The organism is Streptomyces sp. NBC_00690 (assembly GCF_036226685.1).
GTDB lineage: Bacteria > Actinomycetota > Actinomycetes > Streptomycetales > Streptomycetaceae > Streptomyces.
This window is the reverse complement of sequence record NZ_CP109009.1, coordinates 461373-519043: the sequence shown is the minus strand read 5'-3', so window position 1 is coordinate 519043 and position 57671 is coordinate 461373. Positions and strand designations below refer to the sequence as shown.

Below are 57671 nucleotides of genomic sequence, written 5' to 3'. Positions count from 1 at the left end.
GTCCGCACGTGCCATCTGCGCCGAGGACGTTTCGGATGCCACGGTGGACTGGCTGGGCCGCATGTTCGCGGGCACACCCCTGCCGGTTGCACTGGAAGCGGTCGAGCAACTGTCCCGCTGGGAGCCCCTGTCCGTGGCCGCTCCGGTCACGGCACCCGCCCTGGTGGTCCACGGGACGCAGGACCGGGTGGTGCCCCCCGAGGTCGGCGCGGAACTCGCCGAGGCCATGCCGGACGCCACCCTGGTGCTCGTGGAGGGCGCCGCCCATCTGGTACCGGTCGACGCGAGCGGGCAGCTGAATCGGTTGATCGCAGACTTCGCTCGCGGTGTCCCGGAGCCGGCCACTGCGGTGGGGCGGATCCATGGAACCGTCTGAGCCGATCCCCGTGGTGACACTGCCCTCCGAGACGGCCGTCGTCGGCGGGGGCAGGATGGGTGCGGGCATCGCCCACGCCCTGCTCCTCGCGGGCAGCACCGTGGTACTGGTCGAGGCCGACGACGACGCCGCGGCGGCAGCCCGGGCAAGGGTGGCCCGCGCGCTGGAGCACAGTGCTGAGCGGGGCACCCTGGACGGCACGGTGGACCGGACCCTGGCCGGGCTCCAGACCACCACGTCCATCGACGGCATCGGGTCCGCCGGACTCGTGATCGAGGCGGTCTCGGAGGCACCGGCCCTGAAGACCAAGGTGATCGGGGCCATCGCCCGTGCCGTCGACGCAGCGGCCGTCATCGCGACCAACACCAGCAGTCTCTCCATCGACGAGTTGTCCCTCGCCGCGCCGCCCGCGAGCCGGTTCATCGGACTGCACTTCTTCAATCCGGTGCCCGCCAGCCGTCTGGTCGAGGTGGTCACCGGCAGTGCCACGGCGTCCGATGTCGTGGCCAGGGCGGTCGGCTGGGTCCGGACGATGGGCAAGACGCCCGTGGTGGTCCGGGACTCACCGGGCTTCGCCACCAGCAGGCTCGGCGTTGCGTTGGGACTCGAAGCGATCCGCATGGTCGAGGAGGGCGTCGCCTCCGCCGAGGACATCGACACCGCCATGGTCCTGGGATACCGCCATCCGGTCGGCCCGTTGAGGCTGACCGATCTCGTCGGACTCGATGTCCGGCTCGGTATCGCCGAGCATCTGTACGAGACCCTCGGCGGCCGATTCGAGCCACCCGAACTACTGCGCCGCATGGTCGCCGATGGCGATCTCGGCCGTAAGACCGGCCGGGGGTTCTACCCGTGGTGACCCCGGAGCCCGCCCCGACCACACCGACCGTCACGATCAGAAGAGGTGAACGATGGCCAGAATCCCGATGACGCTCGCCTGCTGGGACTACGACCGCACCAGAGCACTCCAGGATGAGTCGGTACGGCCGGAGGGCATCGAGCTCACCTATCTACCGCTGATGATGCCGGAGAGCGCGTTCCGCATGCTCCACTTCGGCGATTTTGAAGTGTCCGAGATGTCCCTGTCCTGGTACACCCGGCTGGCGGACCTGGAGGACCGGCCGTTCACCGCCATCCCCGTCTTCCCCTCGCGGATGTTCCGGCACTCCTGTATCTACGTCAACGCCGACAGCGGTATCGAGAAACCGGCCGATCTGGTGGGCAAGCGCGTCGGATGCCCCGAGTACCAGATGACGGCCGCGGTCTGGATCAAGGGGATGCTGGCCGACCACTACGGGGTCCCGGTCAACAGCGTCCGCTACGCCACCGGGGGCCTGGAGCAGCCCGGCCGGCGCGAGCAGCCCATGGACCTGCCGGACGACATCGTGGTCGAGCCCATCGGAGACGATCGGACCCTGTCCGACATGCTCGAATCGGGCGAGATCGATGCCCTGTACACCGCACACATGCCGTCCTCCTTCGCCCGGCGCTCCCCGAACGTACGGCGGCTGTTCGAGGACTATGTCCAGGTGGAGAAGGAGTACTTCAAGGCGACGGGCATTTTCCCGATCATGCACACCGTGGTCATCAGACAGGACGTCCTCCAGGCCCACCCCTGGGCCGCGCAATCGCTCACCAAGGCGTTCGAAGAGTCCAAGCAGCGGGCGCTCGCCGAACTGAGAGAGACGACCGCCCTCAAGTACAGCCTCCCCTGGATGACCGCCGCCGCCGAAGAGGCGCGGGAACTCCTCGGGTCCGAGGATTCCGGTGACTACTGGCCGTACGGCATCGAGCGCAACCGAGAGACGCTACGGACGTTCATCCGCTACTCCCACGAGCAGGGGCTCATCCCCTCGCAGATCGAACCCGAGTCCCTCTTCGCGCCGAGCTCGATGACATCGGCCAGGATCTGACCGTGGGGACACCGAGAACCGCCCGGCGCGGGCGGCGGTAAAGTGCCACCTCACACTCAGGACCGCTGCCCGCAATGACCGAGTACCGCAAGAGCAGAACCGAGACGGACCCCATGATGACGACCCCCCCACACCACTCCCCACCGGTACCGACTGATCGGCACCGGGGCGCATCGGCCGGTGGTCCGCCACGATGACCGGGACGACGGGAGGAACCACCCCGAACGAGGTCTCGCAGTACCAACTGATGTGGCGGGACCTCGGTCTGCGACCGCTCAAGGCTCGCTCGATCATCGCGTCCGCGCTGCTCGGCAGCGATCCGGCCGGTCTGACCAGCCGCCAAGTGGTGCGGTTCTGCGGCCTCTTCGGTGTGCCGGACACCACCGCACGGGTCACCCTCTCCCGCATGATGGCCGGCGGGGAGTTGGAGATGAGCGACGGCCGCTACACCCTCGCGGGCCGGCTCGCGGACCGGCGCGTCCGGCAGTCGATGAGCCGGGTTCCCGAGATGCTCCCCTGGGACGGGAACTTCGAACTGGAGATGGTGCGGCTGGACCGCCGCAACGCCGGCGACCGGGTGGCCCTGCGCGGGGCGATGCACAATCTGCGGTTGGGCGAGTACCGCGAGGGACTGTGGATGCGGCCGAGGAACCTCGATCCGTTGCGGCTCGCCGAGGACCGGGCCATCGTCGGGCGCCAGTGCGAGACGATGGTCGCTTCCGGTAGCCAGGACCCCGCCGATCTGGTCGGCCGACTCTGGGACCTGCGGGCCTGGCAGCGTCTCGCCCAGTCCCTGCGCTCGTCGATGGCCCGTACCCAGACGGACCTGGACGCCTGTGTCGTCGAGGCACTGGCCCCCGGATTCATGGTGGCCGCCGCGGTGACCCATCACTTTGCGGACGATCCGCTGCTCCCCGATGAACTGGCGCCCGCCCGCTGGCCTGCCCGGGTGCTGCGCGAGGAATGGGAACGCTTCGATGCCTCCTGGCAGCGGCTGCTGCGGGAATGGCTGGACTGAGCGACTCGCAGCCGTCCCGGACCCGACCGCGGCGACAGCCCTGTACGGCACAGGGCTGTCGCAGGCGCGTGCCCGCCCGCCGCAGGTACGGCAGCCACGAAGCGACCGGGCCCCGCTCACGACTGAGAACCGATCCCACCCGTACCAGCGCCGCCACTCCCGTCCGGGTGGCGGTTTTTTGTCGGGGTACGGATGCGGCCCCGCATGCCCTCATCGCCGCGCCGCCTAGCGCCCTGAATCCCACCCGAGTGCGTCGGGCAGTCGAACGCCACCCAACCGATGTTGTTACATTCATAAGTCGGGTATGTTCAGAACGTTAATTCAGTGATGATCCCGGCCTGCGCCCCTCGGCCCGGCCGCTCCGCCGCTCCCGCTTCCGTCGGGAAGCCACCGAGGAGGACGTCTCATGCCCGTCTACGCTCTCGGAGCCGATGAACCCCAGATCCACCCCAGGGCCTATGTCCACCCGGACGCCGTCGTCATCGGACGGGTCTCCATCGGCGAGGACGCCACGATCTGGCCGGGCGCCGTGCTGCGCGGCGATCACGGTGGATACATCGAGGTGGGCCCGCGAACCTCGATCCAGGACGGAACGGTTCTGCACACCACCGAGCAGTGGCCCACCGTGATCGGCCCCGAATGCGTCGTTGGGCACAACGCCCATCTGGAGGGCTGCACCGTGGAGCGCCGCTGCCTCATCGGCTCCGGCTCGGTCACCCTCAACCGGGCCGTGGTGCGCACCGGCGCGGTGGTGGGCGCCGCGGCCCTGGTGCCGGAGGGGTTCGAAGTTCCACCGGACACCATGGCGCTCGGGGTGCCCGTGACGCTACGGAAGCGCCGCATCGACCCGGCATGGCTGGACTCCGCGATCCGCAGCTACGTCGAAGCTGGCGCGCACTACCGCTCCGGACTGCGCCGGATCGACCGCTGAGGGCGGTGGTCGTCGTACGAGCGACTCGACCAGGCGCCCTGCGGAGAAGAGGCGGGCCGTGAGATGCCGACGCACCCGTTCGGCTCGCGTCCCACGCACCCGCCGGGCCCGCCCCCAGGAGGCGTTCGACCGCCGCCTGATCGCCCCGCTGGTGCTCGGAGCGGTCTTGAACCCGCTCAACTCGTCCATCGTCGCGGTCTCGCTCGTGCCGATAGGGGAGGCCCTCGGCGCACTGCCCTCGCAGACCGCATGGCTGGTCTCCGCCCTCTATCTGGCCGCGGCGGTCGGCCAGCCCGTCGCCGGGTGGTTGATCGACGTGCACGGCCCCCGCCGGCTCTTCCTCCTCGGCGCTGGACTGGTCGGCTTCGCCGGACTCCTCGGCGTCCTCGCCCCCAATCTCGGCATCCTGATCGTCGCCCGCATCCTGCTGGGTCTGGGCACCTGCGCCGGCTACCCGGCCGCGATGCACCTCATCGCCAGTGAGGCCGAGCGCACCGGCCGAGACAGCCCGGGCAGGGTCCTGACGCTGCTCGCCATCGCAGGTCAGAGCGTCTCCGTCGTCGGTCCCACACTCGGCGGCCTACTCATCGGGCTGGGCGGCTGGCGGGCCACCTTCGCCATCAACATCCCGCTGGCGGCAGCCTGCCTCGCCCTCGGGGCGCTACGCCTGCCCAAGGCTTCCCGTTTCGAACATCCGGCCGACGACCGACGACCCGCCAGACCGGACCTCTCGGGCATGACGCTCTTCGCCGCGACCCTGCTCGCCCTGCTCCTGTTCCTGATGAGCCCGCGGGCCGCCCACTGGTACCTGCCCGTGCTGGCCGGCGCGGCGGCGGTCGCCCTCACAATCCGCGAACTACGGGCGACGAAGCCCTTCATCGATCTGCGCATGCTCCGCGGCAACATCCCCCTGCTCGCCACCTACCTTCGGAATCTGCTGGCCACGGCCGTGTGCTACTGCTTCCTGTACGGGTACGCCCAGTGGCTGGGGGAGGGGCGAGGGCTGTCGGCTCCCGCAGTCGGGCTCCTGCTGCTGCCGCTGTTCCTGGCCGCGGTCACCGCGTCCGCCCTCAGTGGACGTCGCAAGGGCGCCGTGCGCGGACAGCTCGTCCTGGGTGGCATCGCCCAGCTCGCGGCCTGTGCCCTGCTGCTTCTGATCGACTCGGCCAGTGCCCTCTGGCTCCTCCTCGCCGTCGCCGCCGTGATGGGCGTCTCCCAGGGATTGACCGGCCTCGCCGTGCAGAGTGCGATGTACTACCAGGCCGATCGGGAACGTCTGGGATCTTCCGCAGGGCTGCTGCGGACTTCCACCTACGTCGGCGCGATGTCCTCGGCCGCGGCCACCGCCGCGTTCTACGGTGCCGGAGCGGACACCGGTGCTTTGCATCGACTCGCCCTGTTCATGCTCGCCGTCGCCGCGCTGTCTCTTGTGGTGACACTTCTGGACCGCTCCCTGGGTCGCCTCGGCACCCGTCCGAAAGGGCCGTAGCGTCGCGCACGGGCTCCGCTCGGGGACACATCTGCGGGATGTGGCCGAGCGCGGCCCGACATTTCGCCGATGAGGGAACCTCCCTCCACGCACACACGCAGTCGCCGCGGATGGGGCGGAGTGTGTCCTCACCACGGTGATCGATCGCCCGATGGGCCCGTCCCGATGCACCGAATCGGGTGGTCGTTGGATGTGGAGCCGGCCAAGGGGTTGACACCGATTTAACAGACTGTTGATATGTGACTTGAATATGTAACACGGTCTGGTGAGTGCGAAGGGCCGGGGTCGGACCCGCCGGGAGCCACCAGAGACAAGAAGGGCGGCCTCATGTTCGACCTCAGTAAAGACTGGAACAGCCTTCCCAGCCGTAAGGAACTTGAGGACGCACGCGACGTCCGCGAGATGGACGCACCGCCGGCGCCGGAGGTCCAGCCGCCGTGGGACATTCCCGACGTGGTGGCGGTGACGGCCGCGGTCTCCGGGCGGATCGTCCGGGATCTGGACGAAGATGCGCCGCTGCAGTACGCGGTGGACTACGACAGCTTCGTGCAGTCAGCCGTTGACTCCATCGACGCGGGCGCGTGCGGCATTCACATCGACTTCGGTGGCATCCCCGCCATCCAGGAGTCGGGCCTGTCCGTTCCGGAGAGCTACTCGAAGATCATCTCGGGCATCGACGAGAGGACCCGTCGCGACTGGGTGCGCGATGCCAACATCCTGCGCGGCGAGAACTTTGCGGAGAACGTCTTCCCCATCTCAACAGGGCTCGCCGAGACCGCCCCGATGGCGCCGAACTTCCCGGTCCAGTGGATGGAGTCGGCCGCTCAGGTCGCCGCCTCCCAGGGCGGACAGGTCTTCTTCGCCATCCACTCCACCGCCGAGGTCGACCTCGCCAATCGGCTGGTCCTCTCCAAGGGGATCCTGCCCGGCCCGAGCTGCTGGATCATCCTGATCGGCTATCCCTACAACGATGCCACCGACCGGCTCGCGACCTATCTGGCCCACCCCAAGGCGATGGCCTTCGAACTGATCCAGATCGTGGACCGGATCCGGGAGATCGACGCGGACGCGTTCATCCAGGTCTGCGCCGCCGGGCGGGCCGGCCACTACCTGGCGACCCAGGCCATGCTGCTTGGACTGCACGTCCGTGTCGGCACCGAGGACGCGGCCTACCGCTTCCCGCACCGCAACGAACTGCTGAGCAGCAGTGTGGAAATGGTCGAGCGTGCCAAGGCGACCGCGGAGGTACTCGGCCGCCGCCTCGCCACCGCAGACGAAATGCGCCAGATGATCGGCATGGCACCGCGCAAGGCCGACGACAGCACCCTCACCACCGCATCGAGGAGGTAGCCATGTCCACGGAACCGTTCATGGACCTGTACAGCCGCAATGGGTTCGCCGGACCCGCCACCATGCTCGTCCGCCACCACTACGCACCCGACTACACCGCGGTCAAGGGCGACTACGTGCCCCGCCGGATTGACACCGCGGAACTCGACCCCGCGTTGTTCGCCGACCCCCGGTCCCTGCCGCAGCCCGTCCTGGTGGCGGATGACGTCCGGCTCGAAGCCTGGCACCGTCAGGAGCCAACGCCGTTCGCGCTGCGGAACGTGTTCATGGACGAACTCCACTTCGTACTCTCCGGTTCGGCCCGGCTGGAGACCAACTTCGGTGTGTTGGATCTGAGCCAGGGCGACTTCGTACTCATCCCGCGCGCAGTCATCTACCGCCTGACCCGGGTGGAAGACCTTCAGCTGCTGATCGTCGCCTCCGACAGCCGACTGGAAGTGAAGCCGGACAACCCTGGCGTGCTCAACATCGGGATGCACCTCGACATCCCGGCGATCGACCAGGCGCCCGCACCGGAGCCAGGGGAGTACGAGGTCCTCGTCAGGCACGGCGACGAAACCACGTCGTACTTCTACGCCCACGACCCGGTGCCGGTGGTCGCCGTGGCCGGACCCCCGATGGTCCAGCGGTTCAACCTCAACCACGTACAGGGAATCTCCGTCCCGGTAGGCTCCCTCCCGCCCGGTCGACTGATCGACGACGAGACGACCCGGACACTCGTCTACTACCTCGGTGCCCGGCCGGCGACCCGCTCACCCGTCCATCACAACGCCGACTACGACGAGATCATCGTCTATGCCGCAGGGCCCGGCACTTACGGCGCAGTCAATGTGCCCGGGACGGTCATGTTCACCCCCAAGGGGGTCATCCACCAAGGGCCGGACGAGAACGTCCCGGACGGCTATGTGGCCTGGTTGCTCGAAACCCGCTCGCCGATGCGTCCCACCCCGGCCGCGCTCGCGGTCAGCCGGCTGATGGAGACCAGCCAGTTCGACGTGCACCCCTCAGAGACCACGGAGTCAGCGAAATGACACGCGCAATAGACGCCTACGACGACTTCCAGCAGCCGGAACTCGACCCGCAGCGCTGGGCGATCCAGACGAACCCCTTGGCCGAGGGCGGATTCTGGACGTTGGAGGAGCCCACCGCGAAGACCACGATCGACGGTGGCACGCTGCAACTCCGGGTCGAGAAGTACGAGCGGTTCCACGACACCCTCCAGATCTGCGACAACCCCAAGCACCTGGTGGCCAGCACCTCCGCCTTCCAGGTCGCAGCGCAGGGGGAGACCGTCTTCTCGGTGGAGATGGCCGTCGAGAACATCGGTGGTAACCCCGACGACTTCCGTGACGCGTTCGCGAGCTTCAACCTGATCGACTACGAGACCGCGATGATCTTCGATCATGCCGCCACCAGCCGTCGTACCTACGCCATCCACGAACGGCTCAGGCTGCCCGGGTTCGACCCGGCCAGTGCCTTCACCTGGTTCGTGGAGGCACCCCTGTCGGGCCTCACGATCGACCCCACCGAGTTCCACGAGTACGCCATCGTCTTCGACCGTGAAGCCGGCCAGGCCAGTTGGTACATCGACGACCGACTCACCTACGAAGCACGCGACATCGAAGTTCCGCCGACCCTGCGCGTCGGCATGGGGCTGTTCACACTGCATCCCCTGCACGACGGACGCAGCGTCTCACTGCGCGGCCAGGGCATGGCCGGGCAGTGGCGCAACCTCCGGGTGCCCGAGCGGGCCTGACCCCTTCGGTACGGCCGAACGGCATGCGCTGTGCGCCCGGTGCCGATACACCGGGCGCACAGCGCAGTTCCCCCTCGGTAACCGGTCAGCGGGTCCCGACCGCGGCCCGCACGGCGCGCCGGGCCATCGCGGCGTCATCGTGCAACCGTCGTAGCAACAGCCGTTGTTCCTCGCCGGCTGCCATACCCCCCGCTCCGCCCCCCGGACCGGACTCACGGATCGTGCGCTGCACCGCCGTTTCGTAGGTACGGATCTCCCGCGTCAACACCAACATCAGGTTCACGAGGAACGCATCACGCGCCGCCGGGCCCTCCCGCTGCGCCAGTTGGCTGATGTGTCGACGGGCGGCCGGAGCATCCCCGAGAACGGACCAGAGGGTCGCCAGGTCATAGCCCGGTAGGTACCAACCCGCGTGCTCCCAGTCGACGAGGATCGGACCGGTGGGCGACAGCAGGATGTTGGACAACAGGGCGTCGCCGTGGCAGAACTGGCTCATGCTCTGGCGCCCGCCCGCCTGGGCCAGGCCGTGCAACAGCTTGTGAAGGTCCCCGAGGTCACGGTCCGTGAGAAGCCCGAGCTCGTGATAGTGCGCGATGCGTGAGGTGTAGTCGAGCGGACGGTCGAACACCTCGGCGGGAGGGCGCCAGTTGTTCAGCCGACCGAGCGAGCCGAGGACCGCCCGGATGTCGGCACGCGGCGGCGCTTCGGACGGGTGGCGGACCAGGGCCGCGGGACGGCCGGGCATCCGCTCGATCACCAAGGTGCAGTTGTCGGGGTCGGCGGCGATCAGCCGCGGGGCCCGGACCAACGGGCGATGCCGCACGAAGGTCCGGTAGACCGCTATTTCGTGCCGGAACCGCTCGACCCAGACGGGCGAGTGGTCCAACAGGCACTTGGCGACGGCGGTGGCGCGACCGGTGGTGCCGACGATGAGTACGGAACGTCCGCTGCGGCGCAGCACCTGGACCGGATTGAACTCCGGGCAGATCCGGTGCACGGACGCCACGGCCATGCGCAGTTGAGCTCCCTGCGGACCGGACAGATCAAGTCTCCCGCTCAGCTGGCCGCCGACCACGGCCGGCCGACGCATCCGGGTCGCCGCGTGCACGGGTCCGGAGTACGGTCCGGTGCCCACCGGGACGGTGGCGCGCTGCGGCCGGTGTGGCGCGGACACGGAGGACGATGCTGTGTACATGGGGGTGACAGATCCCTTCGCGCGCCGACAGTCTGCAAGCGCTGCCCCGTCCCGACAACGCGATCGCATCCTGGGGAATGCGACCGGTTGCCGGGCCGGGGTGGCGCGTTCCTACGTCACACCAGCGCACGGGTGGCACACCATCTGGCGGACCCTGGCGAAACCCTGGCGAATAGTCGCCACCCCCCTGACGGAGGGTTACTGTCGACTCAGCCGAGAACCTGGGGGCTTGACGTGACCGGAGTACCCAACACCCGTCTGTGTGACCTGTTCGGCCTGGCCGGCTGGTCCAAAGGCGAACTCGCAAGACTCGTGAACCGGCAGGCGGCGGCCATGGGCCATCCCCAGCTGGCGACCGACACCTCGCGGGTACGGCGCTGGATCGACATGGGGGAGACCCCGCGCGACCCCGTGCCCCGGGTGCTGGCGGCTCTGTTCACCGAGCGGCTCGGCCGTGTCGTGACCATCGAGGATCTCGGCTTTGCACGGAACGGGCGAGCGGGTAAACGGAAGGGCGCGCAGGGAGCGGACAACCCTGACGGCCTTCCCTGGGCGCCCGACCGGACGGCGGCGGTCCTCACCGAATTCACGGGAATGGACCTCATGCTCAACCGACGCGGCTTGGTGGGCGCGGGCGCCGCGCTCGCCGCAGGAACTGCCCTCAGCAGCGCCATGCACGAATGGCTGCACACCGACCCCGCACTGGCCCGAGACGTCCCCTACACCGACAACCCCCTGCACGCGGACCCCGCGGGCTACGACCGCTACGAGGCCGCACCCATCGGGTCGCAGGAGATCGAGGCGCTGGAGCGTTCCGTCGACATCTTCCGTGCGTGGGACGCCTCCCGCGGTGGCGGACTCCAACGCAAGGCCGTCGTGGGTCAGCTCAACGAAGTGGGCGGCATGCTCGCCTACCGGCATCCCGAACACCTACAGCGACGACTGTGGGGGGTCGCCGCGAACCTCGCCGTACTCGCCGGCTGGATGTCCCACGACGTCGGCCTCGAACCCACCGCCCAGAAGTACTTCGTCATCGCGGCACACGCGGCCAGAGAAGGCGGAGACCGCCCCAGGGCAGGAGAGGCGCTCTCCCGTGCCGCCCGGCAGATGGTCCACCTGGGGCGTCCCGATGATGCGCTCGACCTGATGAAGCTCGCCAAATCAGGCTCGGGCGAGGAGACGTTGCCCCGCACCCAAGCCATGCTCCACACCATCGAGGCGTGGGCCCAGGCGGCGAAGGGTCAAGGGCAGGCGATGCGGCGAACGCTGGGCGAGGCGGAGGAGCTCTTCGTCTCCGACAAGGGGGACGTACCAGCACCGAGTTGGATGCAGATGTTCGACGAGGCCGATCTGCACGGGATGGAAGCCCTGGCGTACCGGACCCTGGCCGAACACGAGCCCGCCGCTGCCACAATCGCCCAGAACCATGCCAAGCAGGCGTTGGAGCTGCGGGCGGGCGGGCGTCAGCGGTCGAAGATCTTCGACTACATTTCGCTGGCGTCCGCCTGCTTCATCGCGGACGACCCCGAACAGGCCGATCGTTATGCCAGGTTGGCGCTTGTGTCGATGGGCGAGACCTCGTCGCATCGCACCTGGGACCGGCTGCGGGAGATGTATCGACTCACCGGGCAGTACTCGGGCCATGGAAAGATCGAGGACCTGCGTCAGGAGATCAGGCTCGCGCTGCCCAACAGTCCCTCTCTAAGGGCGAGAAGCGTCGACATCTGATCCGATCCCTGCCCCGAGCTGCGGTCGCCGCCTGCGGAGTGATTGCTGCCGTCAGGGGCAGACCTTGGCCACGAGGACGCAGGCGTCATCCATGCGGTTGTCCGTGCCACACGCCTCGACCACGATCCGGACGCATTCTTGGGCGTCTTGGGCTTGAGCGAGACGTGGTGCCAACGCCAACAGGCGATCTGCTCCGTCGTTCTCGTCGGCCGCATTCTTGCGGGTGAGACCGTCCGTGTGGAGAACGAGGAGGTCTCCGGGCAGGAGGGTCACTTCCGCTTGCTCGTACTCGGCGTGGGAGGTGGCACCGAGCAGCACTCCATCGGGCCGTGACAAGGCACGCCCCGTCCCGTTGCGGAACAGCAGGGGGACGGGGTGGCCGGCCTGCGCCCAGGACACTGTCCGGTTCATGGGATCGAAGCGGCAGCAGACCGCGCTTCCCAGCGCGGGCTGTGTCGATGTCTCCAGGAGCCGGTTGGCGTGCCCGAGCACCTCGCCCGGCTCGATTCCGGCGACGCCGAGGCCACGCAGCGCACCGAGCAGCAGAGCCATGGTGGAGGTGGCCGCCACCCCGTGTCCGGTGAGGTCTCCCACGCTGAACATCGACTGACCGGAGGGAAGCTGGAGGGCGTCGTACCAGTCGCCGCCGATCAGAGCGCTGTTCACGGAGGGCAGGTAGTGCGCTGCCAGGTCCAGCCCTGCCGTGTCGCCCAGCGGAAGGTGAACGGAGCTGCGCCAGGGCGGCAGTACGGCCTCTTGGAGTTCCACCGCGAGCCGGTGCTCGGTCTGCTCGAAGTGCTGTTGTCGGTGGAGCGAGTCACGGCTCTCACGGACCGCCCGCTCGCTGCGTCGCAGTTCGCTGACATCGCGGAAAACCGCCCACATGGAGGCGGTTGAGCCATCGGGGTCAAGAACGGGTTCGCCCGTCATATGGACCGTACGAACCCGGCCGTCGGCGCGCACCAGGCGGAACTCCCCGTCGATGGGGCGTCCGTCGACCAGACATGCGGTGACCATCGCCGTCAGCAACGACTGGTCCTCGGCGAACACGACCGAGGGCAGTTCGTCGAGGGTCATGGGCCCCCGCTGCGGTGAGCGGCCCATGATGTGGAACAGCTCGTCGGACCAACTCACCTCGTCCGTGAGGAGATTCCATTCGGCGCTGCCCACGCGGCTCAGGAGTGAGCCGGTCCGTTGGTCGTCGCGCCCGGGGAGTGATCGGTCGACATGGCCCGCGACCTCCGGGCGGGGCAACCCTTCCTTCAGCTGACCCAGATGAGTGCCCAGGTCGTCCAGTTGGTGGACGGCGAGATCGCAGAGCGCGCGCTGCCACCTGCCCGCCGGGTCGTCCAGGTCGACGACGGCGTCGCGGCGTACGGCGTCCACATCGCCCCTGAGCCGGTGCGTCCGGGTGATCAAGGCGTCGACGGCGCCGCGCTCTGGAGGCTGCGCGGCAGGACGGTCCGCGAACACATGGGACGGCATGTCGTACTCCGATACAGGCGTGGCCGGGGGGCCAGGTCTGAGACACGGTCTGAACAGTGGACCGTTACGACTCTTGCACAGGGAGCGATGGCCCGTAAGGGATTTGGCAACACTCGATGTGGTGGTGCCCCGGTCATATGCTACTGGTAGGTCCGGCTCGGAGCGGAGGACCCTGGCTGGCCACCGCCCCCACCGTTTTATCCGCTGGCAGAGACGCGAGCAAGGCGGATTCCAGCTGATTCAGGCGCATTCCTGACTGTCGAGTTTCAACCCTTGGACATGGCGGGCAGACCGCCCGTGTTCACCAGGACGTCGCTCTCACGTGTTCTCCCGGGTCTCCCCGTTCGAACGCGACGGTGTTCCGGAGCCGAACGCGGCGATCCCTACGACGGCCAGACCTCCCGAGCGCCGCGTTCTGTCGCCGAGATCCCGGGATTCCATGACCCCGGAAGCAGGGCTCGACTCCCGCGCGGGCGTCGCACGGGTCTGCACCGACCCTGAAGTCGTCCGGCTCAGCGGGCGATGGCCATGCCGAAGGGCACCGGTCCCAGTGCGCGTACCAGATCGCCGATCATCAGCACGAAGGACTCGGGCCCCCGGGCCGTACGTACGCCTCCGAGGTCGATGATCCACTCCGGAGGCGGCCCACGATCTTCCGTTCTAGTGAGGTTAGGCTGCCCTAAATTGGTGCTACTGTCCCGAGACACATTCGGGCTGGTTAGGGGAGGCGGGCGAGCATGGGGCACGGCTGGGAGGGTGTGGTCCTCAAGCTGATGCGCGGCAAGGACTTCGCGTTCACCGTGAGCGGGGTCGAGCAGGTCACCGAACGCTTTCGGCGCGTGCACTTCACCGATGGCGGCATGCTGGCGCAGACCGGTGTCCACCCGACCATGTGGGTTCGGGTCTGGTTCGACAACGGCGACAAGCCCCATCAGCGGGCCTACACCCTCGTGGATCCCGATTCCGAAGCAGGCACCTTCAGCATCGAGTTCGCCCTGCACGACGGGCGGGCCAGCGACTGGGCGCGCTCGGCGAAGGTGGGCGACCGCGTCGACGCCACCCTCCAAGGCACCGGATTCACCGCCCCCGCGCCGCTCCCGAAGCGCCTCTTCGTCATCGGCGACCCGGCGTCCCTCCCCGCGATCAACTCCCTCCTCGATGCGCTACCGGACACTCCCGCGACGATCTGGTTCGAGACCGGCGACGTGGTCGAGGAAGAACTGCCACTGAGGTTGCACGCCGACCGGCATGAACTGCGCCGGGTTCCACGCAAGGAGCGCGGTGCCCATCTGGTGGCACAGGTCAAGGAGTCGCTGCCCGAACTGATCGACGACCCCTCTGGCGCGTATGTCTGGGTCGCCTGTGACACCGCCACCACGCGGTCGCTCTCGTCGTACCTCCGCAAGGAACTCGCACTGCCGAAGGACCGCATCCACACCCTGGGATACTGGCGCGCTGCCTGACCGCCCAACACCTGCGGATGTCTGTCCTGGTCGGAGCGGCCGATCTCTTCCCGAGCTGGCACTCATCCGCCAGGTGTTATGGGCGGGAGTGCACGGGGGTCGTTGGCGGGGAAGGGTGGAGGAGTGACGGATGCTCCTCGGTTCACCCTGGCCAGCGTGGTCATCGACTGCCGCGATGCACATGCCCTCGCCGCCTTCTACGGGCGATTGCTGGGGTGGGAGGTCACCGCCAGCGAACCCGACTGGGTCCAGTTGCGCTCCCCGGACGGGGGCCCTGCGCTCTCCCTCCAGGGCGAGGCGGGCTATGTCCCGCCCCGATGGCCCGAGGAAGTAGGTGAGCAGCAGAAGATGCTGCACCTGGACATCCATGTCGATGATCTGGAGGTGGCAACCCGGCGTGCGGTCGCCCTGGGGGCAAGGGAGGCTGCCGGCCAGCCACAGGACGATGTCCGGGTCCTCTTCGACCCCGCTGGCCATCCCTTCTGCCTCTTTCTTCACACCTGAACGGTGAATGTAATACTCACTTCATGAGTTCACGTATGACGACCCGGGATCGGCGAGGGCGACGGGAACGGGGCCCGACCGTGCGGATCGCACGGGCGACCGCCCGGGACGCCAAACGCCTCACCGCGATGGTGCGCCGCTCACGCGCCTACGAGGGCGGCTATGCGTCGATGGTCGCCGGGTACCGGGTGGGGCCCGACTACATCGAAGCGCACTCGGTGCACATCGCGATCGGCGAGGACGACGCAGTGCTCGGGTTCTATGCGCTCCTCCTCGACCCGCCGGAGCTCGATCTGATGTTCGTGGCGGACCGGGCCCAGGGGCTCGGTGTCGGACGCCAGCTGATCACCCACATGATCACCGAGGCGCGAAGCGCCGGCCTCGCTGCCGTTCGTGTCGTCTCCCACCCCCCGGCCGAAGGCTTCTACCGCAGCGTCGGCGCCCAACGCACGGGCACCGTCGCCGCGCAGCCGTCCGTGGTGAACTGGGACCGGCCCGAGTTGATGTTCCATCTCGACCGCTTCGACGAGGCCTACTCCACCACGTCCAGCTAGCCGCCGTGGAGCGCGGGGCGAGCAGCTGCCCGCCCCGCACATCGGCCGGCCCACGTCAGTCGTTCACACCACCGCTCCCGTTCCGCGGTCCTTTCGCTTCGTCCCCGTCGGCCGGGAACGCGGTCGATCGGGATAGCGATGCTGGAGGCCAACGGCGATCGGCATCGCGGTGAAGACGGTCGACGCCATGCCCGCCACGACTCCCACGAGCAGGGCGATGGAGAAGTCGGTCAAGGAGTCCCCACCCAGTACGGCGAGCGCAATTAGGACGAACAGCGCACCCATTCCCGTGTTCACGGTACGGGGAAGCGTCTGTGCGACGGCCTTGTCCGCAAGCTCCGGCCATGCGCCGCGCGGTGCCGCGCGGCGCAGTTCTCGGAGTCGGTCGAGGACCACGACCGTATCGTTGACCGAATATCCGACCACGGTGAGCAGGGCCGCCAGGAACACGCTGTCCACCGGCTTGCCCAACCAGGCGAACAACCCCACCACCAGCAGGACGTCCTGGACCATTGCCGCTACCGCCGCCGTTGCGAAGGTCCAGCGGAACCGTACGGTCAGATAGACCAGTTGCGCTGCCACGGCCACCGACAACGCGATCAGCGCGTGTTGGCGCAACTCGCTGCCGAGGCTCGGCCCGATCGTGTCGTCCCGTTCGACCGCGACCTCGCCGACGGCCTTCTCCAATGCGCCGCGGACCTTCTCCTGCTCCTCGTTGTCGAGCTCTCCGGTACGTACGGTGATGGACTGCTCGCCCGTCGCCTGCACCACGGCCCGCGGGAAACCCGCGTCCGCCACGGCCTGCCGGGCGATGTCCGCGTCCACCGGGCGCTCCGCCGCGTACTGGATCTGCCGCCCGCCCGTGAACTCGACGCCGAACTCCAGGCCGCGGACGCCGATGCCGCCCAGAGCGAACAGCAACAGCGCTGCGCAACCGCCGAGCCAACGGCGCCTGTTCCGCATCAGTCGCGGCGGGCGCTTCGCCAGAGCTGCCCTTACCCGTCCCGTCAGCGTCAGACCGGTGATCGCGGGCCTCTTGCGCACCCAGCCCCGACGCAGTGCCCACTCGGCGAGCAGCCGGGTGATGAGCATCGCCGACACCAGGGACACCACGACACCGATCGCGAGCGTCACCCCGAATCCCTTGACCGGTCCGATGGCGAAGACGAACAGCAGGCCGGCGGCGAGCAGGGTCGTCACATGGGAGTCGGCGACGGCGCTCCACGCCTTGTCGAATCCGACGCGCAACGGACGCCGTAGATCCATCGCTCGGTCCGGGGAGCGCAGATACTCCTCCCGTGCGCGTTCGAAGACCAGCACATTCGCATCGACGGCGATACCGATCGCCAGGACGAATCCGGCGAGTCCCGGCAGGGTCAGCGTGGCGCCGAGCGCGACGACCGCGGCGTACGACATCAGCCCGTACAGGGTGAGTGCGATGGTGGCGAGCAGTCCGACCAGCCGGTACACGGCGATGATGAACACGCCGGTACAGATCAGACCGATCACGGCCGCGAGTGCGCTCGCCTGGATGGCTTCCTTGCCGAGTGTCGGTCCGACCACGCTCTGTTCGATCGTCGTCACCGGAACGGGCAGGGCGCCTCCCTTGACCAGGGCCGCCAGATCACGCGCCTCCTCGGCGCTGAAGCCACCGGTGATCTGGGCGTTCCCGCCGCTGATGCCCGCTCCGCACTGCACTGACTGTTCCATGCCGGGAGCCGACACGATCGCGTCGTCCAGGACGATCGCGACCCGCCGCGCCGGATCACCAGGTGCTGCGCAAGCGGCCTCTCCGGTGATCCGTGCCCAGTCCTTGCCGCCACCACGGAAGGAGAGGTCGACCGTCCAGCCACGACCGGACTGGGCGTCCAGGACGGCGGAAGCGTCCTTGACCCCCTCGCCGGTCAGCCCGGGCGGTGCCAGCCGCAGAAAGCTGCCGGATGCGTCCGGATCGGGCAGGACGCGTGATCCGTCCGCTGCGGGACCGCTCTTGGGTCCCGCAGTCATCTCCTGTACGGGGTGGAAGGTGAGCTGCGCGGTACGGCCGATGACCTCGGCTGCTTCACGGGGGTCGCGTACTCCGGGCAGTTCGACGACGATGCGCTGTTCACCGGAGCGGGCCAGCGACGGTTCCGACACTCCCAGGGCGTCGACGCGTTGCCGAAGCACTTCCAGTGCCCGGTCGGTCGCTGCGGCGTCGGCCTTCACGGTGGGGGAATCCCGGGTCTCCAGGACGATGCGGGTGCCACCTCGTAGATCGAGTCCGAGGCGGGGCGGGTTGGTCAGAGCCACACCGACCGACAGGGCGATGAGGACGAGCGCCAGAAGGGCGCGCCAGAACGTGGCGCGACGAGACATGAGGACTCCACGGGCAGCGCGCAGAGCGCCGACGGGCGCCTGCGGACAGCGGAAAGGTCAAGGAGCACCTGCTCGGGCACCCCGGCACGGTCGTGCGGCGGGGTGGGCAGGTGCTGAAGGACGTCAGCTGCTCGGTGTGGAGGGCGGTGCGCGGGTGTGTCGCGGGCTGTACGGGGAACCGGGCGGTGCGCGCTCCTGGCGCGGTCCGACGGAGGCGTCACCGACCGACGGGCGCGGGAAGTCGAATGCGACCGGTCCGGCCGGGGCGGGGGGCGCGAGGAGCAGTCGGGCGCCGGTGTCGACCGCCACGGCCTCCTCGACGCCGGTGCGCACCAGACGGCGCACCTCGGAATCGGTCTCCTGATGGGGTGAACCGGTCCGGGAGGTTTCGGCGCGGACGGGCATCATGGGGCCGACGGGCGCCGTGTGAGTGGTGGTGACGCCCGTCGTGTGCGGGACGCCGACCAGGACCGAGAAGGTCCCCCAGACGGCGAGCAGGACCGATGTCAGCGCTGCCGCGACGAGGAGTCGGGTGCGTGCGTGCATCGCCATCCCCTCCCGTCGCGATCCCTTGTTGACCTTCACCATAGGCGACGCCCCGGTGGGGACGACAGCGATGCCCTTGCCACCATTGCGCCTCGCTCCATGAGGGCGAACGGCCGGTGGCCCCCATCCGTCGAAGGGGGCCACCGATGGTGCTCGCTGTGTCAGAACACGCTCAGGCCGTACAGGCCCAAGGGCTCGGTGACGGGCTGGTAGAAGGTCGTCCCGCCCACCGAACAGTTGCCGCTGCCGCCGGAGAGCAGTCCGTGTGCCGTGGAACCGGAGAACAGCGGGCCGCCGCTGTCGCCGGGCTGGGCGCAGACATTGGTCTGGATCAGGCCGTAGACGAGCTGTCCGCCGCCGTAATTCACCGTGGCGTTGAGACCGGTCACCCGGCCGCTGTGGTAGCCCGTGGTGGAGCCGGTGCGCTCGACGAACTGACCGACGGCGGGGGTGCCCGCGTTGACGATGTCCCGGTACGTGCCGTTGTACAGGTAGACGCGGCCGTCGGCGGCGGCGCGGTTCGCATGCCGGATGATGCCGTAGTCGTCGACGGGGAAGCTGGAGGCCACGGTGGTGCCGAGCAGCACGGTGTTGGCCGGGTTGGTGTACCAGGTGCTTCGGCCGTTGGTGCAGTGTCCCGCGGTGAGTGCGTAGTAGATCCCGGCGCGGACCGCGTTGAAGCCGAGGGAGCACCGGGCCCCGGTCGAGTAGATGGCCTCGCCGCCGGCTATCAGTCTGTTGAAGGTGCCGGCGGTCCGTTTGATCTCCAGGGTGCCGGCCCGTGCGCCTGCGGTCTCCTTGAGCTGGGCCAGCTGTCCGGTCGTGACCCGTTGGTCGGCGGTAACGACGATCTTGCCGCTCTTTTGGTCCGTGTACCAGGCCGTGCCCGCGACATCGGCTTCGAGGACCGCTTCACTGGCCTGGGCGAGCTGCGCCGATGTGGCCCGCGCCGTGCCGCTCGGTTCGGCGACCGCGTGGGGCGCGGCCAAGGCGGTGACCGTGACCAGGCTGGCGGTGACCGCGACCATACGGGCGCGTCCGGTGAAGGAGCCGAGGGGTAAGAGTCGCTTCAGTTTCACTGCAACCTCCGATGGAGATCGAGGGGCCCGGTGGGAGGACGGGCCCTGGGCAGTGCGATCGACAGACTCTCCGACCGGTGTGGTCATGAGCCTGTCAATCGACGTGTTGGTGATCCTCGGGTCGCGAAGTGCGGTAGGGCAAGTTCGCTTTTCGGGCACCTATCACGTGATGAGTGACGTTCGGCCGGAGTGGCCGGATCAATGCATGACCCACGAATGGCGGCGTGCGGAAATGGTGGGTCGGTCCTGACGCGACGTAGTCGCTTCCACCCTTTTGTTGGTGTACGAGCAATTGGGTTGCCTTCTGCCCATGGCATGCATTTCATGGGGGAGTGCTCTTTGGCTCGGAAAGCAGGAAAGCCTCGTGGTTCAGCCAGCTCACAAGCTGATCGACGGTGGATCGTCAATCGCCGAGCGGGTACGGCTCGGTGTTTGGTGTCCCTCGAAGAACGCGCGTCCGGTGGTGCCCCGGCTTCATATGGTCAGTGTCGCGTCGCTGTATGCACCAAGGCGCGGTGCTCCGCGGTGTCCGGTGGCGGGATGACGTCCTGCTCCCATGAAGGTCGCGCGTGAAAGGCACTCACCGGTGCCGGTGAGCCCGTGACGTACTGGGCCCCTTGCCCCGCTATGCCCGATTGGTGCTCTGACCTGTTCTGCGCGCGTCCACCACTTTCGGGCGCTCCATCACCCGGCTTCACGCTGACCGAGCCACCTTCCTCACACCAGCCGCAACCGTCTGGCCGCGATGCCCACCCGCACGGTCTGGCCCCACGTCAGTTCCAGCGCATCGCTCTCGATGCCGTCCCCGAAGGCGACGAGACGGTCGGACTCCACGGTGAGCCGGAGCTCCTCCGCGCCGGCCAGCGTCCCCTCGATCAGCCGGGTGCCGGTGGCGGGCGAGGGCCACGCCTCGCGCACGAACCACAGCAGCCGGGGATCGGCCGGAGCGGGGAGCGGCAGTGCGCTGCTCCTCTCCTGCCAGAGCGAGCGCAGCCAACCCGTCGACCCCGTGCCGGTTCCCACCAGCACACCCGAGGACGCCTGCGTCTCCGGATCGGTGGCTGCGGAAGGCGTGAGGCGGTAGCGAGCGCTCTGATGGCCCGGACTGCCGAAGTAGATCTCGTTCAGGGCGCACAGTCGCTCACCGTTGTCGGCCGCGGCCTCCACCATGGTGAGTTCATCGATCGCGGGGCCGCCCGCGGCGGCTGCCGACAACAGCCGGGCGGTGTCACGCGGGCGGTGCCGCACCAAGGTCCCGAGACCTCGGCCGGGCTCGGTGTCGATGCCCACCACCGGCTGCTCCGAGAGGTACTTCGCCGTGTTGGCCACCAGCCCGTCCGCCCCCACCACCACGACCACGTCCTCGGGTCCGAAGAGGAACCGGTCAAGGTCGGTTCGCTCCAGGCGGGCCTGGCGCCAACTCGGCGGAATGGCGGCCTCTACCTCGCTGAGCGAGAGCTGTTTTCTCCGGTGCCGCGCGACCACGTCGTCGATGCCACGTCCGCGCGACGAGAGGAAGAACTCGGCCTGGCCATGGGTGCCGTGGCGGGCGAGCAACTCCTCGTACTCACTCGTCCGGTGGACCACCACTGCCCGAGGAGCCAGGCTCACCTCCGGTCTCCTGTGGGTGGAGCCGGGATTTCGTGGCCGGTGCTACCGGCGGCGCCCAGCTTCGCGAGCAGTCCGGTGAGGACGTCGGGGGAAATGGTGAGACTGTCGATGCGCGGCAGATTCTCGGCGAGTCGTGATCCGGTGAGGGCGTGCAGCGTTGCCGCGTCCACCTCGGAGTGGACACGCAGCCAGGCCGACTGGGCGTCGGCGCGTGCTTCTCCTGCTGCGCGCGTCGCCTCTGCCTGCGCCGTCGCGAGCCGCACGGTGCGCAGGGCCTCCGCCTCGGTTCGCACTCCGTCGGCAGCTGCCTTCTCCTCGGCCTCGCGGCGGGCGTTCGTGCCGCGCTGCTCGACCAACAGTTCCTCCTGCCGGGCCAATTCGATCTTGCTGGCCAACTCGTTCTCGGCAATCGCGCGTTCGCGCTGGACGGCATTGGCGCGCCGCTCGTAGGTGGCTCGATCCGCATCCTGTTGGATCTGTTCGCGCGCCGGGGTGCGCAGGGCCCGTTCCACCTCCGGTTCGGGTCGGATCGCCACCACCCGGACGGCGACGAGTGCGATACCGGTGGCCGAGAGCCGGGGTTCGTCCCCGAGCCCGTCGGCGATGCGTCCCCGCACTGCTGAGACCCCGTCAACCAGCGCGGCGGACAAGGGCGTACGGGCGAGCACATCCAGTGCGTGCTGCTGGGCGGTCTCAGTCAACAGGGTGGAGATCTGCGGGAGCGGTGCGCCGCGCCACGCTCCGGTGTCGGGATCGATCGAGAAGTCGATCCGCTCGGCCGCAACGGCCGGATCGGCGATGCGGTACGTGACCGTTGCCTGGACGGTCACGTCCTGGAAGTCCGCGGTGCGTGCGTGGAAGACCATGGATTCTTCCCGATCGTCGACCGGGACTTCGCACAGGGCGGCGGTCAGAGCGCGAAACCAGAAGCTCAACCCCGTCCCGTCGTGGACGAGTTGACCCCTGTGATGGTGGCGAATGTGCGCGGTTGGTGTCGAGCGAAGATGACGCCAACCGAATCGCCGAACGATGTCAGCCATGCCTACCCCCCTTTTTTCGTCTCTCTGACGATAGCCGCGAGGAGGCTTATCGTCAAGTAGACGAGATGAGGGGCTCTGGTTGCACGGTTCACGTGGTCGCCGCCCTGCCCAACGGCCGGAAAGTGTCGCTAGGTTGGCGTCATTTCGCCATGCTGAGGAGTTCATCGAGAAACGTGCCACGATGGAAAGGGAAAAGGTCGCCGAATGCGTGGGGTAGGGGAAGAGCATGGCAGCGGTTGAGCGCCGAGGGGGCGTTAAGTACGGGCGGATTCTCTCATTGGGGACATTGCCGGGAGCGGCTACCGCCCTCACCGCTACGATTGCGGTGTATATGACATTGGTGGCATGGGGAAACATCTCTGATTTCGACACCAACAGACAATTCGTCCGCCATGTCCTGGCGATGGACACCACATTCAAGGACGAAGACGTCATGTGGCGCGCCATCGAATCCCGAACCATCAGCGATATCGCCTATGTTGCGATTATTGTCTGGGAGACGCTGGCAGCCCTGGTCCTCGCCGCGGCGACCTGGCTGTGGACGAAGAGCCTGCGCAGGGGCGACTTCCGGCGGGCCAGGAAGACCACCACCTTCGGCCTGACGATGACCCTGCTCCTCTTCGGGCTGGGATTCATCGCCATCGGGGGCGAGTGGTTCCAGATGTGGCAGTCGCCGCAGTGGAACGGACTGGAGCCGGCGGGCCGCAATGTGATGATGGCCGCGGTGGTCCTCATCGTGATCCATCTGCCCGGAGTCCGAGGTAACCACGAGCGCACGGCGCACCGTTGAGGAAGGCGCGAGGGACCTTGCAGATTGCCGATCAGCCGTTGCACGCATAGCTGAATCGGCCGATCGCACGCTCGGTCGAGGGGGAGAGGATCTGGAGTTCGGCGCTTGCGCGGTACGCACCCGTGCCGTGGAACGTCCAGAGCAGGTGCAATCGAGCGGTCTTCTGCCCACGGGCCAAGGTCTCCCGCAATTGCCCCGAACGCGTTCCATCGCTGCGCACCCAGCGGTAGTGAAGCGTTCCGGGGTGTCCGTCGGTGCGCACCTCGGCGACGAGGTCGGCGGTGCTGTCACAGCCGATGGCGGTGGAGCGGGGGTCCACCGAGACGCCCTCCACCGCCAGGGAGCTGCCGTAGCGCTGCCAGGCGAGGAACGACAGGACAAGAGCCAGTACGGTCGCCGCCAGGGCGTACCGGCGCAGCCCTCGCGCACGGGCGTGCCTGCGCCCGTGCGGTGCGGCGGTGCCCTGGCGGTCGGCCGAATGGGCGCCGTGCCACACGGCTGTGGCGATGGAGGGGGCGGGGACGCCCGGGGGCGAGGCCGTCACCCCCGGTCCGAACCGCAACACCTCGCCCTCCACCCGGTCGGGCTGTACGGCACCCCAGGGGAGCGGCTGCACCAGAGTGGGACGGTCGATCCCGTGCGCGGCGCGCGGCCCTTCGAACCAGTGGCTCCCCAGAGCGGTCGCACTGTAGTCGTCCCCGCCGGGCCCTGGTTGGGGCCCGGGAGAACCATCACCCTGGTGCCCTCCACGGTACGGAGGCGGTGGCTCGTTCATTGGAGGGCGCACCCCCGTGTGATCTGGCGGGTGGATTCCCCGCTGGTCGCATTCGGCTGTGTCGTGGCACGAACGCCCAGGTAGCAGCCCGTCCCCTGAAAAGCGTGACTGGGGGTGAGGGCGTACTCCTGGGCGCCCTGCAAAGTGAAGCTCTCCGACCCCTCGGCCATCCCGAGTTCGCCCGGGACATCGCCGGTGTACCAGGTGACGACGACGGTGACGGTGCCCGTCCCATCGGTCAGCACGCTGATGGCCGCGTCCGCGACAGGCCCTCGGCGCCGCTGTTGGAAGGAATTGACCGCCACCGAGCGGACCCGAACCGGGGGCGTGGCCGATGCCGAGGGACTCGGACGAGTGCTCGGCGGCGGGCTCACCGAGGGGGAAACCACCGGCGCGGACGAGAACTGTGGCGTCGAGGGCACGGGCGCAGCCGTTTCGGACGCGGAAGCCTCGGGCCCGGTGCTCAGCGACGATGAGGGCGTCGGCGACGGTGAGGAGATCTCCAGCAGCGAAGGCGAGGGCTCGGGGGGCCCGGAACTCTGCGCTTCGGCGGTCGGTGCCGCAGGTGTCGACTCGGGGGACGCGCTGGTGGTGGCGAGGTTCTGGGCGCTCGCCCGCACCGGGGTGCTGGCGGCCGATTCCTGGACGATGATCAGGGCGAGCAGTCCGGCGAGAACGGCGAGTGCCACGGCCAGGGCGAGGGCACTGGCCAGAACTCCCCGGAGCGCCGAGGTGAGGTCACGACCGGAACCAGGACCACCGGGAACGAGCCCGCCTTCCGTAGGATCGGGCCGCCGGAGTGCGGTGGTAGCCAGTTCGGTGGTGCCTTCCGCCTCGCCGGCGAAGGGGAACAGAAGGGGCAGCAGTGCGGCGAGGGCCGCGAGTTTACGCTGTCCCCGCTCCTCCCACTCGGGCCCGTACGCCCGCTGTGCGATCGAATCCAGTTCGGCCACGAACACAGCGGCGTTCGCAGGACGGTCCGCGGGCGACTTTGCCAGCCCCCGCCGGATCAGGGGGCGTACGGCCTCCGGTGCGTCCTCGTCCGGTACCGGCGTTTCGATGTGTTGCAGGGCGAGCTCCGCGAAGTTCTCTCCCGAGTAGGGCTTGTGCCCGGTCAGGCACTCGTAGAAGGTCGCCGTCGCCGCATAGACGTCAGCAGCCGGTGAGGCGGGCTCCCCCTGCCACTGCTCCGGGGCCATGTAGGCCGGAGTGCCGGCCACCTCCACCGTCGATCCGTGGTCCACGGCGATGCCGAAGTCGACCAGCTTGGACGAGCCGTCCGCGGCGACCAGAACGTTGTCCGGTTTGTAGTCACGGTGCACCACACCTGCTCGGTGTGCTGCGGCCAATCCCAGGAGGGAGCCCTTCAGCACCACGAGAGCAGCTTCCGGGCCGGTGGTCGCCCCTTCTTCGCGCAGCAGCGCACGCAGGGCGATGCCGTCGACCAACTCCATCACGATGGCTGCCCCGTGGGGCGACTCGACGTACTCGTACAGTCTGACGACGTGGGGCGAGTCCAGCCCGCCGAGGAGCCGGGCCTCCGCACGGAAGCCTTGGACAAAGCTGGGGTTCGACCTCAGCCGTTCACTGAGGTACTTGATCGCCACTGGTGTCCCGGTGGTGTCATGGACCGCTTGGACGACTCGTCCGCTCGCACCTGAGCCCAGCTCTCGGACATCGGTGTACCCCGGAACCGACCACGTGTTCATCCCGTCCCCCTCGCCGCCCCGGCCGGTGTCCAGCGCGGTCGTCAACGACCGCACGATGACCGGCCCTGGCTGCCGCACGGCATCCACCCGCTCTCCCCACAGCAGACACCATTGCCGACCGCCGCGGTTCCCGCCCCCGCCATGGTTACGTCGAAGGATCTCGGGATGCGTTCCCGCCGGTCTGGATGCAGGGTGGAGTCATGCCCCGGCATCCGCCCGTCATCGTGCAGCCACCCTCCCGCAGCGGTGGTCGCCGGGTGACGGTGAACGGCCGGATCGTGGGATTCGTGTACGGACGAGGCGAACTCGCCGAGTTGCTCCGTGCCGAGCTCGACCCGACTGCCGAGACGATCGATCTCGTGGGCTCGGACCTGATCCAGTGGCGAGGAGGCGGCGCCGACGACTGGTCCGTTCCACGAGACACCTCCCACGGTTCCTGACGACAGCCGCAGTCGAGCACGGCTACACGCTTGTCCCGGGGCCTTCTCCCCACGCGTTGTGGTCCGCCCACGCGAACACGTCTGCCGACGCACCACAACGGATGCAGCGCAGTGCCCCGCGCCGGTCCGCAGTATGGCCCTGGCCCCGGCGACTCGGGGCGTTGGTTCACCGGTGACCCCGCAGGGAAAACCACATTGCCTCCACACTCACGCGATGCATAAGATGCACGATGTGACTGCCGGGTCGGCCTTGTGCCAGAAGCGAGTTGGGTTCCCGGCCTCGGAGTGAATCCGAGGCGGGTGAGAGCCCCGCCTTTCTGTTTTCACACATCCGGCGCTTCGCGCGCTGTTGAGAAGAAAGCCCCCTTGTGCCCCTCATGCGGCACAAGCCCTCACCGAATTGATTCCGCCGTCCATGGTCCGACGGCTTCTCCGGCATGCCCAAGCGCGTCGCGCGCTTTGGTCGGCCGTGCAGAGAAACACGAGAAAGCAGAGCATGCCAAACGATTTCAACCAGCAGATCATCGAGGAGTTCCGGGCCCGAGGTGGCGTCGTCGGCGGCCCGTTTGAGGGGGCGAGACTGCTCCTCCTCACCACGACCGGGGCCCGCTCGGGTGCCAGCCACACCACCCCCGTCGCCTATCTCCCCGACGCCGATGACCGTGTCCTCGTCATCGCCTCGGCCGCTGGCGCACCCCGGCATCCCGCCTGGTACCACAACCTCCTGGCCAATCCGCGTGTCACCGTGGAGGCCGGCGTCTTCACCTACGAGGCCCACGCCACGGTGCTGGTCGGCGCCGAACGCGATGCCGCCTTCGCCCGGGCCGTCGAGTCCGATACGGGATGGGCCGACTACCAGGCGAAGACCGACCGGGTCATTCCCGTGATCGCACTCCGGGAAATCCCCGCCGGCCCGCCCAACATCGCCGCTTCCTCCCCGGGAGAGGCGATCAAGTTGATCCACGAGGGATTCCGCCACGAACTCGCACTGATCCGCGACGAAGTCCGACGATCGGGACCCAGGGTAGGTGCCCAACTGCGGATCAACTGCCTGGCGATGTGCCAGGGGCTGCACAACCACCACACCGGCGAAGACACCATGATGTTTCCGGCGCTCGCCCGACACCACCCCGAAGCCGCTCCCGTTCTGGAGCGCCTCGAACAGGAACACCAGAAGATCGCCGTGCTGATCGAGGACCTCCAACGGGTCATTTCCATCGAGGACCCCGACCCGCTGGTCCTCCTCACCGAGGTCGAGCGATTGACATGGGCCTTGGAGGACCATCTGACCTACGAGGAAGAACAATTGCTCCCGCTCCTCGCCGGATAGGTATCACCCCGGGCGACCGACGCCTCGGACGCAGATGAGTGCCGGTCTCGATCTCCTCGTACCAGGCCCCGGGCGCCTCGTACCAGTCCGGGGTCATGCCTCCCCTGGCGATCCGGCCGCATCCCGCGGTGGCGATGGGGAGGTCCCTCGCTCGGTCCGCCCTCGGTGTTGCTGACGATGCATCGGTCAGCAACACCGAACGGTGGACCGTGCCGTCAGCCTTCGTACCGCGCTGTGCGCCGGGCCAGCACCGCGGCCACGACCAGATACGGAACGGCGAAGAACGCGAACAGCGGACCGTTGGCCAACTGCCCGGACGCCGTCCCGTACACGCCGTACACGATGAGCGTGGTGCAACTGGTACCCCAACCGGCCAACGAGGTCACCGTCGCCCGGCTCGGCCCGGTGATCGTGCCCTGAAGTCGAGCGTCGGCCACCACATCGGCCAACTGGAACACCAGAAAGGCGATGGCGAGTGCGAGGAACCCCCATAGTGCGCCGGCGAGCGCCCCCAACGCCAACAGGAGTGCCGCCAGGGCCAGAAGCCCGCCCATGACCCGCTGCGAGAGCTGCTCCGCCCGCTCCGCCAACAGCCCACCGAGCGTCACACCGACCCAGACGATCAGAACGAACCACGGAATGTCACGGGTCGCCGCACCCATCTCGGCCGCCAGCAGCGGAACATACTCCTCCAATGCACCCCAGATTGAGGTCAACAGTACGGACATGAGCAGGGCGTACCGTACGCCACGCCCGGCCCGGACTTCGGCCAGACCGCTCCTGAGCATTGACCGGGCGGTCCGGGGCCCGGCGGGATGAGCCGTTGCCCCAGCCGCCGTGCGGGAGCGCCGGTGTTCGGGCAGGGTCAGCGCCGCCGCGGAACACAACACACAAGCCAGGACGCTGGCGGCACCCAGCGCCGAGTAGCCGCCCCAGGCGAACAGCGGACCCGCCGCCGCGGTCGCCAGGGCCGTGGCCGTCGTGCTGGCCGCAGCGGCCCGGCCCATCAGCCGCACATACCGCTGCTCGGCGCCCAGGCGTTCCAACTCCTCGTAGGCCAATGCCTCCATCGAACCCGAACGCAGAGCCCCACCACCGGCCCAGAGGACCATTCCCAACGCGAATGAGGCGTACCCCGGTAGGGCGACCCACAGGGCGAATCCCAGCGACGCCAACGCAGGGCCGATGACCAGCATGCGACGTCGGGACACGGTGTCCGCCCACACTCCTGACGGCACCTCCACCAGGAGGCCCGTCAGGGACGTGATGACGAACAGTGATGAGATCTCGGCAGTGCTCAATCCGTGGTCGGTGAAGAGCACCGCATAGACCGGATACAACAGGACGAAATCGTCGAGACCGGCATAGGCGAGCAGCCTGCGCTCCAGACGGCGGACTTCAACGGGTACGGAGGCGCGCGCTGGCACGGGCGCACGAGAAAGCGGCATGGGAAGAATTCCTTCGGCGGGGGAACGGACGGTGGCAGGGTCCACTCGCCCCGGGGGAGGCCCCCGGCATCCCTCGGCCGTTCCCACCCGCCGACCCGCTTCGGGCGATGGGCAACACTCAGACGCGGCGCGCCCGGTCCCCGGCGCGCGCCGCGCCGGACGATCCTCGGTCGAGGATCAATGTCGTTGGTGCATCTCACCAGTGTACGAAGGATCCCGCTGCCCGGAGCGGAGAGCCCTCACTCCACCCGTGTTCCTGGCCATCGCCACCCCACCGGCGATGAGTGCCAGTACCACCAGGAAAGCACTCACCCACAACGGCGAGCGATAGCTCCCGGTCGTGGCGATGGCGACCCCGCCGAACCACGGCCCGAGAGCGGCCCCCACATTGAACGAGGCTGTCGCATAGGAACCTGCCAGGGTCGGTGCCGTGTGGGCTGCTGCGAGCACCTGGGCGATCATCGTCGACCCGACGGCGAATGACAGCGCGCCCTGGATGAGTACCAGCGCGAGAGCCACCACGAGATGGTTCGCCCACCAGGCGAACACCGCCCAGCCGATGCCCAGGGTGACCGTGCCGTAGCAAAGTAGCGGCCACGGCCGTACGTCGGAGATTCGACCGGCGACGGTCACCCCGAGGAACGACCCCAGACCGAACAGTGCCAGGACACCCGGTACCCAAGCGGAGCCCAGGGCCGTGACATCGATGACTAGCGGGGCGAGATAGGTGAAGGCGCAGAAGGTCGCACCGTTGATCAGGGCACCCACCGACAGGGTCATCAGCAGCCGGGGATCCTTCAGCGCGCGCAGTTCCTGTCGCACTCCGAGAGGTGCCGTGGATGTCCCCGCGTTCGGAACTGCCTTGAGGACGGCGAAGACTGCGGGCACGGAGAGCAGTGCCACGGCCCAGAACGCCGAACGCCAGCCCCACAACTGCCCCAACAGTGCCCCACCGGGCACTCCTGTGACACAGGCCAGGGTGATTCCACCGACCAGGATTGAGGCCGCACGGCCCCTTGCCTGTGTCGGGACGAGAGCGGTCGCAGTGGCGAGGGCCACCGCGAGGAACCCGGCATTGGCGAGCGCTGCCACGATCCGGGTCGCGAGGAGCACCCCGTAGGTGCTGGTCAGTGCGCCCACGACGTGGACCACCAGAAACGTCAACAGGAAGGCGAGCAGCGCGCGCCTACGGGGCCAGCGCATGCTGGCCATGGCCATGAGCGGGGCGCCGACGACCATTCCCACGGCGAATGCCGAGGTCAGGTAGCCGGCTGTCGGAATGGATACATCGAGATCACGGGCGATGTCCGGAAGCAGTCCGGACAACATGAACTCGGACGTCCCTTGGGCGAAGACAGCCAGTCCGAGCGCATACAGAATGAGAGGCACGGCGAAACTCCACAGCCACGATGGAATCGAAGAGGGCAGCGGTGGGCCGCGGGCAGCACCCGAATGGTGTCGAGGCAGACAGCCCCAAGCGCCTCGGGCAGGGCCTGAGGCGTGGAGAGTGTCAGGGCGACAGAGCGGGAAGCCACCGGACGACCGGTGGCGACAGTCTTGAAGCCTCGGGGCTGGACATGCGCACAGGTTATGGACCGCGTTCGTGCGTTGTCCATATGGTTTCTCGGACGGGCTCAGAGCTTGTCCGCCGCCGAGCGGCACTGCGACTGCCTGTGCTGATGCACCCTCATCGGTTCCGTGCCGATTCTCGGCCGAATGTGCACGTCTGATGCGTCCGCAGGCGGCTGCCCCGGACGAGGGTGTCGATTCGGGTGAATACAGCCGGCGAAGAGGGAGGAAGTCGCCGATGCGGGGGAGCGCCAGAGGAAGGGGCCGACGGCCTGGAACAGCCGTCCTTGACGACCGAACACCGAACGACCGCACCGACTGGCGGCGCGTACACATGCCCGCCGAACAAGAGAGGACGGACTGATGGCATTCACTCCGGAGGAGACGGCGTATCTCCAGTCCCAGCCACTGGCACGGTTGGCGAGCACCTCGGCTGATGGACAGCCGGATGTGGTGCCCGTCAGCTTTGAGTTCGATGGAACCCACTTCTGGGTCGGGGGCAGCGGACCGTCCGTCATCCGCACCCGCAAGTTCCGCAACGTCCGCGGAGGCAACGACAAAGTCGCCCTGGTCATCGACGACATGATCTCCTTCGACCCCTTCGTCGCACGGTGCATGCGGATCTACGGCCGGGCCGAGGAGCCCTTTGAACGGGTGGGGCGGGTCGGTCACGGCACCTATATGCGCATCGCCCCCACGGTCAGTTGGAGCTGGAACCTGGAGGGTGTCCCCGTGGGGGACGAGTGGTACGTCCCACTGCGGACCGTCCACGTACCACCGACCGAACCGTGAGTCGGGGCAGCGGTGACCGTCTCGGCGTCCATCGCTGGAGCAGCGGGACCGGATGTCCTGCTGCCCACCGCACGCATCCCCGCTGTCAATGGCCCGAGATCTCTCTCATAGACGTCCGATAGGTTGCCCGCCATGACCGAACTCGGACCCGTCGCCTGGCCGCCTGCCCCGATCAGAACAGAACGGCTCGTGCTCCGTGAGCCCGAGGTTCGCGACCATGCGGCGTTCATCGAGCTGCTCGCCTCAGCGGAAGTGCACACCTACCTCGGCGGCCCTCGACCGCGTGATGAGGTCAACCGTGCGGTGGCTGAGATAGCCGAACGGCGGCCCGGCCTCTTCGTCGTCGACCTCGACGGGGCGATGATCGGTCAGATCACGCTCACCAGGGAAACGGGGCACATTCAGCAGGCTGCCGGAAGGGTCGAACTCGGCTATCTGCTACTGCCGCAGGCATGGGGATGCGGCTACGCCGCCGAGGCGTGCGGAGCGGCACTCGACTGGTTTGCCGGTGCGCTTCCCGGCGAACCAGTCGTGCTCGCGACCCAGACCGCCAACATCCGCTCGATGCGTCTCGCTGCAAAGCTGGGGTTCACCGAGGTGGAGCGGTTCGAGGGCTACGGTGCAGAGCAGTGGTTCGGTGTCTGGTCCTCGACCACACTGTCCGGATCGACAAGGGTCACTTCTCGCGATGGTCGGAGCGTTGGTTGATTGCGCTCCACTGACTGTTGCCTGGTGGGCGTGTACCGAACCGTTGCTGGCGGACCGGATGCCGAAACGGGGAGTGCGGTGGTGTGATGGGCAGGTCGTCGGCGCCATCACCATGGAGTACGCGCCCGGACGCCGGGGACCTGCTCAGGCCACCGTCCACGCATGGAGTTGACGGTTTATCCGGGACACGTCGAGAGTCCCGGAAGCCGCCTCCTGGACCAAGGCGACCGCAGCCTTCGGCGTGTATCCGAGCACATGGCCGCCCAGGGCGAGGAAAGCCTCGGTGCTGTGCCAGGCGAAGGCTTCGTTGGAGTGTTCGAGGCAGGGGAGCTTTGCCAGGGTCTGGAGGAGGGCCGCCGCCTTCAGATGGGGTGAACCGTAGATGTCACGATCCATTGCCCGCGCGTACACCCGTCCCACGGCGGCGTACAGGGGGCCGTAGTCATCCACCTGCGGGTCACCGGGGAGGAGTTCCGCCGCGTGCAACAGGAAGGAGACATCGATGCGATGTGCCTCGGGCTCGCCGTCCTCGGGTTCGCTCACGCGGCGTGGTCCTGCTCGCCCCGTTCAGCGTCGTGCCTGGACGACCGTTGGCCGACGGCGTCATCGCTGCCCGCCTCGGCGGCAAATGCCTCGTGGCTTCGGGAAACGGACGCCTTGAAGTGGTCGAGGAAGGTGGCTTCCACGGCAGTGGCCCGTTCGTAGGCCGCCGAGAGGATGTACTCCTGCATGCTGACTCCCGCGGCCTTGGCGGCGGCGGCGATCGTGGCGCGCTGTTCTGGATCGGGAAAGCGCAGGCTCATGGCCCTTGGCTCGGTCATGATATCGACGGTATCACTGGTATCACCCCCCGAGGGAAGCCTTTTCGGGGCGCAATTGTCGGCACGGTTTCCCGACTGGCCTCCCAGGTGGCCAGAAGATGGTTCTGCATGATCTTTTCTGGCTGGAAGTGGACGCCCAGATGCGTCTTGCGTCGCTGAGGGCGAGGTCGGCCTTGCTCGCAGGAGGGAGCCGACCTAGGGTGAATGCGCTTTCAGAACTACTCGGCAAAGGTCACGGGACTGCGGTCACCGGTCCAAGAGGGGACGGGCGGACGGTTGAGCGCTCCCACTGTGTACGACGTCGCCGAACGGTCGGGAGTCTCCATCGCGACCGTCTCGCGCGTGTATCGCAACCCAGATTCCGTACGCGCCCCCACCCGGGACAGAGTGCTCGAAGCCGCACGTGAACTCGGCTACGTACCGAGTGGGAACGCGCGTGGACTGGCCAGTCGAACCACCGGCGTGCTCGGACTGTGCTTTCCCGACTACGCCGACCCGGACGCCGAAGCCGATGGCGCGGACGTGGACGACTCCGCCGTCATGCTCTACTCCGATCAGATCATCCGCGGCATGGAACGGGCGGCCAGACGGCACGGCTACGCCCTGCTGATCGCCGCCTCGCTGGAAGGCGGACCACAGAGCCTCGTGGAGCAGGTCGCCGGGCGGGTGGACGGGTTTGCCGTCCTGGCCAGGACTGTGCCCACCGAAGACCTTGAGGTGATCTCGCGGAGGCTGCCCGTGGTCATGTTGGCCGGACCACGCGAGATCGACCACCTCGACCACATCGAGGTGGCCAACTTCGACGGGGAACACGAGCTGACCCGCCATCTGATCGACGACCACGGGCTGCGCCGCCTCGCTTTCGTCGGCGGCGAAAAGGACTCGCCGGACGCCGAGGCGAGGTTCGACGGGTTTCGGGCCGCGTGCCAGGAGGCGGGGCTACCTGTGCCCGACGAACCCGCCGCACGAACGGTGATGATGACCCAGGCCGAAGGCGCACGGGCTGCCGAGGCACTGCTCGATCGTGGAGCTGAGCCGCCGCAGGCGATGCTCTTTGCCAATGATCAGATGGCGTTGGGCGCCTTGCACGCCCTGGAGAAACGAGGGGTGCGGGTTCCCCAGGACATTGCTGTGGTCGGCTTCGACGGCATCCCCCTCGGGCGGATCGTACGGCCCTCACTGACGACCGTACGACAGCCCATGCGGCAGCTGGGGGAGGACGCGGTGGACCTCTTGGTGAAGCGATTGCGTGATCGCAGCCGTGAGCCCGTCTCCCTGATGTTGCCGGTCTCGTTGACCCGCCGGACCAGTTGCGGCTGCCCCGCCCAGGAGCCCCGCCCCTGAGCCTCAGGCCAGTCGAGGGCCCTGGCGGGCGCGATCGCCGACGCGGCGCTAGTCCCCTGTGACGTCCTTGACGAACAGCATGCCGTCGCTGTTCGCCAGGTGGGTCGGGTCGAGCGGAGCGTAGCCGAACCAGGGGGATATGCGGGGCGCGGGCAGCGAGTCACCGAGGGTGCTGGCGAACCGCTGTGCATCGAAGAGACAACGGTCCTCTGGGAGCGCGTACAGGAGTCCTTCGACGGTGTCCGGCGGTGGTGTGCCCACTCCCTGGTGGTGGATCGTGCCGAGGGCCGTGGCCACGAAGGCGTACTCCTCACCGAGCCGGGTGCTGACCAGCGCACCGGCGCTCCACCACTCCAAGGGCACCCCGCCCATCCGGATCGAGCTTTTCTCCCGCTGGAGATGGGAGTTGTGGGCATGGACGAGTACCGGGCCCGCCGCCACGAGGGCGAGAAGGTTGTGGGCCATCATCTGATCGCGCAGACCCACCAGCCGGGTCAGACGCGCCGATGAGCTGTCGGCCATCCAATGGTGGTAGCGCAGCAAGCCAGTTGCGGTGCGCGCGTGCAGGTGTATCCGGCCCCAGTCGCCCCACGAGGTCACCTTGACCAGATACGGCCTCTGCGCGTCGAGCAGCGCCACCAGATCATCGGCGAGCAGGCGCAGTTGACCTGCGTCGATCGACTGCCCCACGGACTGGGTCGGGTCCATCATCGCGGCGGGATTGGTCCATCGGTCGTCGGCGCCGAGTAGATGGTCGAGCGTTTCCCTGGTGCAGGGGAGTAGGTCCGGGTCTGCCTGAGTCGAGAGGTAGCCGTGCAGTGTGGTGAGGGCCTGGCGGGGGCTGGCTGCGTTGGTGATCTCCAGCGGGCCGTCGAAACCGGCGAAGCGGAGTCGGTCGTCCGCGGGCCGTCCGTCGTTGTACGCGCGCATCCAACGCACCAGTTCGCGGTTGGCCGCAAAGGCGCCCCAGCCGTGGCTGAACCCATGCTCCATGACTTCGTCGAGGCTGCCCGTGCCCGAGGCGACGTAGTCGTCCACGACGAGGCCCATCAGACAGTCGCTCTCGATCGCGATCGTCCGGTAGCCCTCCTGCTCGACGAGTTGCTGGAACAGTTCGTTGCGCAGGTCGAGCAGTGCGTCCTGGCCGTGAGTGGGCTCGCCGAGTGCGAGCAGTCGAGGTCGGCTCGGGAGCAGTCCCATGAATGCTGCGGCATCGATGGCGTAAGTGGTGTCCTGGATGTCGGTAGCCATGGATTTAACAGTATCTTTGAAGCTTCGGTGGAAACTTTTCCGCTAGAGATGCCAAATGCTGCGGTAAAAGCCTCAAAGATGGTGGGTACGTGAGTCGGTCGGTCGGCCTGGCCCAAGTCCAGAGCCAACGACACGCCGTCGATGGAGAATCGCAAAGGCGACTCCTGTCCGGCCGTCAGCCCCGTGGCTCGCGATGGTTGCCCCTGCCCTCCTGGGTCCTGAGCCGGTTCTTAGCTCAGGGCTCGACCCGGTGTCGGTGGGCTGTCAGGTGACCGTTCGCGGCGCAACCCTTGCTTTGATCCAGGTGGCTCTCCAGAACCGACCCTCCAGCTCAAAGCGCCATAAATCTCTGTTGCGTTCTTCCCGCGCATCCGAGGTCTAGCGATCGCCGTATCGGGTAGGCGCGGTTCACCGCCGTTATAGAAGCGTGATCCCCAGGGTTCTTGCGGATGTCTCGGAGGCTGCCGCAGGGTGATGTATGCGCTTACAGGCTGCGCATACATCACCGGCTCAACGCGTGCCGGAAGGCTCAAGGAGGAGCGCCCATGCACCGCACGGCCAGAACCGTCTCGATCGCAGTTGCGCTGGCGACCACCTTTGGAATCTCCGCGTGCGGCAGCTCGGGCGGATCTGGGGTCGCAGCCGACGAGAAGCAGACACTGACCGTCTGGGCCATGGGCACCGAAGGCGAGAAGCTCGGTGAAGTCGCCTCCGCCTACAAGAAGGTCAACCCCAATGTCACGGTCAAGGTGACACCGATCGGCTGGGACGTCGCCCACCAGAAGCTGGTCTCCGCCGCCGCGGCCGGGAATCTGCCCGATGTGACGCAGATGGGCTCCACCTTCATGGGAGAGTTCGCCGAACTCGGCGTGTTGGAGCCGGTGGACACCAAGGAATTCAAGAAGGACGACTTCTTCCCGGCGGCTTGGGAGGGCAACGTCGTCGACGGCGAGGTCTACGGTGTGCCGTGGTACGTCGATACGCGTGTCCTTTACTACCGCACCGACCTGGCGCAGAAGGCCGGCGTGACCAAGGCACCCGCCAACTGGGCCGAGTTGGCGAAACTCGCGAGCGTGTACCAGAGCAAGGCGGGAAGCAAGTGGGGGATCTCCCTCCAGCCCTACAACCTGGACGTCTGGCAGAACTGGTTGCCCTTCTTCTATTCGGCGGGCGGCGAACTGATCAAGGACGGAAAGCCCGCACTGGACAGTGAGGCGGCGGTGACCTCCCTCAAGGAGTACGCCACCTACTTCGAGAAGGGTCTTGCGAAGAAGAGCGTTCAGCCGGGCTATGACGTGATCAAGGATTTTGGCAACGACAGCGTGCCGATGTTCTTGTCGGGGCCGTGGCAGACCACCAACATCGCCGAGAATCAGCCCCAACTGAAGGGGAAGTGGGCAGCCGCGCCCATGCCCGCGGGAACGTCGTCCACCTCCTTTGCCGGTGGCTCCAGCCTGGTGATCTCCAAGGACAGCAAGCACAAGGCTGCTGCCGGTGAGTTCATCAAGCACCTCACGAGCGCCAAGGGCCAAGCCGACTGGTACGAGCGCACCACCGATCTGCCTGCGCACCAGGGTGCGTGGAGCGAGGGCAAACTGGCGAGCGACCCCAACCTGAAGGTCTTCCGAACCCAGATGGAGAACGCCAAGGCCATTCCGGCGCTCGCCAAGTGGGCCGAGATCGGAGCCAAGATCGACGAGGCGATCGAATCGGTGACTCAGGGCAAAGCATCGCCCGAGGAGGCTGCGAAGAAGATGCAGTCCGCGACCGAGGGCCTCGTGGAGTAGACCCGTGAAGACGCTCACCAAAACGCCGGCGGAGGGCGTGGGCGCGAACGCTCGCCCTACGCCGTCCGGCACACGGCCGCAAAGACGCCGGGCCGGCGTGCAGAACGTGGCGGGGTGGTTGTTCTCCACCCCCTTCCTCGCGCTGTTCGCGGTCTTCATGGCCCTGCCCATCCTGGCCACACTGGCCATGAGCTTCACCGACTTCGGTCTGCGCAACGTCACCGACCCCCTGTCGGCCGAATTCATCGGATTCGAGAACTACACCAAGCTCTTCCAGGACGAGAAGTTCCTCACCTCGCTCTTCAACACCGCGTACTTCGTGGTCGTCGGGGTGCCTTTGACCATTGCCGCCGGTCTCGTCATCGCCGTGTTGCTGAACAACGGCATCGACCGAATGCGCACGTTCTTCCGCATCGGCTTCTACGCCCCCGTTGTCACCAGCATCGTCGCCATCGCCGTCGTCTGGCGCTTCGTCCTCGATCCCGCGGATGGGCTGGTGGCCGGCGTCGCGAGCGAACTGGGCATGACCGTCCCTGACTTCCTGGGTTCGGAAACGCTCGCCATGCCCTCGTTGATCGTGATGGCCATCTGGCGCAATCTGGGCACGGTCATGGTCCTCTTCATCGCCGGCCTCCAAGCCATTCCCCATGAGGTGCGTGAGGCGGCCAGGCTCGATGGCGCAGGCGCGTGGAACGAATTCCGTCTGATCACCGTTCCGTTGCTGCGCCCCACCCTGCTGTACGCCACCGTGATCACCACCATCGGCTATCTCAATGTCTTCGAGGAGCCGTTCGTGATGACGAATGGAGGCCCTGCCGACAGCACGCTGACCGTCTCTCTCAACATGTATCGAGAGGGCTTCAACTTCTTCCACATGGGTTACGCGAGCGCCATGGCGTATGTCCTGTTCGTCGCGATCATGGGCATCACCGTGCTCCAGCTCCGTCTGCTGAAGGACAACACGACATGAGCGCCCTACGACTGAAGAAGCCCACCGCCTATGTGGTGCTCGGTCTCGGCCTGGTGCTGATGGCCGCGCCCTTCGCCTGGATGGCGCTCTCGGCCTTCAAGACAAAGCCCGAACTGGCTGCCAGCCCACCGGTGTGGATCCCGACGGAATGGACGCTCGCAAACTTCCGCGAGCTGTTGGAACTGCTGGACCTTCCGCGCTACTTCCTCAACTCGACGATCGTCGCCGCCCTGGTGACGCTCTCCAACCTGCTGTTCTGCTCGATGCTCGGATACGCGCTGGCCAAGTTGAACTTCGCCGGCCGCAACAAGCTCTTCGGGCTGGTCCTCGGTGCCTTGATGGTGCCGGGCAATCTGATGCTGCTCCCGCTGTTCGTGCTGATGAGCAAGATGCAGCTGATCGACTCCTATGCGGGGCTCGTGCTGCCCTTCGCCGCGGGTGCCTTCGGCGTCTTCCTGATGCGTCAGTTCATGTTGTCCGTCCCCGACGAGCTGTTGGAGGCAGCCCGACTGGACGGTGCCGGCGAGTGGTACATCTTCTGGCGCATCGTCATGCCGCTGGTCAAGCCGGCCCTGGCCACACTCGCGATCCTCACCTTCCTCCAGTCGTGGAACAACTTCGTCTGGCCGCTGATCGCGACCAATGACCCCGACAAGTACACCCTTCCGGTGGCACTGGCGACCTTCGCCACCGACCCCAATCGGGCCAATGGCGCCAACGGTGTTCTGATGGCCGGCTCCTTCCTCGTGGTTCTCCCGGTCCTCCTCGTCTTCGCCGTGTTGCAGAGGTACTTCACACAAGGCATCGCCACCGCCGGCCTGAAGTAGCACCTCCCCACCCGTACTCGTCGAGGTGTGGAGCCCTTGGTGCTCGGCGTGAAGTCGAGCCTGCCGTGTGCCCGAGCGCGGCTCCGATCTGATCACCGCTCGCTTCCCTCTACCTACAATGCTGAGGTTTGTTCTGTTATGACTGATAAGTCTGCTGCTCACATCGACTGGGAGTCTCGGATCGGCAAGCCGAGCGATACCCGGCTCACCGGAGTCGGCGAGATGCCCGCCCCCGATCGGCTGACCGCTCAGGACGGGACCGGCCTGGTGCTCCTCCACTGGGCACCCGTGGAGGGAGCGCTCGGCTACCTCGTCCACCGCGCTGACAGTGTCGAAGGCCCCTACGAACCTCTCGACCACTTGGGCGGCGATGTACTGGCGGTGCCACATCCCCCCTACGCAGACACCCTGGTCACGCCCGGGCGGACCTACCACTACAAGGTCGCCACCTGGTCCGACAGCGGCGCGGGCGAGCTCTCCGAAGCAGCTACCGGTCGCGCCCGCGCAGCAGGAGCCACACCCGCTGCGGTCACCGTCGCACTCGATGCCTCGGCTCCCACCAGCGAACTGCCCGGTGTGTGGAACCGCATGATCGGTGCCGAACACTTCTCCCTGCTGACCTGGGACAAGCCGGGTGCCGGTGGTTCCGATGTGGCCCTGGAGTACGCCCAGGCACTGGGCATCGTCCGGGATGAGATCGGGGTGCGCAGTGTTCGGGCACACGGCACCTTCCTCCCGGAGACCGTCTCCGTCAGGGCCGACGGCACCTTTGACTTCTCCGGCCTGGACGAGGTCTACGACCGCTTCCTCGCCACCGGACTCAAGCCCGTCGTCGAACTCTCCTTCATGCCCAGGGAACTCGCCGCCGACCCCGAGTACACCGTCTTCGACTACCGCGCGCTGGTCTCGACCCCCCATGATTGGCAGCGCTGGGGAGACCTCTGCCGAGACCTCACCCTCCACCTCCAAGAGCGTTACGGAAAGGAGGAGGTGGCGGGGTGGGAGTTCGAAGTGTGGAACGAGGCCAACCTCGAAGTCTTCTGGAACGGCACCCAGGACGACTACCACCGTCTGTACGAGGTGGCCGTGCGTGCGATCAAGGCAGTCGACGAACGCATCAGGGTCGGTGGCCCCTCCTCCGCTGCTGCCGGCTGGGTGGGCGCGCTGTTGGAACACTGCCGAACCCATGATGTCCCGGTTGATTTCGTCTCCACTCACACCTACGGCAACGCTCCCCTCGACTTCCGGCCCATGACACGGGCCTTCGCCGAAGCGACGGGGCGCCCCGAGCCGGAGATCCTCTGGACCGAATGGGGCGTCACTCCCACCCACTTCCACCGGGTGAGCGACTCCGTCTTTGCGGCACCCTTCGTGTTGCGCGGTATGAAGAGTGCCCTCGCCTCCACCGACTGCCTCGCCTACTGGGTCGCATCCGACCAGTTCGAGGAGCTCGGCTGGCCGAACCGGCTCTTCCACGGTGGGTTCGGTCTGCTGACGGTCGGAAATCTCCGCAAGCCGCGGTTCTGGGCGCTCTACCTCCTCTCCCAATTGGCCGGCGGACGCCTCCCCGCCGCCGTCTCCGGCGACGGTGCCGATGCCCTGGTGGAGGTGATCGCCACCCGCGCCGAAGACACGTCCACCCTCGATGTCCTCGTCTGGAACGGGACCCTCGACCAGTCGAAGATCGATGGGGCTCGGACCCTCGACCGCACCGTCACCGTCCACATCGACGGACTCCAGCCCGGAGCCACCTACCACGTCGTCTCGCGCCGCGTGGACGAGGAGCATGCCAACATCCAGGCGGTCTGGAACGAACTCGACGGCGGCGACTGGCCCGACGCCCAACAGTGGGGGAAGCTGCGCGCTGCCGACCGGCTGCCTGCGGACCAACTCCCTCCGTTCATTGCCAACGCGGACGGAGCGGTGCTGCTCAGCATCGATCTGCCCAACCCCGGCATCCGCTTCCTGCGCCTGGCCCGCGACTGACCCAGTGGGTGTCACGCCGGACCCCGTCAGGTGGAAGGGATCTCGACGACACGACCTCAGGGCCCTCACCAGGACCTGGCCAGGGCCCGCGAACCCGGCGAGATCCGAAGGAAGAGGGCAAGAACGCTTGAAAACCGGTGGACGCGCCCGAGATCGGGCGTCCTCCCCGCGCCACCGGATCCCCCACCGCGCCCCCGGGCGGCGCCGTCGCGAGACAGGACCGCCCCGGGCGCAACCCCCCACCCGGCCCGGGAGCTGCCGTCGCGCCAGGACGGCAGACTCCCGGGCCCGGGAGACCCAGTGCACCACCGACACGACTCCATACCGACCAACGGGAGCTGGAAGTCCATGGACCGTCTCGACCGTCGTACCCTCCTGACCGCCGCGGGAGCCGGAGCAGCCGCGCTCTCCCTGCCAGCGCTCGCCGCGCCCGCCTTCGCCTCGGATGCACCCGAGGCGTCCACCACTGAGAATCCCGCGCAAGGTGTTCATGCCTCTGATACACCGCTGCTGCGCAAGTGGTTCCGCGATACCCACCACTCGATAGAGGCATTGACAACGGACTTCGGTCTCACTGCGGACAAGGCGAACATCAGCGTCGCAGGGCGGCCCGTCCCCTCACGCAACACCTCACCCACCAACATCGGCTGTGGGCTGTGGTCCACCGTCGCCGCCGCTGGGCTCGGTGTCATCGGGCGCAGCACCATGCAGAGGCGCCTCGCCCACATGGTGGCCGCCGTCGAGAAGCTCGAACGCCATCGTGGCTTCTGGCTCAACTGGTACGACGCCTACGACGGCTCGGTGCTCACCACCTGGCCCGAGAACGGCACCCCCGTCCGCCCCTTCCTCTCCTCCGTCGACAACGCGTGGCTCGTCACCGGCCTCGTCATCGCAGCCGACGCGGACCCACGGCAGCGCCGACGGGTCGACCGCATCCTCGCCGACGCCGACTGGTCGACCTTCTACACCCCGTACGACCCGACCGATCCGGTCAAGGGACCCGGTCAACTGCGCGGCGGATTCTGGACGGACACCGGGGAGCCGACCGGCCATCACTACGGCGCACTCAACACGGAACCGCGGATGGCGAGCTACCTCGGGATCGCCGATGGGTCGCTGCCCACCGACCACTACTGGCACATGCTGCGCACGATGCTCCCCGAGCACGAGCAGGAGCAGAAGCCCCAGGGCTCGTACACGACCGTCGACGGCATCCGGATCTGGAACGGCCACTACACCCATCGGGGCCGCAAGCTCATCCCCACCTGGGGCGGCTCCATGTTCGAAGCGCTGATGGTCCCCCTGTTCGTCCCGGAGCCCGAGTGGGCCAGGCGCTCATGGGGTGTCACGCACCAGCGCTACGTGCGCTCGCAGATCGAGCACGGGTTGCTGGAGGAGAAGTACGGCTACTGGGGGTTCTCCCCGGCCAACATCCCCGAAGGCGGCTACAGCGAGTACGGAGTCGATGTCATCGGTATGCAGGTCGAGGGCTATCAGTCCCGCTCGGTCGTCACGCCGCACGCCGCGTTCCTCGCCCTGCCCTACGCCCGCCGGGAGGCGATCGCCAACCTCAAGGCGATCGCGCATGACTTCGGTGCCTACGACGAGCGGTACGGGTTCCGTGACTCGGTCAATGTGAAGACCGGCCGGGTCAGCGACTTCGTCCTCGCACTGGACCAGGGAATGATCATCGCGGCACTTGCCCAGGAACTGCGCCCCGGGCTGCTGCAACGCCCCTTCCGTACGGGTGGGTTCGCGACCCGCGTCAAGCCCCTGCTGGCGAAGGAACGCTTCAGCATCTGACCCGTACCGGAACGCAACCTTCGTCCCACCCGTCCTACCTGTTCCTCCGGACGCACCCCGGTGCGGAGGAGCCGGGGGTGTTGGCGCCATGCGCACCGGCACCCCCGGGAAGCACGGCGAGCGAGAGCCGACCGCGCTGCCGATCAACAGTGCGCGTCCAACCGCTCCCCGTTTCCTGAGCCCGCGGGCAAGGGCCCTTCCAACAGTTCCACCCCCAGGGGCGTGAGCGTATGACGGATGGTGTTCCGCACCCGAAGACTCCTGATGAGCCCCGCCTCGCGCAGCACGGTCGCGTGTTCACTGGCCGAGGCGGGGGAGATGTCGAGACGACGGGCGATCTCGCCCCCGGTCGCGTCCTGCGCATCCGCGATCAACAAGAGCGTCGCCGCACGAGTGCGACCAAGGAGCCGGGCCAAGGTGTCGGCGCCGGGCGCGTAAGCGGCCTGGTGCAGTGTCAGGGCCCGGGAGTCCCGGTTGATCGGATAGACGAGCACCGGGGTTAGCGAACCGTCCCGCAGCGAGATGGGTGTGCCCCGACAGAAGTACGAAGGCACCAGGAACAGTCCCCTCCCTTGGAGGAAGAGATCCTGCCGATGGGGATACGCGACCTCCAGCACGGGCGGATTCCACCGTACCGCCGGATGCAGGCTGTTCAAGAGCTCCTCGGTGCCTCCCGAGAGGAACGCATCGGCCCGTGACGATCGTTCGGCGTCCACCGCTGAGGTGATCTGGGCCCAGTACGGCTCCAGGGCCTGCCGCTGGTACCGCCGCAAGGCCGATCCCAACCCGCGCAGCGCGCCCGCGTCGCCCCGAGCAAGGGCGTCCGCCCAGGACGGAAGGCTCTGCTCCCGACCGAGGGTGGCGAGATCTGTACGAAGCTGTGTGCGAGGCGTCGACAGAATCGCTTCGATTCCGCTTTCGGCACAGACGGTCCCCGCCGCCGGGGTGAGGAAGTCGGGTGAGTACCCGCGCGGAGGAGCCAGTCGCAGCAGCGGGCGTGCCGAGGGATCGATCGATCCGCGCATGCGGGTCCGCCAGCCGAGCATCCCGATATCGTTGTCGTGGCTTGCGAGGACATGCAGGCTCAGCAGTGTCTCCCAGGCGGGATCGGGTCCCGGTGCCAGGCGGATCCGACTGAGATCCTCGGCACTGAAGTGGATGCGCAGCACGAACGTACCCCCGTGAAAAGGCTGCTATCCCAGGTGTTCTACTGTTCCGCCTCCCTGCCCGGTCGGGTAGAGCCAAATCCGCCATTGGGTGTATTTCGGCGAGGACCGAAAGTGATGTGGCTTCTGTCGCCCCGGCCCTAGCGTCGATGACAAGCACCACGGGGTGGCGCCACAGGCCGCCGACGGCCTCTGTCAACACCCCGGCAACGGGAGGACACCATGTCATCTGTACGTCGTACGGCAGGGGCGCTCGCCACCGCAGCGGCCCTCCTCGCGGGAACGGCAGTTCTGGCAACCGGACCTGCTTCCGCTTCCGACTCCGCGGCCCCTTCCGCGCACACCCAGCGGGCCGCAGCTTGGGACGGGAACATCTACCTCTACTACAGCGCGTCCGCCAACAGTTCGTGGAGCAAGTACGCGGGGTGGGTGAACGACTTCGCCGGACACACCTTCGCCGCCGGTGGTGAAGGCAGCGGCCAGCCGGTGAAGAACAACGTCAATCGAGCCTGGAACAACGACGCCAACTGGACCGCTCGGATCTACTACAACGAGAACCAGAACGCGAGCGGTCCGGCTCCCTACGACGACTTCTACCCCGGCAATGCCCGCGCGCTCAACAGCGGAGTGCGCAACAACAATGCGTCACTCAGCTGGTGGCAGTGAGCTGAGCCAGGCCCGCCCGTGTTCGCACGGGCGGGCCGTCCGCATGCCCGAGCCACGTCCCGCAGCCAGGGGAGGAAAGCGTGAGCAGGACCCGTGCACACAGCGCGATCATCACCCTCGTCGCGCTGGTCGCCACCGCAATCGGCTGCGCGCCTGGTCAAGAGCCGCAGGACGACGGGAAGCCAGCAGGGCCCCCGAGCGTCGGACGGATCCACCGGCTGCTCGCCGTGGACTCCCTCGTACTGCCCATTGAGCGCTACCTCTTCACCGACCGCCAAGTCGGTCGGGTGCTCCGGGCGCGGGCGGTTCTGACAGCTTCCTGCATGCGACGCTACGGACACACCTGGCCGGTGCCCGCGTCTGCCGCGGAGACCGGGACGCTCAACCCGGCCAACACGGCACACCGGTATGGGCTGACCGACCCGGTCGCGGCGGCGAGGTACGGCTATCACCCGGCGCCCGGCTCCCCCCTGGGGCGTACTCGGAAGAAGGGGCCACCGGCGCCCGTGCCACCCTCCGAGGCAGTGATGGTCGTGGCAACAGGCGCGGACCGTGACGGCTCGCCCATGCACAAGGACCGCAGCGGACGCGCGATTCCCCGGGGCGGATGCCTGGGGGAGGCCACCGCCGCCCTCTCCGGTGACCCCGACAAGATCGGCAATCGTGAACTCGTCGGAGCGATCAACATCGGAAGTCACCAGCAGTCGCAACGCGACTCCCGAGTGGTGGCCGTCTTCCGCGCCTGGTCACTGTGCATGCAGCGGCACGGTCATCGATATGCCGATCCGACCGAGGCCCCCGGCGCATCCCCGCAGTACAAGGCCAAGAATCCCAGCCGTGGGGAGATCGCCCTGGCCCGTACCGACGTCGCGTGCAAGCGGGAGACCAATGTCGTCGGGGTCTGGTCAGCCGTGGACGCGGCGTACCAGCGGCGGGCCATCGAACAACACCGGACCGAACTGGACCGGGTCGTCCATGACATCGACACCCAGGTGACCCGCGCCGATCGTGTGCTGCGAGGACGCTGACAGGCGAGGCGGACGTGGTGCTACCAGACGGAGGTGCGCTCGCGCCCTCCCGGGGCCGGGGCGGTCGATCCCACCATCGGCCCCATGGATCGGCAAGAGCTCCTGGGTGCCCGGCTGGGCGGTCCGCCCCGAGGTGGCAGGAACCGTGCCCCGTTCCCTACCGGCTCAGAGCGCTCCCTTGCGCCGCTCGCTCATCAACAGATAGCCGAGGTAGGCGCCTCCGATGGCCATCGTGTAGATGCCGACCGGCAGGTTCTCGAAGAGGGGGAGTTGCTGCGCACAGAGATCTGCCAGGACCAGGAGCAAGGCGCCGGTCAGCGAGGACAACAGCAGATGCGGGCCGGGCAGCCGGGTGATCCGTTGCGAGATCTGCGGTGCGGTGAGGGCGATGAAGGCGATGGGGCCCGCCACGCTGACCGCTCCCGCGGACAGCACGATCGCGAGGACGACCGCGTAGGTCTTGGTGTTCCTGGGCCCGGCCCCCAGCCCCTGGGCGATGTCGTCCCCCATCTCACCGATCGACAGACGGCGTGAGATCAAGGCCACCAGCGGGGCGGTGCAGAGCACCACGACCCAGATCGTGGTGGCGTCGTCCCAGGAGCGCGCCGACAGACTGCCGTTGACGTACGCCGACAGGGTCGATGCCTTGTCCCTCTCCATGGCGTACACGACATACTGCGTCACCGCGGTACACATCGCCGCGACACCGATGCCCGCCACGACCAGCCGAGCAGGATTGCGGAACCCGGTCCCTGTGGAGACGTACACCAGTCCCATGGCGAGGACCGCTCCCAGGAGCGCTCCGACGGGAACCGGCACCACGCCCGGCAGGAGCAGTGCCGCGAATGCCGCCCCCGCCCCCGCGCCCGCACCCAGGCCGATCACATCGGGACTCCCCAGGGGATTGCGCGTCGCGGACTGGAACAGGGCTCCCGACACTCCCAGAGCACAGCCGGTTCCCAGAGCGACGACGAGCCGTGGGCCACGCAGCCGCTCCAGGACGAAGGCGTTCTTGCCCTCGGCGCCGCCGGTGAGCGCGCTGCCGAGTTCGGCGAGTGGAATGCCGAGTCGTCCCAGGGACAGCGTGGCAACCGCGGCGACGGCGGTGAGCACCAGCAGTGCGCAGGCCGTGACGAGCGCCACCCGATGGACGGGGAGGGCGACCGTTCGCCCCAGGGTGAGCATGGTCCGAGCCCGTGCGGGTCGGTGGGTCGTGCGATCGGCCCGCTCGATCGCTGCATCGGACGAGGGGGGCGCCACCGTCGGCGGATTCGTCATGCGTTCCCCCTCATCCTGCGTACGGCCACGAGCAGAGCGGGGGCGCCGACGAAGGCGGTCACGATGCCCACCATCAACTCCTGCGGACGCATCACGACCCGCCCCGCGATGTCCGCCATCAGCAGCAGGGTGGGCCCCGCCACCGCGGAGAACACGATCTGCCAGCGGAAGTCCACCCCGACCACGGCGCGCACGATGTGGGGCACCGCCAGTCCGACGAAGGCGATCGGACCCACGGCTGCGGTCGCCGCGGCGCTCAGCACGGTCGCCGCGAGCAGTCCTGCCCCGCGCACCAGCCAGGGGTTCACACCCAAGGACGCGGCGGTCGCATCTCCGAGCGCCAACGCATTGAGGCTCTGCCCGAGGAGGAGGGCGAGTACGAGGCCGGCGGCGGCGAAGGGGAGCATCGCCTGAAGCACATCGAAGTCCCGACCTCCGAGCGCTCCGACCACCCAGTAGCGGTAGCTGTCGAAAACCTGCGGTTTGCTGAGGGTCACCGCCTGGATGTAGGCCATCAGCACCGCTGAGAGCACGGCACCCGCCAACACCAATCTGACCTGGCTCTTGCTGGAGCCGACGGATCCGATGGCCTGTACGGCGATTCCCGCCACCAGCGCTCCCGGTAGTGCCCACCACATCACGGCGGTGTTCCCGGTGACACCCCAGAAGGCGGTCGCGGTGACGATGCTCGCCGATGCGCCCGCGTTGATTCCCAGCAGTCCGGGCTCAGCCAGTGCGTTGCGGGTGACGCCCTGCATCAGCGTGCCCGCCACGGCCAGGGCCAGACCCGCCAGGACTCCGAGCGCCGTCCGGGGGTAGCGACTCTCGACGATGGTCGTGACCTGGATGTCGGCGGTGCCGGACAGCACGTCCAGCACATCGCCGAGGGACGTCGGACGGCTGCCGATCATCACGCTCGCGAACAGGGTGACCGTCAGCAGGGCCAGCCCGATGACCAGCGCATACGCCCGCCGAGCAGCACCACTGCGCGTGGTACTGCTCGGCGGTACGGAAGTGACCGTAGTCATCTGTGGGGTGCGCCTACTTGCCCGCGGCGACGACGGCCTTGTCGATCAGCGGCAGATAGCGGTCGATGACCCACGGGACGGTCAGCGGGTTGATGATCGAGGACGCCGTCACAAACGGGTTGTTGTCACCGACCACCACGGCACCCTTCTGGATCGCGGGGATCGCCTTGTAGAGCGGCTGGGACTCGATCTCCTTGCGGTTCTTCTCGTCGCTATAGAACGTGAAGATCAGATCGCTGTCCTTCAGCTTCTCCGCGTTCTCCAGACCGATGAGCGCGGAGTCGGTGCCCTTCGTCTCCTTGAAGGTGTTCACCACCGGGTCGACGGTGAGCCCGAGCGACGAGACCATCTTGACCCGCTGCTCCTCGGCCTGGAACACACCGAGGGTGCCCGGACCCGTGTTGTAGATGTAGGAGAACTTGAGGTCCTTGTAGTTCGGCCGGGTCTTGGCAGCGTCGGCGAGCTGCTTCTCGATCGTCGACTTCAGCTTGGCGGCCTCCGCCGGCTTGCCGAGCGCCTTGGACACGATCTCGATCTGCTGGTCCCAGTTGGTGGACCAGGGCAGGTCGGGGTAGGCGACCGTCGGTGCGATGTCCTTCAGGATGTCGTACTGCTCCTGGGTCACGCCCGACCAGGGAGCGAGGATGACATCGGGCTCCAGCTCGGTGATCGTTTCGAAGTCGATCTCCTCACCGCCGGCGAACTGCTTGGGCAGCTTGCCGCCGGCCTTGGTGACGGCCTCGTGGATCCACGGGAGATAGCCGGTCTTGTCACTGCCCCAGGCGTAGCTCTCGATGCCCACGGGGGTGTGGCCGAGGGCGATCGCCGTCTCGGTCGACCCCTGCCCCAGGGTGACCACGCGCTTCGGCTCCTTGGTGATCTCGGCAGTGCCGAGCGCACTCTTGATCGAGACGGGGAACGCACCGCCGCTCTTCTCGGAGGATCCCGACGTCTTCTTGTCGCTCTCGCCGGAGGAGGAGCAACCGCCGATCGTGAGGACTACGGCTGCGGCGGTGGCCGCGGCGGCGAGCGCGCGACGACGCACGCGAGTGAACCCGAGCATGGATGTTCCTCATGGAGTTGAAGTGCACAGTGGTCGATGCGTGGCGGGCGAGGGATGGCGCAGCCGTGGTGGCATGTCGGACATGACGGAACAGTGCGGCCCTGATCGACTTAGGGAAGCCTAAGCTACGATTGGCGAAACGTTCAACCACCCCCCTGGGGGCGCGCCCCGGGCTCGCTGTTCGAATTCGCCGTCGATGCTCTTTCGACCTTGCGCACCGACCGTTCGAAGGCCATGGCCGTCGATGGAGTGGCTGCAGTGACGGAGGTGCCGAGATATCGGCCAAGATCAACAGGTGGTCATCGGGTCGCCTGTGGCTGGGATTGCTACTCACCGGCCGGCCGAACTCGTACAAAAAAGGGCATCGTCGCGATTTCAGGTCGAGGGGCCTGACCTGCGGAGTCTCAATCAAATCTCGAATGCCTGTACGAATATGGCTGAAAATGTCTCTCGTAGGGTCGATCCTTCCCGGATGACCTATCCGCGGAAGCACCTGCTCCCTAGCATGGTCGCCCTGTAGCTCCTGTTGAAGAAACGCGGGTGAGGGCTGGATGCGTGGGGAGTCATGGCGCCCGGACGCCATTGACACGACCGTCCCGAGCGTTGCTCGGATGTACGACTACTACCTGGGGGGTAGTGACAACTACGAATCGGATCGCGAAGCATGTGAAGAACTGCTGAAGCAGGTTCCGAGCACCAAGGAACTGGCGGTCAACAACCGCCGCTTCCTGCAGCGAGTGGTGCGGCTCCTCGCGAGCGAGTACGGCATACGCCAGTTCATCGACCACGGCTCAGGTCTGCCGACGCAGGACAACGTCCACCAGGTCGCTCAAGCGGTTGCCCCGGAGTCCAGGGTCGTCTATGTCGACAACGATCCGATCGTCCTCGCCCACGGCCGTGCCCTGTTGAACGAGAATGACCGCACGGCGGTCATCCAGGCGGACATGCGCGACACCGAGGGCATCTTCACCCATGATGAGACGACCCGGCTGATCGACTTCAGCCAGCCGGTCGCGGCACTCTTCGTCTCCGTAATGCACTGCATCCCGGACGAGGACGATCCGGCAGCCCTGGTCCGGCAGGTGGCGGAGAAGTTGGTGCCGGGTAGCTTCCTGGTCGTGTGCCAGTTGGTCAGCGACCGGCCTGAGATCCGTAAGTTCGTGACCGACTTCATGGCCGAGGCGACGGGCGGTCACTGGGGGCGGGTCCGCGAGCAGCGTGAAGTCGCCGCGTACTTCGAGGGGTTCAGCGTTCTCGAACCCGGCCTCGTCGAGGTCTCCACCTGGCGGCCGGACACCGAACTCGCTCCCGTACAACAGACACACGAGTGGCTCGAATGGGGTGGCGTGGCCTCCATAGGCTGACCAGCCGTCGAGAGGTCGCAGGTCAACCACACAGCGGCCCTGTTCCCCACGCCGGCCGGCGTGGGGAACAGGGCCGCTTCTTCGTTCCCGAACCGATCCGTGCTGATGGGATTCAGGCCCAACGAACGAGGCCGCCCGGGTGTCCCGGGCGGCCTCGTCACGGTGGAACGGAGTCAGTAGGCGCTCAGTCGCTTCTCCAGCATGGCTCTGGACTCGGCGGGTGTCAGTGCACAGGCGCCCAGTCGGTCCAGCATGTTCCGGTACTGCTCGACGGTCTGGGGCTTCTGGGTGAACGTCGAGTCCGTCAGGTGCTCGATGTAGACGGCGTCCTTGAGGTCACCCAGGGCGAAGCGCAGATAGGTGACGCCCGTCCCCACGCCCACCGAGGCGGACACATCGAGTGGAGCGATCTGGAGGGAGACCCTTGGGCGCTCCATCATGGTGATGAGGTGTTCCAACTGTGCCCGCATCACCTCGGGACCGCCTACGGTGCGCAACAACACCGACTCGTCGATGACGGCCCACAGGTGCGGTGCGTCCGGCGCGTCGAGGTGGTGCTGCCGCTCCTGCCGCAACTCCACCCGGCGCGTCACATCGTGAGTGAGCAGTTGCCCGGGACCTGTGGTGATGACGGCCCGGGTGTACGCAGGAATCTGGAGCAACCCCGGTACGTAGAAGGGCTCGTAGGTCCGGATGCGCTCCGCGGCGCCTTCCAGCGCTACGAGCGGGGTGAAGAAGTCCGAGAGGACGTCGCTGAACGAGCGCCACCAGTCAGGGCGACGGGACTGCTCGACCAGTCGGAGGAACTCGGCTATGCGGTCTTCGCCATCTACTCCATACAGGGCGAGCAGTGCAAGGGCATCTGCCTGCTTGCACCCATGGCGCCCCAGTTCGATTCGGCTTGTTTTCGAGCGTGAGAATCCGAGCCGACCATCCACGTCGGCTGGATCGAGCCCGGCGGCAACGCGCAGCTCGCGCAATTTGCCGCCGAGGATCACCTTCAGTGCGGTTGGGTTCTTCTCCACCGCCCCAAGGGGTCGTACGAACAACGACTCGTTCGGGTCGGTTGCAGCCATCGGGCGCTCCTGCGGACGCTGGGAAGAAGCCAGTATCCATCACCGAATCTCCGCAGGGGCGGAACATGACATTCCTGTGTAGTTTTTCAGCCAATCATGGAATCGAAGTCGCCACCCCGGGCGCCTGCCACGAACGCCGCTATCTCGTCGCGCGTGTAGATCAGTGCCGGACCCTGCGGGTCGCGCGAGTTGCGTATCGCCACCCGTCCGCCCGGGAGTTGGGCCAACTCGACGCAGTTGCCCGTCGCGTTGCTGTGACTGCTCTTGGTCCATGTCGTAGCACTCAGTGCGCCTGCACTCATGCCGTTGAAGAAACGCTCCACCGCAACAGCCCCTTGCTCTCCGTACGTATGTTCGTGACAGATGGCGCCGGTCCATGCAATCCCATTTGCAATCTCAGATGCAATTGCATTCCGACGTGATACTCGACCATACTCGTCGCACGGCGGCTGCCGCAGCGCCCGAAGTCCGAAGCCTCCAGGGGGACATGACCAGTGACGACCCATGTGCCAGCCTCGGCGAATGTGAGCACCAGGTACGGCAGCCGGTTGCGCGGCGCCGCCCCCGGTGTGCGCTGGCCGTTGGGCTTAACCGCGTCGAACGAGCCTCCGTGGGGCATGAGCCAGGGCGGTCGCCCCGCCGGATTCGCCGCCTGCGGTCTGGATGGGCAGTTGCGCAACGCGCCTCAGGCGCGGCGTTTCCTGGCGGCGACCCTCGACGGTTGGGCGCTGCAGCGGTTGCTGCCCGACGCGGGCTTGGTGGTGAGCGAGTTGGTCACCAACGCGGTTCAACATGCAGTGGAGCCGGGCACCGCTGATCAGGGGGAGTACCCCGTCTGGCTCGGAATCTTCCTCCACCCCGATGAACTGGTCTGCGCAGTCACCGACCCCAGTTCCCGCCCTCCCTGTCCCAGGGATGCCGAGGCGTCAGCACTGGGTGGTCGGGGTCTCGCTCTGATCAGTGCGTTGAGTCGGACGTGGTCCTGGTCGCTCACTCCTCCTCGGGGCAAGACCGTCTGGGCGACTCTCTCCTTGCAGCCGAGCATCGGCTGATACGCGCCCGGCTATGTGTGCTCGTTTGAAGAATGCATTCGCCAAGGCTTGAGGCTCGGTCCACCAGGCCGAGATCCGGCCACCTCCCGCCCGTGATCCGAGGTCGGGAGTCCGGGTCCCTCGGCGACACCGGAGCATGACGGGGATCGCCCCTTGATGGCTGCGCTCCCGGTGGTGAGACGTACCGACCCGCCAACTGACTCGCGGGTCGGCTCTCCCTGAAGGTCGAAGGCCCCCGCTTTCCGGGCCTGCTGAAGGGCTGCTCCTCGTCGGATCCCGCCGAGGCCACGGAGAAGCCGGACCGTGTACGGACCTACCCTGGCCGGCGGTCATAGAGCACTCTCACCCGCCAGGAACGTGCTCAGCACCTCGATATGCCTTCCTGCTGGCAGACGCGTGACGAGTGAGCGATGGCGTCCGCCATTTCTGTCAGCGCGCGGGGGCCGCAACCGCCGCGCCGCCGCCATCTCCTCTTCGGCCAGGAACCCTCCCGTCCGGGCCGACCCCGCGGGCAGCAGGTCGAGCACCGCGGTGTTCACCACACACCCATGGCCCGATGCATGCGTCACGAAGACCTTGCGCCCGGCGCTCACGGTGTCCAGTTCCACTGCGGTCAGATGGCGGCCCAACAGGCGTTGGTCATAACCAGACAGCTCGACCCAACCACCGGGAGGCGTGTCGGTGACCGCCTCGGCGACCGAGGTGAGGATGCTCGTCACCGAGTCGGACGGTGCGACGCTCATCGTCCGGGCGGCCAACCCCGCCCACATCAGATGGACATGGGCGTCGATGAACCCGGGCAGGACCGTAGCCCCGTCGAGATCGACGACCTCCAGGGCCGGAAGCCCCGCCACCTCCTCGTCGAGACCCACGATCAACCCGTGCCAGATGCCGAGTTCGCGTGCAGAGGGGCGAGCCGGGTCCATGGTGGCGATGTCGGCATGGGTGATCTTCTTGGTGGGCAGGGACGCATCCCTCCGATGGAACGAAAACCCGCCTGATTTCCTCTGGTTGCACGAAGTCGGCCGTTGATGGGCCCATGATGAGACAGAAAGGACTATGGTTAGGTGAGGCTAACCTAAGAAGGTGTTGCGGTGTGGATGGGCATGGAGAGACTCCTGCGAACCCGTTGGAGGTCTGGGCAGACAATGTTGTCGCTCGCCTTGACGTGCAAGAGGATGTTGACCGCTCTTTGCTCCACGCTCTACAGAAGGGCCCCAACCTCCGCGAGGAGACGGCCGCAAGAATGGCGGACGCGCTGCGTGCGGCAGCGCTCGGGCTGAACCCGGCCGGCTGCGCCACGGCCGCAGGCGTCTCGGAACGCCTCCTGCTCAACTGGCAGACACAGAACGAGTTCTTCGCCACGGCCATGAGAGCAGCGACTGAGATGGCCCAGGCCCAGTCGATCGGGCCGAGTCGGCAACTCAACCCCGCTGCGCTGCGCGTCCTGTTGAGGGCACTGCGCTCGGGCGCCCAGCACGGACCGGCTGCCGCGCTCGTCGGCATGTCGGGACGCGCGCTCTACCGGTTGCGCAAGGAGAGCCCCGAAGTGGCAGCCCTCGTCGCTGCTGCGCGCCGGGCCAGACCGCGCAAGTCGGATCGACGCCGTCGATCGCGGTACGAGCAGCGCTACCGATTGGTCCGCCTCGAAGAGCAGATCGAGACATCGGTGGTCTTCGAGGCGAGATGCACCCCCGGGCCACATCGCGCGCACTCCGTCCACATCCCACGCGAGGAGTCCGAGGTGCCGCAGTGCGACAGCGATGACTCCGCCTGTCGCCACTCCTGAGGCGTACGCGCGCTGTCAGCAGACGTGGGGCGGGGCTCCGCGCGCTGTACCGGGGGTGGGCACTCAAGGGTACTTAGTCTAGCCTTACCTGGTTCTTGTGCTCTTCGGATGGGCACTGCTGGTGAGGTGTCGGAGGGGTGCGGTGGGTTCGCAAGACCTGTCGGGAAGGGCGGTCCTGAGAGGGGCCATCGCCGGCCAGCGTCGTGATGTCACGACGGGAGCCCTCCTGGGAGCGGGACATCAGGCGGGTGAAGCGCTGGTGCCCGTGGTGATCGGCGTGGTCATCGACCGGGGCGTCGCAGACGGTGACCTGACCGGCCTGTTGCTGGGCGTCGTCGCCCTCGGTGTCATCTACCTCGGCCTGTCCTTCAGCTTCCGATTCGGAGCACGCGCCGGTGAACAGGCGGCGGAGACCTCCGCCCACCGGCTCAGGACTCGACTCGTCAGCCGGATCCTCGCGCCGGAGGACGGGGCGCCGCCCGGGCGGCTCTCGGGGGAGCTAACCAACATCGCCACCCTCGATGCCAAGCGCGTCGGATCCGTCTGTATGGCCCTGGTCGTCGGAATCTCCGCCCTGATGGGACTCCTCGTCAGTGCAGTGGTCCTGATGCGGATCTCCGCCCTGCTCGGCCTGGTGGTGCTCCTCGGTACGCCGCTGCTGCTCTGGCTCGGTCATCTGTTGAGCAAGCCGTTGGAGCACCGCAGCGGAGCTGAACAGGAGCGTGCCGCCCATGCCTCCGGCGTCGCGGCCGACCTCGTCTCCGGGCTGCGCGTGCTCAAGGGCATCGGTGCCGAGCCCGCGGCGATCGCCCGGTACCGCACGACCAGTCGGCATTCCCTGGCGGCGACCCTTCGGGCGGCCCGCGCGCAGGCATGGCAGAGCGGAATAGTGCTGTCGCTGACGGGTGTCTTCATCGCCCTGGTGGCATTCATCGGGGGGCGTCTGGCCACCGCCGGAGACATCAGCCTCGGCGAACTCGTCTCGGCCGTCGGTCTCGCCCTATTCCTCCTGGGTCCGCTCTCCCAGTTCTCCTGGGTCAACGCCGAACTGGCCCAGGGGCGAGCGTCCGCAGCCCGCATCGCCGAAGTGCTGGCCACCAATGGCACCACACTGCCAGGCGCCGATACGCTCCCCCCTTCCATCCAGGGGCGCCTACGGCTCCGCGCGGTCTCTCACGAGACCCTTCGAGGCGTCGACATGGACATCGCCGCCGGCGAGGTCGTCGGCGTCGTCACCACCGACCCGAGCGACGCGAACGCCCTGCTCGGCTGTCTCGCCCGTCGCTTCGATCCCGACAGTGGGGCCGTTGAACTGGATGGAGTGCCACTGAGCACCTTCCAGCCCGCCGCGATCCGAACCGCGGTCCTCGTCGCTGAACACGACGCAGACCTTTTCGAGGGCACCCTCCTCAGCAATGTCTCAGCAGCAGCCGGCTCGGCTGACACGGTCGAGCGAGCGATGGTCGCCTCCGGTGCTGACGAGGTCGCCCGGACGCTGTACCGGGGCGCGGACACGACCGTGACCGAACGCGGCCGATCACTCTCCGGAGGCCAACGGCAGCGCGTGGCACTCGCCCGCGCTCTGGCGGCCGACGCACCCGTACTCGTGCTCCACGACCCGGCCACGGCCGTCGATGCGGTCACCGAGGCCAAGATCGCCGCCGGGCTGCGGGAGATCCGTGCGGGTCGGACCACCGTCGTGCTGACCACGAGCCCCGCACTGCTCGCCGCGACGGACCGCGTCATCTTCATCGAAGGCGGCCGGGTCCTCGCCGCGGCCCCGCACGGCGAACTCGCCAGCGCCCACCTCGGCTACCGTACGGCGGTGCTCTCATGACCGGCCGTCGGCAGCACGCTCAAGGCGAGGGTTCCGCGGGGGAGGGCTTCGAGACCAGCCTGCCGCTCGGCTCCGACCCGGCTGACAAGGCCGATATGTCGACGCCGCCACACAGTGACGCTGCCGTGCGCCACCGCCCGACGCATGCCACCGCGGGCGAGGAATCCGAGCGTATCTTGCTCCCCGTCGCCTCACCGGCGCGCACCCGGGCCGCCGTCGGCGAACTGCTGCGCCCACACCGCTTCCTCGCGGTCACAGGCTTCATCGTCATGATCATCGCAACGGCCGTGGGACTGCTCACCCAACCGCTCCTCGGCCGCATCGTGGACATCGCGGCCGACCACCGATCGCCCGACGCCCTCACCAACACCGTGCTGCTGCTGGCGGCCGTCGCCGTCGTTCAGGGCCTTGCCACCGCAGTGGGCCTCTCACTGGTCTCCCGACTCGGTGAATCCATACTCGCCCAGTTGCGGGAACGATTCATCGAGCGGGCCCTCGGGTTGCCACTGGAAGAAGTGGAACGAGCCGGATCCGGCGATCTGACGGTCCGGGTGACCGGTGATGTCTCCCTCACGGCCGACGCGGTCCGGCACGCCCTGCCCGAACTGGCCCGCTCCCTCCTCGCCATCGTCCTGACCCTGGGCGCCCTCGCCGTACTCGACTGGCGTTTCCTCCTGGCCGCACTGCTGGCACTCCCCGTCCAGATCCACACCGCCCGCTGGTACGTCCGACGTGCGGTACCCCTGTACGCGGAGCAACGCATCGCGGGCGGGGCCCAGCAACAGCAACTGCTCGACACCATCGGCGGCAGCCCCACCGTACGGGCCTTCCGGCTGGAGAAGGAGCACAGCGCCAAGGTCGAGGAGCACTCCTGGAACGTCGTCGGACTGACCATGCGCGGAGTCCACCTTGTGCTGCGGTTCTACAGCCGACTGCACATCGCCGAGTTCGTGGGTCTCGCCGCCGTCCTTGGCACCGGATTCCTCCTGGTGCGGGCGGACGCCGCATCCATCGGGACCGCCACCGCCGCGGCGCTCTACTTCCACAGTCTCTTCGCTCCGGTCAACACCGCCCTCGTCCTCATCGACGACGCCCAGTCCGCCATCGCCGGACTCTCCCGGATCATCGGTGTAGCGGACCTGCCCCTGCCGAAGGAGCCCGACCGCCCGCTCACCCCCAAGGACGCCTCCGTCACGGTCCGCGCCGTCAACCACTCCTACCGCAGCGGACACCAGGTGCTGCGGGACATCACCATGGATCTGCAACCCGGTGAGCGAGTCGCGCTGGTCGGGGCGAGCGGCGCGGGCAAGACCACCCTGGCCAAGCTGATCGCCGGCATCCACGAACCGACCGACGGAGACATAGCCCTCGGGTCCGCACCCCTGCGGGACATCGGCCCCACAGCGCTCATGCGCTCGGTCGCCCTGATCACCCAGGAGACCCATGTCTTCGCCGGGCCGCTCGCCGACGACCTCCGGCTCGCCCGCCCCGATGCCACCGACGGTGAACTGCGCGCCGCGCTCGACCGGGTCGAGGCACTGGCCTGGGTGGAAGCGCTGCCCGCAGGGTTGGCGACCG

Annotated in this window: 51 protein-coding genes and 1 pseudogene (2 of these 52 cut by a window edge); 31 read left to right on the top strand and 21 right to left on the bottom strand. The window is 67.6% G+C overall.

The genetic code is table 11. The annotated features are described in order from the left end of the window. From OID54_RS02270 to OID54_RS02230, 9 genes are all read left to right on the top strand, one after another. Positions 1-376, top strand: partial view of an alpha/beta fold hydrolase gene (locus OID54_RS02270; RefSeq protein WP_329013122.1) — the final stretch only. Its footprint begins 494 nt before the window's first position; the window shows 376 of its 870 coding nt (coding positions 495-870); the start codon falls outside the window, past its left edge; it ends in the stop codon at positions 374-376. Further along, positions 363-1235, top strand: a complete 873-nt coding sequence (locus tag OID54_RS02265; protein ID WP_329013119.1) for a 3-hydroxyacyl-CoA dehydrogenase family protein — start codon at positions 363-365, stop codon at positions 1233-1235. Before OID54_RS02270 ends, OID54_RS02265 begins: the two co-directional genes overlap by 14 nt. Positions 1236-1287: 52 nt before the next feature. Further along, positions 1288-2289 (top strand): ABC transporter substrate-binding protein, encoded by a 1002-nt coding sequence (locus OID54_RS02260; RefSeq protein WP_329013116.1) that lies wholly within the window; start codon positions 1288-1290, stop codon positions 2287-2289. 193 nt (positions 2290-2482) lie between these two features. Then, positions 2483-3307 (top strand): PaaX domain-containing protein, C- domain protein, encoded by an 825-nt coding sequence (locus OID54_RS02255; RefSeq protein WP_329013113.1) that lies wholly within the window; start codon positions 2483-2485, stop codon positions 3305-3307. A 406-nt stretch (positions 3308-3713) separates the two neighbouring features. Continuing rightward, the gene (locus OID54_RS02250; RefSeq protein ID WP_329013110.1) at positions 3714-4238 is read left to right on the top strand and encodes a gamma carbonic anhydrase family protein; all 525 of its coding nucleotides are present in this window, start codon (positions 3714-3716) and stop codon (positions 4236-4238) included. Positions 4239-4296: 58 nt separating this feature from the next. Continuing rightward, positions 4297-5727: an MFS transporter gene (locus OID54_RS02245; RefSeq protein WP_329013107.1), complete on the top strand. Its 1431-nt coding sequence runs from the start codon at positions 4297-4299 to the stop codon at positions 5725-5727. A gap of 327 nt (positions 5728-6054) precedes the next feature. Further along, entirely contained in the window at positions 6055-7077 is a 1023-nt protein-coding gene (locus tag OID54_RS02240) for a 3-keto-5-aminohexanoate cleavage protein (RefSeq protein ID WP_329013102.1), read from the top strand. 2 nt (positions 7078-7079) lie between these two features. Continuing rightward, positions 7080-8108 carry a hypothetical protein gene (locus OID54_RS02235; protein WP_329013099.1) on the top strand — a complete coding sequence of 343 codons (1029 nt, stop codon included), beginning with the start codon at positions 7080-7082 and terminating at the stop codon, positions 8106-8108. Then, on the top strand, positions 8105-8833 hold the full coding sequence (locus OID54_RS02230) for a DUF6081 family protein (protein ID WP_329013096.1): 729 nt from the start codon (positions 8105-8107) through the stop codon (positions 8831-8833). Before OID54_RS02235 ends, OID54_RS02230 begins: the two co-directional genes overlap by 4 nt. Before the next feature lie 85 nt (positions 8834-8918). Here the strand turns inward: OID54_RS02230 and OID54_RS02225 are convergent, their stop codons facing one another. Continuing rightward, a complete protein-coding gene (locus tag OID54_RS02225; RefSeq protein WP_329013093.1) occupies positions 8919-10028 on the bottom strand; it encodes an aminoglycoside phosphotransferase family protein in 1110 nt (369 codons plus the stop codon). Positions 10029-10262: 234 nt separating this feature from the next. Between OID54_RS02225 and OID54_RS02220 the strand changes: the two genes are divergently transcribed. Further along, positions 10263-11756: a DNA-binding protein NsdB gene (locus tag OID54_RS02220; protein ID WP_329013089.1), complete on the top strand. Its 1494-nt coding sequence runs from the start codon at positions 10263-10265 to the stop codon at positions 11754-11756. 51 nt (positions 11757-11807) lie between these two features. On the opposite strand, the gene OID54_RS02215 is transcribed toward OID54_RS02220, so the two are convergent. Further along, a complete protein-coding gene (locus tag OID54_RS02215) occupies positions 11808-13241 on the bottom strand; it encodes a PP2C family protein-serine/threonine phosphatase (RefSeq protein ID WP_329013086.1) in 1434 nt (477 codons plus the stop codon). A gap of 737 nt (positions 13242-13978) precedes the next feature. Between OID54_RS02215 and OID54_RS02210 the strand changes: the two genes are divergently transcribed. From OID54_RS02210 to OID54_RS02200, 3 genes are all read left to right on the top strand, one after another. Then, positions 13979-14704: a siderophore-interacting protein gene (locus OID54_RS02210; protein ID WP_329013083.1), complete on the top strand. Its 726-nt coding sequence runs from the start codon at positions 13979-13981 to the stop codon at positions 14702-14704. 123 nt (positions 14705-14827) lie between these two features. Beyond that, entirely contained in the window at positions 14828-15208 is a 381-nt protein-coding gene (locus OID54_RS02205) for a VOC family protein (protein ID WP_329013080.1), read from the top strand. 23 nt (positions 15209-15231) lie between these two features. After that, positions 15232-15762 (top strand): GNAT family N-acetyltransferase, encoded by a 531-nt coding sequence (locus OID54_RS02200; protein ID WP_329013076.1) that lies wholly within the window; start codon positions 15232-15234, stop codon positions 15760-15762. Between the two features lie 63 nt (positions 15763-15825). Here the strand turns inward: OID54_RS02200 and secD are convergent, their stop codons facing one another. The 5 genes from secD to OID54_RS02175 all read right to left on the bottom strand — a co-directional run bounded on the left by secD (position 15826) and on the right by OID54_RS02175 (position 22396). Next, complete coding sequence (secD, locus tag OID54_RS02195) at positions 15826-18120, bottom strand: protein translocase subunit SecD (RefSeq protein ID WP_329013073.1); 2295 nt, start codon at positions 18118-18120, stop codon at positions 15826-15828. A gap of 123 nt (positions 18121-18243) precedes the next feature. Continuing rightward, entirely contained in the window at positions 18244-18666 is a 423-nt protein-coding gene (locus OID54_RS02190; RefSeq protein WP_329013070.1) for a hypothetical protein, read from the bottom strand. 161 nt (positions 18667-18827) lie between these two features. Then, on the bottom strand, positions 18828-19745 hold the full coding sequence (locus tag OID54_RS02185; protein WP_329013068.1) for a S1 family peptidase: 918 nt from the start codon (positions 19743-19745) through the stop codon (positions 18828-18830). Positions 19746-20462: 717 nt separating this feature from the next. After that, a complete protein-coding gene (locus OID54_RS02180) occupies positions 20463-21356 on the bottom strand; it encodes a hypothetical protein (protein ID WP_329013065.1) in 894 nt (297 codons plus the stop codon). Beyond that, positions 21353-22396, bottom strand: coding sequence for an SPFH domain-containing protein (locus OID54_RS02175; RefSeq protein ID WP_329013062.1), 1044 nt, complete (start codon positions 22394-22396; stop codon positions 21353-21355). The genes OID54_RS02180 and OID54_RS02175 overlap by 4 nt, the downstream gene beginning before the upstream one ends. 226 nt (positions 22397-22622) lie before the next feature. Between OID54_RS02175 and OID54_RS02170 the strand changes: the two genes are divergently transcribed. Further along, positions 22623-23186 (top strand): DUF2165 domain-containing protein, encoded by a 564-nt coding sequence (locus OID54_RS02170; protein WP_329013059.1) that lies wholly within the window; start codon positions 22623-22625, stop codon positions 23184-23186. 31 nt (positions 23187-23217) lie between these two features. On the opposite strand, the gene OID54_RS02165 is transcribed toward OID54_RS02170, so the two are convergent. Then, positions 23218-23961, bottom strand: coding sequence for a hypothetical protein (locus OID54_RS02165; RefSeq protein ID WP_329013056.1), 744 nt, complete (start codon positions 23959-23961; stop codon positions 23218-23220). After that, positions 23958-25715: a serine/threonine-protein kinase gene (locus tag OID54_RS02160; RefSeq protein WP_329013053.1), complete on the bottom strand. Its 1758-nt coding sequence runs from the start codon at positions 25713-25715 to the stop codon at positions 23958-23960. The genes OID54_RS02165 and OID54_RS02160 overlap by 4 nt, the downstream gene beginning before the upstream one ends. Before the next feature lie 155 nt (positions 25716-25870). Here OID54_RS02160 and OID54_RS02155 point away from each other — a divergent pair, with 155 nt between their 5' ends. Beyond that, positions 25871-26110, top strand: coding sequence for a hypothetical protein (locus OID54_RS02155; RefSeq protein ID WP_329013050.1), 240 nt, complete (start codon positions 25871-25873; stop codon positions 26108-26110). Between the two features lie 496 nt (positions 26111-26606). Next, positions 26607-27440 carry a nitroreductase/quinone reductase family protein gene (locus tag OID54_RS02150; protein WP_329013048.1) on the top strand — a complete coding sequence of 278 codons (834 nt, stop codon included), beginning with the start codon at positions 26607-26609 and terminating at the stop codon, positions 27438-27440. A gap of 215 nt (positions 27441-27655) precedes the next feature. Here OID54_RS02150 and OID54_RS02145 read toward each other — a convergent pair whose 3' ends face one another. Together OID54_RS02145 and OID54_RS02140 are read right to left on the bottom strand one after the other, a co-directional pair. After that, entirely contained in the window at positions 27656-28888 is a 1233-nt protein-coding gene (locus tag OID54_RS02145) for an MFS transporter (RefSeq protein WP_329013045.1), read from the bottom strand. A gap of 177 nt (positions 28889-29065) precedes the next feature. Continuing rightward, the gene (locus OID54_RS02140; protein ID WP_329013042.1) at positions 29066-30277 is read right to left on the bottom strand and encodes a Cmx/CmrA family chloramphenicol efflux MFS transporter; all 1212 of its coding nucleotides are present in this window, start codon (positions 30275-30277) and stop codon (positions 29066-29068) included. A gap of 543 nt (positions 30278-30820) precedes the next feature. On the opposite strand from OID54_RS02140, the gene OID54_RS02135 reads away from it, so the two are divergent. Together OID54_RS02135 and OID54_RS02130 are read left to right on the top strand one after the other, a co-directional pair. Further along, entirely contained in the window at positions 30821-31249 is a 429-nt protein-coding gene (locus OID54_RS02135) for a PPOX class F420-dependent oxidoreductase (RefSeq protein ID WP_329013039.1), read from the top strand. A gap of 132 nt (positions 31250-31381) precedes the next feature. After that, positions 31382-31957 (top strand): GNAT family N-acetyltransferase, encoded by a 576-nt coding sequence (locus tag OID54_RS02130; RefSeq protein WP_329013036.1) that lies wholly within the window; start codon positions 31382-31384, stop codon positions 31955-31957. Positions 31958-32101: 144 nt separating this feature from the next. Here the strand turns inward: OID54_RS02130 and OID54_RS02125 are convergent, their stop codons facing one another. Together OID54_RS02125 and OID54_RS02120 are read right to left on the bottom strand one after the other, a co-directional pair. Beyond that, positions 32102-32500, bottom strand: a complete 399-nt coding sequence (locus OID54_RS02125; protein ID WP_329013033.1) for a fic family toxin-antitoxin system, toxin component — start codon at positions 32498-32500, stop codon at positions 32102-32104. Next, positions 32497-32778: a type II toxin -antitoxin system TacA 1-like antitoxin gene (locus tag OID54_RS02120; protein ID WP_329013030.1), complete on the bottom strand. Its 282-nt coding sequence runs from the start codon at positions 32776-32778 to the stop codon at positions 32497-32499. The genes OID54_RS02125 and OID54_RS02120 overlap by 4 nt, the downstream gene beginning before the upstream one ends. 276 nt (positions 32779-33054) lie before the next feature. Here OID54_RS02120 and OID54_RS02115 point away from each other — a divergent pair, with 276 nt between their 5' ends. Continuing rightward, positions 33055-34122, top strand: a complete 1068-nt coding sequence (locus OID54_RS02115; protein WP_329027220.1) for a LacI family DNA-binding transcriptional regulator — start codon at positions 33055-33057, stop codon at positions 34120-34122. 48 nt (positions 34123-34170) lie between these two features. On the opposite strand, the gene OID54_RS02110 is transcribed toward OID54_RS02115, so the two are convergent. Continuing rightward, positions 34171-35373, bottom strand: a complete 1203-nt coding sequence (locus OID54_RS02110; RefSeq protein ID WP_329013027.1) for an erythromycin esterase family protein — start codon at positions 35371-35373, stop codon at positions 34171-34173. A 545-nt stretch (positions 35374-35918) separates the two neighbouring features. Here OID54_RS02110 and OID54_RS02105 point away from each other — a divergent pair. The 5 genes from OID54_RS02105 to OID54_RS02085 all read left to right on the top strand — a co-directional run bounded on the left by OID54_RS02105 (position 35919) and on the right by OID54_RS02085 (position 42746). Then, positions 35919-37160: a sugar ABC transporter substrate-binding protein gene (locus OID54_RS02105; protein ID WP_329013024.1), complete on the top strand. Its 1242-nt coding sequence runs from the start codon at positions 35919-35921 to the stop codon at positions 37158-37160. Between the two features lie 37 nt (positions 37161-37197). After that, positions 37198-38130, top strand: a complete 933-nt coding sequence (locus OID54_RS02100; RefSeq protein ID WP_329027219.1) for a carbohydrate ABC transporter permease — start codon at positions 37198-37200, stop codon at positions 38128-38130. After that, a complete protein-coding gene (locus OID54_RS02095) occupies positions 38127-38957 on the top strand; it encodes a carbohydrate ABC transporter permease (RefSeq protein ID WP_329013020.1) in 831 nt (276 codons plus the stop codon). Before OID54_RS02100 ends, OID54_RS02095 begins: the two co-directional genes overlap by 4 nt. Before the next feature lie 138 nt (positions 38958-39095). Beyond that, a complete protein-coding gene (locus OID54_RS02090) occupies positions 39096-40943 on the top strand; it encodes a GH39 family glycosyl hydrolase (protein ID WP_329013016.1) in 1848 nt (615 codons plus the stop codon). Positions 40944-41291: 348 nt separating this feature from the next. Then, positions 41292-42746: a glucoamylase family protein gene (locus OID54_RS02085; RefSeq protein WP_329013013.1), complete on the top strand. Its 1455-nt coding sequence runs from the start codon at positions 41292-41294 to the stop codon at positions 42744-42746. Positions 42747-42889: 143 nt separating this feature from the next. On the opposite strand, the gene OID54_RS02080 is transcribed toward OID54_RS02085, so the two are convergent. Further along, a complete protein-coding gene (locus tag OID54_RS02080; RefSeq protein ID WP_329013010.1) occupies positions 42890-43915 on the bottom strand; it encodes an ArsR/SmtB family transcription factor in 1026 nt (341 codons plus the stop codon). A 219-nt stretch (positions 43916-44134) separates the two neighbouring features. On the opposite strand from OID54_RS02080, the gene OID54_RS02075 reads away from it, so the two are divergent. Together OID54_RS02075 and OID54_RS02070 are read left to right on the top strand one after the other, a co-directional pair. Then, positions 44135-44578 carry a hypothetical protein gene (locus tag OID54_RS02075; RefSeq protein ID WP_329013008.1) on the top strand — a complete coding sequence of 148 codons (444 nt, stop codon included), beginning with the start codon at positions 44135-44137 and terminating at the stop codon, positions 44576-44578. 80 nt (positions 44579-44658) lie between these two features. Further along, the gene (locus tag OID54_RS02070) at positions 44659-45606 is read left to right on the top strand and encodes a hypothetical protein (RefSeq protein ID WP_329013005.1); all 948 of its coding nucleotides are present in this window, start codon (positions 44659-44661) and stop codon (positions 45604-45606) included. A gap of 165 nt (positions 45607-45771) precedes the next feature. Here the strand turns inward: OID54_RS02070 and OID54_RS02065 are convergent, their stop codons facing one another. The 3 genes from OID54_RS02065 to OID54_RS02055 form a co-directional block, all read right to left on the bottom strand. Next, positions 45772-46791: a FecCD family ABC transporter permease gene (locus OID54_RS02065; protein ID WP_329027217.1), complete on the bottom strand. Its 1020-nt coding sequence runs from the start codon at positions 46789-46791 to the stop codon at positions 45772-45774. A gap of 89 nt (positions 46792-46880) precedes the next feature. Next, positions 46881-47912 (bottom strand): FecCD family ABC transporter permease, encoded by a 1032-nt coding sequence (locus OID54_RS02060; RefSeq protein WP_329013002.1) that lies wholly within the window; start codon positions 47910-47912, stop codon positions 46881-46883. Positions 47913-47925: 13 nt separating this feature from the next. Beyond that, positions 47926-48975: an iron-siderophore ABC transporter substrate-binding protein gene (locus OID54_RS02055; RefSeq protein ID WP_329013000.1), complete on the bottom strand. Its 1050-nt coding sequence runs from the start codon at positions 48973-48975 to the stop codon at positions 47926-47928. Between the two features lie 551 nt (positions 48976-49526). Between OID54_RS02055 and OID54_RS02050 the strand changes: the two genes are divergently transcribed. Further along, positions 49527-50339, top strand: a complete 813-nt coding sequence (locus OID54_RS02050; protein ID WP_329012998.1) for an SAM-dependent methyltransferase — start codon at positions 49527-49529, stop codon at positions 50337-50339. Positions 50340-50512: 173 nt separating this feature from the next. Here OID54_RS02050 and OID54_RS02045 read toward each other — a convergent pair whose 3' ends face one another. Both OID54_RS02045 and OID54_RS02040 read right to left on the bottom strand, forming a co-directional pair. Continuing rightward, positions 50513-51415 (bottom strand): helix-turn-helix domain-containing protein, encoded by a 903-nt coding sequence (locus OID54_RS02045; protein WP_329012995.1) that lies wholly within the window; start codon positions 51413-51415, stop codon positions 50513-50515. A gap of 86 nt (positions 51416-51501) precedes the next feature. After that, on the bottom strand, positions 51502-51717 hold the full coding sequence (locus tag OID54_RS02040) for a DUF397 domain-containing protein (RefSeq protein ID WP_384643499.1): 216 nt from the start codon (positions 51715-51717) through the stop codon (positions 51502-51504). 222 nt (positions 51718-51939) lie between these two features. Here OID54_RS02040 and OID54_RS02035 point away from each other — a divergent pair, with 222 nt between their 5' ends. Beyond that, positions 51940-52467 carry an ATP-binding protein gene (locus OID54_RS02035; protein WP_329012989.1) on the top strand — a complete coding sequence of 176 codons (528 nt, stop codon included), beginning with the start codon at positions 51940-51942 and terminating at the stop codon, positions 52465-52467. 364 nt (positions 52468-52831) lie between these two features. On the opposite strand, the pseudogene OID54_RS02030 reads toward OID54_RS02035, so the two are convergent. Then, positions 52832-53393, bottom strand: a pseudogene (locus OID54_RS02030) (amidohydrolase family protein); the annotation flags it as partial. Between the two features lie 320 nt (positions 53394-53713). Here OID54_RS02030 and OID54_RS02025 point away from each other — a divergent pair. From OID54_RS02025 to OID54_RS02015, 3 genes are all read left to right on the top strand, one after another. Then, positions 53714-54256, top strand: coding sequence for a hypothetical protein (locus OID54_RS02025; protein ID WP_329012984.1), 543 nt, complete (start codon positions 53714-53716; stop codon positions 54254-54256). A gap of 142 nt (positions 54257-54398) precedes the next feature. Next, positions 54399-56093 carry an ABC transporter ATP-binding protein gene (locus tag OID54_RS02020; RefSeq protein ID WP_329012981.1) on the top strand — a complete coding sequence of 565 codons (1695 nt, stop codon included), beginning with the start codon at positions 54399-54401 and terminating at the stop codon, positions 56091-56093. Positions 56094-56188: 95 nt separating this feature from the next. Then, positions 56189-57671 carry the 5' portion of an ABC transporter ATP-binding protein gene (locus OID54_RS02015; RefSeq protein WP_443055746.1) on the top strand. The gene runs 410 nt beyond the window's last position, so 1483 of the gene's 1893 nt are visible here — the first part of the coding sequence; the start codon lies at positions 56189-56191; its stop codon lies beyond the right edge, outside the window.

Bases quoted from the DNA above. Each gene is read 5' to 3' on its own strand.
- OID54_RS02215 (WP_329013086.1), bottom strand. From the start codon at position 13,241: ATGCCGTCCCATGTGTTCGCGGACCGTCCTGCCGCGCAGCCTCCAGAG.
- OID54_RS02060 (WP_329013002.1), bottom strand. From the start codon at position 47,912: ATGACTACGGTCACTTCCGTACCGCCGAGCAGTACCACGCGCAGTGGT.
- OID54_RS02120 (WP_329013030.1), bottom strand. From the start codon at position 32,778: ATGACCGAGCCAAGGGCCATGAGCCTGCGCTTTCCCGATCCAGAACAG.
- OID54_RS02050 (WP_329012998.1), top strand. From the start codon at position 49,527: ATGCGTGGGGAGTCATGGCGCCCGGACGCCATTGACACGACCGTCCCG.
- OID54_RS02150 (WP_329013048.1), top strand. From the start codon at position 26,607: ATGCCAAACGATTTCAACCAGCAGATCATCGAGGAGTTCCGGGCCCGA.
- OID54_RS02145 (WP_329013045.1), bottom strand. From the start codon at position 28,888: ATGCCGCTTTCTCGTGCGCCCGTGCCAGCGCGCGCCTCCGTACCCGTT.
- OID54_RS02075 (WP_329013008.1), top strand. From the start codon at position 44,135: ATGTCATCTGTACGTCGTACGGCAGGGGCGCTCGCCACCGCAGCGGCC.
- OID54_RS02175 (WP_329013062.1), bottom strand. From the start codon at position 22,396: ATGGCTGACATCGTTCGGCGATTCGGTTGGCGTCATCTTCGCTCGACA.
- OID54_RS02055 (WP_329013000.1), bottom strand. From the start codon at position 48,975: ATGCTCGGGTTCACTCGCGTGCGTCGTCGCGCGCTCGCCGCCGCGGCC.
- OID54_RS02110 (WP_329013027.1), bottom strand. From the start codon at position 35,373: ATGGCTACCGACATCCAGGACACCACTTACGCCATCGATGCCGCAGCA.
- OID54_RS02265 (WP_329013119.1), top strand. From the start codon at position 363: ATGGAACCGTCTGAGCCGATCCCCGTGGTGACACTGCCCTCCGAGACG.
- OID54_RS02065 (WP_329027217.1), bottom strand. From the start codon at position 46,791: ATGCTCACCCTGGGGCGAACGGTCGCCCTCCCCGTCCATCGGGTGGCG.
- OID54_RS02250 (WP_329013110.1), top strand. From the start codon at position 3,714: ATGCCCGTCTACGCTCTCGGAGCCGATGAACCCCAGATCCACCCCAGG.
- OID54_RS02260 (WP_329013116.1), top strand. From the start codon at position 1,288: ATGGCCAGAATCCCGATGACGCTCGCCTGCTGGGACTACGACCGCACC.
- secD (WP_329013073.1), bottom strand. From the start codon at position 18,120: ATGTCTCGTCGCGCCACGTTCTGGCGCGCCCTTCTGGCGCTCGTCCTC.
- OID54_RS02235 (WP_329013099.1), top strand. From the start codon at position 7,080: ATGTCCACGGAACCGTTCATGGACCTGTACAGCCGCAATGGGTTCGCC.
- OID54_RS02130 (WP_329013036.1), top strand. From the start codon at position 31,382: ATGACCGAACTCGGACCCGTCGCCTGGCCGCCTGCCCCGATCAGAACA.
- OID54_RS02170 (WP_329013059.1), top strand. From the start codon at position 22,623: ATGGCAGCGGTTGAGCGCCGAGGGGGCGTTAAGTACGGGCGGATTCTC.
- OID54_RS02090 (WP_329013016.1), top strand. From the start codon at position 39,096: ATGACTGATAAGTCTGCTGCTCACATCGACTGGGAGTCTCGGATCGGC.
- OID54_RS02040 (WP_384643499.1), bottom strand. From the start codon at position 51,717: ATGAGTGCAGGCGCACTGAGTGCTACGACATGGACCAAGAGCAGTCAC.
- OID54_RS02200 (WP_329013076.1), top strand. From the start codon at position 15,232: ATGAGTTCACGTATGACGACCCGGGATCGGCGAGGGCGACGGGAACGG.
- OID54_RS02045 (WP_329012995.1), bottom strand. From the start codon at position 51,415: ATGGCTGCAACCGACCCGAACGAGTCGTTGTTCGTACGACCCCTTGGG.
- OID54_RS02095 (WP_329013020.1), top strand. From the start codon at position 38,127: ATGAGCGCCCTACGACTGAAGAAGCCCACCGCCTATGTGGTGCTCGGT.
- OID54_RS02085 (WP_329013013.1), top strand. From the start codon at position 41,292: ATGGACCGTCTCGACCGTCGTACCCTCCTGACCGCCGCGGGAGCCGGA.
- OID54_RS02255 (WP_329013113.1), top strand. From the start codon at position 2,483: ATGACCGGGACGACGGGAGGAACCACCCCGAACGAGGTCTCGCAGTAC.
- OID54_RS02190 (WP_329013070.1), bottom strand. From the start codon at position 18,666: ATGCACGCACGCACCCGACTCCTCGTCGCGGCAGCGCTGACATCGGTC.
- OID54_RS02155 (WP_329013050.1), top strand. From the start codon at position 25,871: ATGCCCCGGCATCCGCCCGTCATCGTGCAGCCACCCTCCCGCAGCGGT.
- OID54_RS02135 (WP_329013039.1), top strand. From the start codon at position 30,821: ATGGCATTCACTCCGGAGGAGACGGCGTATCTCCAGTCCCAGCCACTG.
- OID54_RS02105 (WP_329013024.1), top strand. From the start codon at position 35,919: ATGCACCGCACGGCCAGAACCGTCTCGATCGCAGTTGCGCTGGCGACC.
- OID54_RS02230 (WP_329013096.1), top strand. From the start codon at position 8,105: ATGACACGCGCAATAGACGCCTACGACGACTTCCAGCAGCCGGAACTC.
- OID54_RS02025 (WP_329012984.1), top strand. From the start codon at position 53,714: ATGGCGGACGCGCTGCGTGCGGCAGCGCTCGGGCTGAACCCGGCCGGC.
- OID54_RS02225 (WP_329013093.1), bottom strand. From the start codon at position 10,028: ATGTACACAGCATCGTCCTCCGTGTCCGCGCCACACCGGCCGCAGCGC.
- OID54_RS02240 (WP_329013102.1), top strand. From the start codon at position 6,055: ATGTTCGACCTCAGTAAAGACTGGAACAGCCTTCCCAGCCGTAAGGAA.
- OID54_RS02210 (WP_329013083.1), top strand. From the start codon at position 13,979: ATGGGGCACGGCTGGGAGGGTGTGGTCCTCAAGCTGATGCGCGGCAAG.
- OID54_RS02165 (WP_329013056.1), bottom strand. From the start codon at position 23,961: ATGAACGAGCCACCGCCTCCGTACCGTGGAGGGCACCAGGGTGATGGT.